Below are 49,581 nucleotides of genomic sequence, written 5' to 3' on the forward strand. Positions count from 1 at the left end.
ACCGCTGCTCAGGAACGAGCCCGTCCAGGCTCGCAGTTCCGCGCGGCTCACCGGGCTGCTCGACGCGGCCGCGGCCATCATCGACGAGATCGGCTACGAGCGTCTGACCACGGCCATGGTCGCCGAGCGGGCAGGTGCCTCGATCGGCACGGTCTACCGCTACTTCCCCGACCGCATCGCGGTCGTCGACGCCCTCGCCCTGCGTTCCGTCCAGCGTCTGACCGTCCGGGTCGGCGAGGCCGTGTCCGACGACGCCGTCACCGACTGGCGTCGTGCCGTCGACCTCTTCGTCGACGCCAAGGCCGAGATGTACCGCAGCGAGCCCGGTTTCCGGTCCATCCGCTTCGCCGACGCCCCCGACGTGCGCACGCCCGAGACGCGCCAGTACACGAGTCCGTTGGCCGAGCAGTTGCTCGCCGTCTTCGTCGACCACTGTGCGGTCACGCGCACCGACGAACTCGAACTGGGCCTCCAGGTGGCCGTCGAGATCGCGAACGCCCTGCTGGCGCGTGCCTTCATCGACGACGCCGAAGGCGACGACCGCTTCGTCGGCCAGTGCCGCATCGTGCTGGCGGGCTACCTCGAGCCCCTCGTCGACGCGCGCTGACCCCCGGGCCGCGTGACGGCGGGTGTCACGGGCCCCGGCGGGGTCGCTGACACATCGTCGAGATCTGTGGTTGGGTGAACGCCCTGGCAAGTGTCGATTCGTGCTGCCCACGAGGAATGAGCCACCCATGATCGAGTTCCGCTCCGTGACGAAGCAGTACCCCGACGGCACCCTGGCGGTCGACGACTTCAGCCTCGTGATCCCGTCCCGCAAGACCACGGTCTTCGTCGGGTCGAGCGGGTGCGGCAAGACGACGATCCTGCGGATGATCAACCGCATGGTCGACCCGACGTCCGGCGTCATCGAGATCGACGGCAAGTCGATCGGCGACCTCGAGCCCGTCGGCCTCCGCCGCAGCATCGGCTACGTCATGCAGAACTCCGGACTGCTGCCGCACCGCAAGGTCGTCGACAACATCGCCACCGTCCCCGTCCTCACGGGCACGTCCAAGAAGGTCGCCCGCGACCGAGCTCTCGAGCTGATGGACACGGTCGGGCTCGACCGCGACCTGGCCCAGCGCTACCCGAGCCAGCTGTCCGGCGGGCAGCAACAGCGCGTCGGTGTCGCCCGCGGCCTCGCCGTCGACCCGAACATCCTGCTCATGGACGAGCCCTTCGGTGCCGTCGACCCGCTCGTCCGGTCCGACCTGCAGCAAGAGCTCATCCGGTTGCAGCGCGAACTCGACAAGACCGTCGTCTTCGTCACGCACGACATCGACGAGGCCTTCTATCTGGGCGACCAGGTCGTCATCCTCGAGAAGGGTGGCCAGATCGCCCAGCAGGGCAGTCCCGCCGAGATCCTCTCGGCACCCGCGACCGACTTCGTCGCCGAGTTCATCGGGGCCAACCGGGGCAAGCGAGCCCTGCACGTCGAACAGACCCCGACCGGTCAGGTGGTGGTCGACGGCGACGGACGCACCGCCGGGGTGCTGACCGAACCGGTCCGAGGTGGGCGGACGTCGTGAACTGGATCTGGTCCAACAGCGACTACATCCTCGACAAGACGATCGTGCACCTGGGTCTGAGCGTGCCGCCGGTCATCCTGGCGTTCGTCATCTCGCTGCCGATCGGCTGGGCGGCCAATCGCTTCACCCGTCTTCGTGGAGTCGTCCTGGCGGTGGCCGGGTTGTTCTACGCCGTGCCGTCTTTCGCGCTACTCGTCGTGCTCCCCGGTCTGATCGGCTACAGCATCCGAAGCAACACGAACCTCATCATCGGACTCACGCTCTACGGCATCGCCCTCATGGTCCGGTCCGTCGCCGACGGTCTCCAGTCGGTCGAAGCTGACGTCAGACAGTCCGCGACGGCGGTCGGATACTCCGGGTGGCAGCGCTTCTGGCGCGTCGAGATCCCCCTGGCCGGTCCGGTGCTGCTCGCCGGTCTCCGGGTCGTCCTGGTCAGTACCATCAGCCTCGCGACCGTGGGCGGCATCCTCGGCATCAACGGACTCGGGCTGCTCTTCAACGACGGCCTGCAGCGCGACATCATGGCCGAGATCGTGGCCGGGATCGTTCTCACGATCGTCATGGCCCTGGTCCTCGATGGGCTGCTGGTGCTGCTCGGACGCGCTCTCATGCCCTGGACGAGGGGTCGGTCCGCGACACGGACGGGCACGCCCACCGTGGCCCGCCAGAAGGTCGTGGCACCGTGAACCTCTTTCTCGACGCATTCGCCTGGCTCGCCGATCCTGCCCACCTCTCCGGTGCCGACGGGGTCCCGACCAGGTTGGGCGAGCATCTCTGGTACACGATCGTCGCCGTGGTGATCGCTTCGGTCCTCGCAGTCCCGGCTGGTTACCTCATCGGGCACACGGGTCGTGGCCGAACCCTGGCCGTCGCCCTGACCGGTGGCGCCCGGGCGTTGCCGACCGTCGGGTTGGTCTTCCTCCTGGCGCTCCTCGTGGGGATCGGCATCACCGCGCCGATGATCGCGTTCGTCGTCCTGGCGATCCCCTCGGTCCTGGCCGGTGCCTATTCGGGCTTCGAAGCCGTGGATCGCAAGACCATCGACGCCGCCCGGGCGGTCGGCATGACCGAGTGGCAGATCGTCACCAAGGTCGAAGTGCCCCTCGGGCTGCCCCTCCTGATCGGTGGCATCCGTTCGGCCACGCTGCAGGTCGTGGCCACGGCGACCATCGCCACGGTGGTCGGGGCCGGGGGCCTCGGCACCTACATCTTCCGCGGCCTGCGATCGAACGACTACACCCAGATGCTGGCCGGCTCGATCGTCGTCATCGCCCTCGCGGTCGTCCTCGAGATCCTCTTCTCGATCGTCCAGCGTCTGGTGGTCCCTGCCGGGGTCACGGCCGGACGCCCCTCCGACACCCGCTCCAAGGCCGCCCGGCCCGGGGCGGTCACGGCAACACCCCTCACGAAAGGCACACAGTGATCACAGCGAACAAGAAGGGCCGGCTCACCGTTCTCGGCGCAGTCGCGATCGGGGCCATGGTGGCCCTGGCAGGGTGCGCGTCGAGCGACCCGCTGAGCTCCGGCGACTCGTCCGCGTCGGGCGACGGCGACACGCTCGTCATCGGATCGCAGCAGTACTACTCGAACGAGATCATCGCCGAGCTCTACGCCCAGGCGCTCGAGGCCAAGGGCTACAAGGTCGACCGTCAGTACCAGATCGGTCAGCGCGAGGTCTACCTGCCCGAGCTCGAGTCGGGCAAGATCGACGTCTTCCCCGAGTACACCGGCAACCTGCTGCAGTACTACGACAAAGAAGAGACCGCGAAGTCGCCCGAAGAGGTCGAGACGGCCCTCGCCGCCGCCCTGCCCGACGGTCTGACCGCGTTGAAGGCCGCTGCGGCGTCCGACCAGGACAGCTACAACGTGACGAAGGAGTTCTCCGAGGAGAACGACATCACGAGCCTGGCCGACCTGAAGAACTACTCGGGCACGCTCACGTTGGGTGCTCCGCCCGAGAACGCCGAACGCCCCTACGGCCCTCCCGGCCTGAAGAGCATCTACGGCGTCGACGTCACCTCGACCCCCATCGACGACGGCGGTGGCCCGCTGACGGTCAAGGCCCTCACCGACGGCAGCGTCCAACTGGCCGACATCTACACGGCCAGCCCGTTGATCACCGAGAACGACCTCGTCACCCTCGAGGACCCCGAGAACATGATCCTGCCGCAGAACGTGGTCCCGATCGTGTCCGACAAGGTCGACTCGGACGCACAGGACGTCATCGACAGCGTCGACGCGGTCCTGAGCGCATCCGACCTGCAGCAGCTCAACTCGAAGAGCCAGACCGACAAGGAGTCCTCGGCCACCATCGCCAAGGACTACCTGACCGAGAAGGGCCTGCTCGACAGCTAGGCATCCCCGTCGAGGGCCCCGTTCCGTGCGCGGAACGGGGCCCTTCGTCGTCCGGGCCCCGCCCGCCGGGCGACCACGAGGAGGCGCGGGTCAGGGCGCGTCGTCGCCCGCGTCCCCGTCGGGCCGGGCCATGTGGCGTTCCTCGCGGCGGTGCAGGACCTTCTTCACGACGACGACGAGCAGGACGAACACGGCGATGATGCCGACGAAGACGTAGCCGGCCTGGTGCAGGCCGTCCGCGAGCTCTCGGTAGCTGCCCGCGGCCGCCGCGCCGACGGAGACGTAGGCGAGCGCCCAGAGGATGCACGCGGGGGCCGTCCAGGTGAGGAACGTCCGGTAGCGCATCGGGCTCGTGCCCACGGTCAACGGGATCAACGAGTGCAGCACCGGCAGGAACCTCGACACGAAGACGGCGATGCCGCCCCGTCGGGCGAGGTAGTTCTCGGCCCGGACCCAGTTCGCCTCGCCGAGGCGTCGGCCGAGGGCACTCGCCCGGATCCTCGGCCCGAAGAACCGGCCGAGAGCGAAGCCGACGCTCTCGCCCACCAGGGCGCCCAGGACGAGGGCGACCACGAGTGCCCCGAACTCGAACGGTGACGCCACCGCCGTCGCCGACACGATCGCCACCGTGTCGCCCGGCACGACGAGGCCGAGGAGAACCGACGTCTCGAGCACCATGGCGACACCGGCCAAGACCGTCCTCAGCACGGGATCGACGGACTGCACCGTGTCGAGCAGGGTCGTCAGCACGTCGTTCACCCGCCCGAGCCTATTCACAGCGAGTGCACGGCGCCCGGGTACCGTAAGCGACAGGTGTCGTCTATCTGCGGATCTATGCTCGTCACGTCCCGACGGTGCGACGCACGACCACCACCACCATCCGAGGGAGAAGGCACATCCCGATGAACGAGCTGCTCGACCCGCTGCTGTTGTCCCGCTGGCAGTTCGGGCTCACCACGATCTACCACTTCCTGTTCGTGCCCCTCACGATCGGCATGGCGTTCACGGTGGCGGTATTCCAGACGGCGTGGGTGCGCACCGGCCGCGTCCATTACCTGCAGCTGACCCAGTTCTTCGGCAAGATCTTCCTGATCAACTTCGCCATGGGCGTCGTGACCGGCATCGTGCAGGAGTTCCAGTTCGGCATGAACTGGTCCGACTACTCGCGATTCGTCGGTGACGTGTTCGGCGCCCCGCTCGCGCTCGAGGGCCTGCTCGCGTTCTTCCTAGAGGCGACCTTCATCGGCATCTGGATCTTCGGCTGGGACAAGGTGCCGCCGAAGCTGCACCTGCTGAGCATCTGGGGCGCGACCGTCGGCAGCATCCTCTCGGCGTACTTCATCATCGCCGCGAACGCCTTCATGCAGAATCCGGTCGGCTACGACATCAACGAGGAGAAGGGCCGGGCCGAGCTCACCAGCATCTGGGAGGTCCTGACCAACAAGGTGGCCCTCGCCGCGTTCCCGCACACGATCTTCGCCTGCTTCATGGTCTCGGCCGCGGTCATCGTCGCGGTCGCCGCCTGGCACCTGTCGCGCAACCAGCACCTCGAGACGATGCGGCCGGCCCTGCGGTTCGGTCTCTGGACGATGGTCGCCGCCGGCGCGCTCACCTTCATCACGGGCGACCAGCTCGGTCTCGCCATGGTCGAGACCCAGCCCATGAAGATGGCGGCCGCGGAAGCGCTGTACAAGACCAGCACCGGTGCCGACGCCTCGTTCTCGATCTTCACCCTGGGCACGCCCGACGGGGTGCACGAGCTCTTCAGCATCAGGGTGCCGTACCTGCTGTCGTTCCTGTCGACGCACACGTTCGACGGCACGGTCGAGGGCATCAACGATCTGCAGGCGCAGTACGTGCAGCTCTACGGTCCGGGCGACTACACCCCGATCATCTGGGTCACCTACTGGTCCTTCCGCTGGATGATGGGCCTCGGCATGGTCAGCGTCCTCGTCTCGCTCGTCGGCCTCTGGATCACCCGCAAGGGGCGCCTGCCGCAGAACAAGTGGGTGTGGCGGGCCGCGGTCTTCAGCTACCCGATGCCCCTCCTCGCCATGATCGTCGGCTGGGTCTTCACCGAGATGGGACGGCAGCCCTGGCTCGTCTTCGGGCTGCTCAAGACCGAGGACGGCGTCTCGCCCGGGGTCACCGGCCTGACGGTGCTCATCTCGCTCGTCGCCTTCACGCTGATCTACGGCACGCTCGCGGTCGTCGAGTTCAAGCTCATCGTCAGGGCCGCCCAGAAGGGGCCGGCCGACGCCCCCGAGCCCGACCCCGTGTCGGGCGAGATCCGACACGAGGCGACGGTCTACTGATGTCCACGACCCCCATCGAACCGACGCGAGAAAGGCTCTGACCATGGACCTCCCCACCCTCTGGTTCGTCATCCTCGGGTTCTTCTTCGTCGGATACTTCGTGCTCGACGGCTTCGACTTCGGGGTCGGCATGTCGCTGCCCTTCCTCGGCCGTGACGACACCGACCGGCGCGTGCTGATCAACACGATCGGCCCGGTCTGGGACCTCAACGAGACCTGGGTCATCGTCGCCGGTGCGTTCCTGTTCGCGGCCTTCCCCGAGTGGTACGCCACATTGTTCAGCGGCTTCTACCTCCTGATGCTGCTCATCCTGCTGGCCCTGATCGCGCGGGGCGTCTCGTTCGAGTACCGCCACCAGCGTCCCGAGTCCTCGTGGAAGCGCCGCTTCGACCTCATGATCGTCGTCGGCTCGGCCGTGCCGGCGTTCGTCTGGGGGCTGGTCTTCGCCAACGTCGTCCAGGGCGTGCCGCTCGACGAGGGGCACAACTACACCGGGACGCTGCTCGACCTGCTGAACCCCTACGCCCTGCTGGGCGGCCTCACGACCCTGCTGCTCTTCTTCACGCACGGCGTGGTGTTCGTCACGCTCAAGACCGAGGGCGAGATCCGTGGTCGGGCCAGGCGTCTCGCCACCCGGGCCGGGGTCGTCACGATCGTCGTCGCCGCGGCCTTCCTGGCCCTGACCTCGCTGATGCACGGGACCCTCGTGTCGGTCGCCCTCTCGGCCGTGGCCGCCGTCACCCTGATCGCGTCGTTCGTCGCGAACCTCCGCGGGCGTGAGGGGCGGTCCTTCGGCCTCATGGCCGTCACGATCGCCCTGGCGGTGTCGAGCCTGTTCGCGGCGCTCTTCCCGGGGGTGATGCCGGCGAGCAACGACCCGGCGAACAGCCTCACGATCGCCAACGCCTCGAGCTCCACCTATACCCTGACGATCATGAGCTGGGTCGCCCTCGTCTTCGTCCCGCTCATCCTCGGCTACCAGGGCTTCACCTACTGGATCTTCCGCAAACGGATCACCCGTGCGGCGATCCCGGCCGCGCACTGAGCCGGCGTCCGTGAAGCCGCTCGACCCGCGCCTCCTGCGCTACGCCTCCGCCGCCCGGGTGTTCCTCGGGCTCGGCGCCGTGCTCGGCCTCGCGCAGACGGTCGCGATCGTCGCCGTGGCCTGGTTCACGACGACGGCCGTGGTCCGGGTCGTCGAGGGGAGCACCTCCGGGCTCTCGACCGCCCTGCTGGGGCTCGGCGTCTCGGTGGCGGCACGGTCGCTCGTGGCGTGGGCGCTCGAGGTGACGGCCGCGCGGGCCGCGGCGCAGGTCAAGAGCCAGCTGCGGTCCCGGGTGGTCCGTGCGGTCGCCGACCGGGGGCGCGCCTGGGTCGATCGCCACTCCTCGGCGCGCGTCGCGACCCTCGTCGGCCCGGGCCTCGACGCTCTCGACGAGTACTTCGCCCGCTACCTGCCCCAGCTGGTGCTCACGGCCCTGGCGACACCGCTGGTGATCGTCGTCATGGCGCTGCACGACTGGTTGTCGGCCCTCATCGTCGTGCTGACGCTGCCCTTGATCCCCGTCTTCATGGTGTTGATCGGGTGGACGACCCGTGCCGCCCAGAACCGGCAGTGGGACCGCCTGACGCACCTCGCCTCGTCGTTCGCCGACGCCGTGGGCGGGGCGTCGACCCTCAAGGCGTTCGGTCGTGAACGGCGTCAGGTCGAGCGGATCGGCCGCCTCACCGACGACTACCGCGTCGAGACGGTCAGGGTGCTGCGCGTGTCGTTCCTCAGCGGCTTCGTGCTCGAGCTCGCGGCGTCGTTGTCGGTCGCGCTCGTCGCCGTGTCGATCGGCATCCGGCTCGTCGAGGGATCGATGGGGCTGACCGCCGGGCTGTTCGTGCTGCTGCTCACCCCCGAGGCCTACCTGCCCCTGCGCCAGGTCGGAGCCAACTACCACGCCGCGGCCGACGGGGTCGCGGCGGCGGAGGACGTCTTCGAGCTGCTCGACGACGAGTCGGGCGACGTCGCGCCCCCGCCGACCGGGCCGATCGGCCCGACCGGGCCGACCGGGTCCGCCGGGTCCGCCGGGTCGAGGACCGTCGACGATCGGGCCGAGCCCACCGTCGAGGCCGACGCACTCGTCGTCGACCGGGTCTCGGTGAGCCGAGGAGGCGCGGTGCGGCTGGCCGAGACCTCCTTCGTCGCCGAGACGGGTCGCGTCACCGCGGTCGTCGGTCCGAGCGGGGCCGGGAAGTCCACCCTGCTCGACGTCGTGCTGGGTCTGGAACGGTGCGGGGGCCGGGTGGTCTGGCGCTCGTCGGGCCGTGCCCCCGCCCGCCAAGAGATCGCCTGGTCGGGCCAGTCGCCGATGCTGTCGTCCGGCACCGTCGCCGAGAACGTCGCTCTGGGAGACGCGGGTGAGCCCGACACCGAGGCCGTCGTGAGCGCCCTCGACCTGGCCGGCGCGGCCGGCCTCGACCCGGCGCTCGTGCTCGGGGCCGGCGGCCAGGGGGTGTCCGGCGGCCAGGCGCAGCGGGTGTCGGTGGCCCGGGCGCTGTACCGGCTCGACCGGGTCGGGGCGCGCCTCCTGCTGGTCGACGAGCCCTCGTCGGCCCTCGACCGCGTCACCGAGGCCCGGGTCGTCGAAGGCCTCCGCCGCATCGCGGCCACGGGTGTCGCCGTGGTCGTCGTCACGCACCGCCGCGCCGTGAGCGACGCGGCCGACGTCGTCGTCCCGATCGGAGGCCTCTCGTGACCCGCTCGTTGCTCCGCACCGCCCAGCCCGCCGGGCGTCGGGCCGCCCCCGGGATCGTCACCGGGTCGCTCAGCGCCCTGTCGGCGGTGGCGTTGCTCGCGGCGTCGGCGTACCTGATCACGCGGGCCGCCGAGCAGCCGCCGATCCTCTACCTCTCGCTCGCCGTGGTCGGCGTCCGCGCCTTCGCCCTGACCCGGGCGGTCTTCCGCTACCTCGAACGGTTGTCGAGCCACGACGCGGCCTTCCGTCAGCTGGCGGTGGTCCGCACCGAGCTGTACCGGCGCCTGATCCGCGTGGCCCCGGCGGGCCTCGGCCGCACCGACCGCGGCGACCTGCTGGCGCGCGTCGTCGGGGACGTCGACGCCCTTCAAGACCTGCCCCTGCGGGTCGTGCAGCCGCTCGTGGTGTCGGGCCTCACCTCGGTCGTCGCGGTCGTCGGCGTCGCCCTCGTGTCCCCGGCCGCGGCGGTCGTCCTGGCGGGTGCACTCGTCGTCGCGTTCGTCGTCGGCTGCGTCGCCGCCGACCGGCTCGCCCGCCGCAGCGAGCGCACCCTCGCCGACCGGCGGGGGGCGCTCTCGGCCGCCGTCGTCGATCTCGTCCAGAACCTCGACGTGCTCGTCGCGTTCGAGGCGGTGGACCGCCAGCTCGGCCGGGTCGCGGGACTCGACGACGACCTGCGCCGCGCCTCCTCGCGTCGTGCCCTGACCGCGGGCGTGGTCGCCGCCGTGCTCTCGGCGCTGTCGGGTGCCGCCGTGCTCGCGACGATCCCCGTCGTCGCGCCCGACGTCGCCTCGGGAGGGCTGACCGGCCCGGCCTTCGCCTTGGTCGCCCTCGTGCCCCTCGCCGTCTTCGAGGTCGTCGGAGCCGTCCCGACGGCCGTGCTGGCCTGGCGTCGCGTCCGGGCGAGCGGTGACCGCGTCGAGTCGGCGGTGCCGGTCGAGGTGCCGGCCGGCGTCGTCGACGACGAGGCCGTCGGAGGGGCGGCCCCGGGCCCCGTGGAGCCTGTCCGCGCGGGCGGCTCCGCCGTGTCGGCCCCGGCACCCGCCCTGCGTCTGCACGGCCTCTCGGCGACGTGGCCAGGGGCGGCCGGCCCCGCTCTCCGCGGCGTCGACCTCGAGGTGGCCGTGGGCGACCGCCTCGTGGTCGAGGGGCCGAGCGGCGCGGGCAAGACCACGCTGGCCTCGGTGCTGGCCCGGTTCGTCGAGCACACGGGTCGCTACGAGGTCGGGGGAGTCGACACGGCGACCCTCGCCCCGGCCGCCGTCCGGGCCACGGTCGGCCTGATCGAACAGACGCCCTACCTCTTCGACGAGTCCCTGCGTCAGAACCTGCTCTTCGCCCGCGACACGGCCACAGACGACGACCTGCTCGCGGTGCTGGACCGCGTCGGTCTGGGGCGCTGGGCGGCCGAGCGTGGCGGGCTCGACGCACCCGTGGGTGAACGGGGAGTCCTCGTCTCGGGTGGCCAGGCCCAGCGCATCTCGCTGGCCCGAGCCCTTCTGCGGGGGTTCCCGGTGCTCGTGCTCGACGAGCCCACGGCCGGACTCGACCCCGAGACCGCCCGACGGCTCGTGCGCGACGTCCTCTCCACCGCCCGGGACGACGGCTCGACGGTCGTCGTGATCTCGCACGTGGAGGTGCCTGCCGAGCTGGTCACGCGTCGCGTGCGCATCGAGGGGGGCCTGCTGAGCGAGGTCGAGGTCGGACCCGACGTCGCCCTCGACGACGACGCCTGACGGCTCGACGCCGCCGCGGTCGTCGGACTGCCGCCGTCGGACCGCCCTCGTCGGCTGCGGTCGTCGGGCGGCGGTCAGGCGCCGATCGGTCGTCGCAGACGGTCGAGTCGGCCGCGCCAGAGCGCGAGGCGCCCGGGTTCCTCGGCCGGGGCCGGGCCGTCGACCCAGCCGGTGACGATGCGGATGCCGTGCAGTGCGCCGAGGCTCCAGACCTCGAATCCGTCGAGCTCGTCCGGCCGGGTGTGGTCGTGCAGCACGTCGACGCCGAGGACGGCGGCCAGCGTCGTCAGGCTGCGGACCGTCACGCCCGGCAGGCGCGGCAGGTCGTCCGCCGGCAGGCACAGGGCGTCGCCGCGCCACCAGACGATCGAGCTCCAGGCGCCCTCGACGACGTGCCCCTCGGGCGAGAGCAGCACCGCCTCGTCGGCCCCTCGGGACCGGGCGTCGGCCACGAGCGATCCGAGGGCTGCGAGGTCGGGCCCCTTGACCGTGGGCTGCGTGCGGGGGTCACGGTCGGCCGTCGCGAGGACGACCGAGCGGCGGCGCGGGGGAGCAGGCCGCAGGCGCAGCCGCAGCCGTGCCTGACCGTCGTCGTCGGTTCCGTCGCCCGTGACGAGCTCGGCGCGCGGGAACCAGGCACCCGTCCGGGGCAGCATCGCCACGGCCGCCGTCCAGAACGCCGAGACCTCGTCCGCGTCGGGCCCCCCGGGCACCTCGACGACCGAGCCGGCGAACCGGTCGCGGTGCACGTCGAGCGCGAGCGCCGCGCCCTCGTCGACCAGCCACGAGTCGGCCACCAGGAGGCGCGGGTCGGCCTCGCCCGACCCTCCGCCCCCGCTCGTCGTCAGTTCGTCGCCCTGCCAGACGTGCAGCACGTCGCCTCCCGGCCGCTCGGCACTCATCGGGTCGGGGCTCCACTCATAGGATCAAGGGTATGCGCCCCGCGGTCGTCCGATCCTTCCTGCCGTGGCGCGACCCCGAGGCCGTCGTCCGGCACCTGGCCGCGACCGGCGACGTCGTCTGGCGCGACGCCGGGGTGGACGCCGTCCGGGGCCGGTCCGTCGTCGGGTGGGGCCCGGCCCGGACGGGTGACGTCCGCGACGGTGGCGCCGACCGGCTCTGGCACGAGGTGCGCGACGACCTGGCCGACGTCGAGCCCGACAGCCACCCGCTCGGCTGGGCCGGCTGGCTCGGCTACGGCTTCGGCTGCCGACTGCTGGACCGTGACGCCACCGAGGTGCACCGCCCGGCGGCCACCGCCTCGACCGTCGCCGCCGACGGAGACCCCGCCGACCTCGCCCTGCTCGACGTCGACCGCGCCCTGGTCTTCGACCATGCCGCACGTTCGGTCGAGGTCGTCGCGCGGGCCGGCGACCCGTGGCCCCTCTCGGTCGCCGAGACCTGGGCCGACGTGCCACCCGTGCCCCCGGTGCCCGGGTCGACCCGCGCCTCCTCGGTGGGCTCCGCCCCACCCTCCGTCCGCTGGCGGCACCGACCCGACGAGTACCTCGACCTGATCGAGGGGTGTCGTCGAGCCATCGCGGACGGTGAGGCGTACCAGCTCTGCCTGACGACGGCAGTCGACGTCGACGGGCCGGTGGACGCGCTCGAGACCTTCGCGCGCCTCCGTCGGTCCTCGCCGGCTCCGCACGCCTCGTTCGTGCGCATCGGCGGCGTGGCCGTCGTCGGGGCGTCGCCCGAGTCGTTCGTCGAGGTGACGACCGACGGCCGGGTGTCGTCGTCGCCGATCAAGGGCACGCGACGCCGCGGGTCGGGCGCCGACGACACGGTGCTCGCACGCGAGCTCGTCGAGAGCGACAAGGAGCGCGCCGAGAACGTCATGATCGTCGACCTGGTCCGCAACGACCTCGCCCGGGTGGCCCGCCTCGGCACGGTCGAGGTGTCCGAGCTGCTCGCCGTGCACTCGTACGAGCACGTCCACCAGCTCGTCAGCACGGTCAGGGCCCGGCTGGGGGCGGGGCGCACCGCGGCCGACGTCGTCGAGGCGGCCTTCCCGGCCGGGTCGATGACCGGCGCGCCGAAACGTCGGGCCGTCGAACTGCTCGCCGACCTCGAGGGGGCGCCCCGGGGCGTGTACTCGGGTGCGACGGGCTGGCTCGGACGGGACGGCTCGGCGAGCCTCGCGATGACCATCCGCTCGATCGTGGTGCACGGTGGCCGCGCGGCGGGTGCGGGACGGCCCGCGCGACCGGCGGGTGCGCGCGTCGGCGTGGGCGGTGGCATCACCATCTCGTCGGTACCGGTCGACGAACGCGACGAGGTCGAGCTCAAGGCGGCGGCCCTGCTCGCCGTGCTCGGCGTCCGTGCCGCCGACGGGGCCCCGGTGCGCATGTCGTGACGGCGCGCGCCGTTCGGTAGCCTTGGCGAGGATCGCCGAGCCCAGCGCACGTCGCCGTGCCCTCGCGCGGGTGGTCCGAACCCACCGCACCGACTGCCAGCAGTGAATGAGAGCCCCGTGGCACACGAGCACGACACGACCGCGACCGACGCCTCCTCGGCCACCCCGCCCCACGACGGCGTGCCCGAACGCGAGTACGACGTCGCCCGCCTGCAAGAGAAGTGGCAGGCCCGGTGGGACGCCGAGCAGCCGTTCGTCGTCGACCCCGACGACAAGCGCCCCCGCAAGTACATCCTCGACATGTTCCCGTACCCCTCGGGCGACCTGCACATGGGTCACGCCGAGCAGTACGCGCTCGGCGACATGGTGACGCGGTACTGGCGCCAGCAGGGCTTCAACGTGCTGCACCCGATCGGCTGGGACAGCTTCGGGCTGCCCGCCGAGAACGCGGCCATCAAGCGCGGCGTCGACCCCCGCGAGTGGACCTACGCCAACATCGCCCAGCAGAAGCAGAGCATGAAGCTCTACGCCCCGTCGTTCGACTGGAGCCGGGTGCTGCACACGAGCGACCCCGAGTACTACAAGTGGAACCAGTGGCTGTTCCTCGAGATGTACAAGAAGGGCCTGGCCTACCGGAAAGACAGCTGGGTCAACTGGGACCCGGTCGACCAGACCGTGCTCGCCAACGAGCAGGTGCTGCCCGACGGCACGAGCGACCGGTCGGGTGCCGTCGTGGTCAAGAAGAAGCTGACGCAGTGGTACTTCAAGATCACCGACTACGCCGACCGCCTGCTCGACGACCTCAACCAGCTCGAGGGCCGCTGGCCGACCAAGGTGCTCAACATGCAGCGCAACTGGATCGGCCGCTCGATCGGTGCCGACGTGCACTTCACGATCGAGGGCCGTGACGAGAAGGTCACGGTCTTCACCACGCGTCCCGACACCCTGTACGGCGCGACGTTCATGGTCGTCGCCCCCGACTCCGACCTCGCCGCCGAACTCGTGGCCGACGCGACCGACGACGTCAAGGCGACCTTCGCCGAGTACCTCGTCGACGTGCAGAAGGCGACCGAGATCGAGCGTCAGTCGAGCGAGCGCCCCAAGACGGGCGTGCCGCTCGGCCGGGTCGCGGTCAACCCCCTCACCGGTGACCCGATGCCGGTCTGGGCCGCCGACTACGTGCTGGCCGACTACGGCCACGGCGCGGTCATGGCCGTGCCCGCGCACGACCAGCGCGACCTCGACTTCGCCCGCAAGTACGACCTGCCGGTGCGGGTCGTGGTCGACACGAACGCGCCCGTCACGGGTGTCATCCCGAAACTCGAACTCGACGAGGACGGCCAGGCGATCCTGCCCGACGACCTGCCCGACCTGAACCCCCGCGAGACCGGCGTGGCCCTGACCGGCGACGGCCGACTGATGAACTCGGGCGCCCTGACCGGCCTCAGCAAGTCGAACGCCATCAAGCGCGTCGTCGAGCTGCTCGAGGCCTCCGGCGACGGCAAGGCGGCCAAGACGTACCGCCTGCGCGACTGGCTGATCTCGCGCCAGCGTTTCTGGGGCACGCCCATCCCGATCGTGCACGGCGCCGACGGCGTCGAGGTGCCGGTGCCCTACGACGAGCTGCCGGTCCGGCTGCCGTCGACCGAGGGGCTCGACCTCAAGCCGAAGGGCAGCTCGCCGCTCGGTGCCGCCGAGGACTGGGTGAACGTGCCCGACCCGCGCGACGGGTCACCGGCGCGCCGCGACGCCGACACGATGGACACGTTCGTCGACAGCTCGTGGTACTTCTTGCGCTTCCTCGACCCGACCGACGCCGACCGCGCCTTCGACCCTGCTCAGGCCAGCAAGTGGGCCCCGGTCGACCAGTACGTCGGAGGCGTCGAGCACGCCATCCTGCACCTGCTCTACGCGCGCTTCATCACCAAGGTGCTCTTCGACCTCGGCCACGTCGACTTCACCGAGCCCTTCAGCGCGCTGCTGAACCAGGGCATGGTGCTGCAGGACGGCGCGAAGATGAGCAAGAGCAAGGGCAACGTCGTCAGCCTCTCCGACGAGATCGACAAGCACGGCGTCGACGCCATCCGCCTGACGATGGCCTTCGCCGGTCCGCCCGAGGACGACATCGACTGGGCCGACGTCTCACCCGCCGGCTCGGCCAAGTTCCTGGCCCGGGCGTTCCGTCTCTCGAGCGACGTCGACAGCTCGCGCGACGTCGTGTGGGCCGACGGCGACCAGGCCCTGCGCCGCGTGACGCACCGGTTCCTCGCCGAGGCCCCGGGGCTCAGCGAGGCGTTCAAGTACAACGTCGTCGTCGCCCGCCTGATGGAGCTCACCAACGCCGTCCGCAAGGCGATCGACTCGGGGCCCGGCGCGTCCGACCCGGCCGTCCGCGAGGCGACCGAGACCGTCGCGCTGGGGCTGTCGCTCTTCGCTCCCTACACCGCCTCAGAGATGTGGGAGAAGCTCGGCTACGACGGTGGTGCTCTCGCCACGTACGGCTGGCGGAAGGCCGATCCGACCCTGCTCGTCGAGACGAGCGTCACCGCGGTCGTCCAGGTCAACGGCAAGGTGCGCGACCGGCTCGAGGTGTCGCCCAAGATCGGCTCCGACGAGCTCGAGGCGATGGCCCGCGAGTCCGCGGCCGTGCAGCGCGCGATCGGTGACAAGCAGATCGTCAACGTCATCGTGCGGGCGCCGCGCCTGGTCAACATCGCGGTGAAGTAGCCGCCCGGGGGCGCATCTCGTCCCCACCCGTCGACGGCCGTCCTGGTTCCCCAGGGCGGCCGTCGTCGTCCGCGCGGGCAGGCGCGCGCTCGTACCGTGACGGGTCATGACCGTCAGCTTCCGCACCGCCGTCGACCCGTCCGAGCCGGGTGGTCCGCGGTGGCGTGTGGGGCTCGGCGCGGTCGTCGTCCTGCTCTTCGTCGTGTTGGCGGTGAGCGTCGCCGTGTCGGCGTTCGCCACCCGAGGAGGCGCGGCGGACGAGCTCGTGACCGTCGAGCCGAGCACCGGGGCCGAGGCCGGGGCGGGGTCCGACACCGCGCCTCCCGGGGGTGCCTCGGTCGTCTTCGTGCACGTCCACGGCCGGGTGGCAGCACCCGGCCTGTACGAACTGCCGCAGGGCGCCCGCGTGGTCGACGTGGTCGCCGCGGCCGGCGGCTTCACGGCCGAGGCCGACCAGGCGGCCGTCAACCTCGCGAGGGTGCTCGTCGACGGCGAGCAGCTCCGGGTGCCGGCCGTGGGCGAGACCGTGGACGACGCCGTGGTGGGCGGGGGTGGTGCGACGGCGGGTGGGCCGGCGGCGGGCGGGCCGGTGCCCGGGGGAGCGGCGGCGGTCGGCGGTGGTGCGGTCGACCTGAACCTCGCGGACGACGCGGCGTTGCAGACGTTGCCCGGGGTGGGCCCGGCGACCGCGGCGGCGATCCTGTCCTGGCGTGACGAGAACGGGCGCTTCCGCAGCGTCGACGACCTTCTCGGCGTGCCGGGCATCGGTCCGAAGACGCTCGAGAAGCTGCGCGACCGGGTGCGGGTGTGACGCCCGGTCGCTTGCTCGACCTGCGGCTCGGGGTGCCCGTGGCCGTGGCGTGGGTCGGGCTCGCGGTCGGCTCGACCCGGCCCGGGCTCTTGCCCGTCGTGGCCGCGGCCGCCCTCGTCGTCTGCGTCGTCGCGGTCGGGCTGGTGGTCGTCGCGCGGGCGGGCGTGCTCGTGGCCGGGCAGGTCCTGCTGGTGGTCGCCCTGAGTGCGGGGACGTGCGCGGGGCTGACGGGCCAGGCGGCGGTGCGCGACGATCGGCGCCACCCGCCGGGGCTCACGACGTCGGTCGGTCACGCGGTCACCCTCGAGGGGCGCCTGCTCGACCGGGTCGAGGGACGGGCCGACGTCCTGACGATGTCGGTCGATCGGCTCGACGTCGGCGGGGGGACCGTGGCGCTCGGGGCTCGCGTGCCGGTGCGGGTGTTCGGGGCGCGAGTCGACGGTCGCCGCTCGGTCGAGATCGGCACCCGGGTCTCGGCCCGGTTGGTCCTCGCCCCGGCGAGGTACGGCGAGTCGGTCGCGTTCGAGGGGCGGGCGGTCGAGCCGCTCGCCGTCCGCTCCGAGCCCGGGCGGGCGTCGGCGTGGTCGAACGGGCTCCGGTCGGCGTTCCGCGCCGTGGCCGCCGACTTGCCGGGCGACGGCGGAGCCCTGTTGCCCGGGCTCGCGATCGGCGACACGTCGGGTGTGCCCGACGACCTCGATTACGACATGACGCAGGCGTCGCTCAGCCACCTCACGGCCGTGTCGGGCTCGAACTGCGCGGTTCTCGTCGCACTCGTGATGCTCGTCGGGTCGGTGCTGAAGGTCCCGCGGTTGCTGCGGCTCGGGGCGGCCGTCGTCGTGCTCTCGGCGTTCGTCGTGCTCGTCACGCCCGAGCCGAGCATCGTGCGGGCCACCGTCATGGCGGTGCTCGTCCTCGTGCATCTCGCCGTCGCCCGACCTATCGCCGGCGTGCCCGTCGTCGCGCTGGCGGTCGCCGGGCTGCTGTTCGTCGACCCGTGGTTGGCCCGCGACCTCGCCTTCGTCCTGTCGGTCCTCGCGACGTCGGGGCTGGTCGTGCTCGGCGGGCCGCTGACCGCCCTGCTGGCGCGCCTCGTGCCCGAACCCGTGGCGGCGGCCCTCGCCGTGCCCACGGCCGCGCAGCTCGCCTGCCAGCCCGTGTTGCTCGCCCTCGAGCCGAGCATCGCCCTGCACGGCGTCGTCGCGAACGTGCTCGCCGGCCCGGCGGCTCCGGTGGCGACCGTGGGCGGACTCGTCGTCTGCGTGCTCGCGCCCTGGGTCCCCGGGACGGCCACGGTCGTCGCCTGGGCCTCGTGGCTGCCGTCGTCCTGGGTCGCGGCCGTCGCCCGGTCGGCGTCGAGCTGGCCGGGCACACGACTCGCGTGGGACGCCTCGGCGCCCGGCGTGGCCGCCCTGGTCGGCGTCACGGCCCTCGTCGTCGTCGCCGTGGTCGCCCGGGCCCGGGGCCGCACGCGAGCCGTTGCGACGACGTTGTTGGTGAGCGTCCTGGTGGCGACCGTCGGCGTGGTGGGCGGGCGCACCCTGGTGACCCGCGCCTCCGTGCCCGACGACTGGGTCGTCGCCCAGTGCGACGTGGGACAGGGAGATGCCGTGCTCGTCCGGAGCGCGCGGGCCGTGGCCCTGATCGACGTGGGTGACGACGAGGCCGCTCTCGACCGATGCCTCTCGACGTTCGGCGTGCGCCACGTCGACCTGCTCGTGCTCACCCACTTCGACCGTGACCACGTCGGGGCGATCGACTCCGTGGTCGGTCGGGTCGGCACGGCTCTCGTCGGGCCCGTGGGGCGCTCGGACGACGCCGAGGTCGTGGCGGCGCTGCGCGACGGCGGTGCCGAGGTCCAGGAGGCGCGGGTCGGCACCCGGGGACGCCTCGGTGACCACACGTGGCGGCTCCTCTGGCCGCCCTCCTCGACCCCGGCGGGTAACGACGCCAGCCTCGTGTTGCGCCTCGACCCGGGCGGGTCCTGCCGGGTCGGATGCCTCTCCCTGCTGGCCCTCGGCGATCTCGGTGAGACCGCCCAACGCCGTCTCGCCTCGTCACCCGACGGCGAAGAGGGGCTCGGACGGGTCGACGTCGTGAAGGTCTCGCACCACGGGTCGGCGGACCAGCACGCCGAGCTCTACGAGCGGGTGTCGGCCCGGGTGGGGCTGATCGGGGTGGGGGCCGACAACTCGTACGGTCACCCGACCGACGTCGCGCTCGACCTGGTCCGGCACGGCGGGGGAGTCGTGGTCCGCAGCGACGAGGCGGGTCAGGCCGCGGTCACGCCCGTCGACCGTGGGGGCGGCGACGTCGGCCTGCGGATCTGGCGGGAGCACGCGGGGCCCCGGGACCCTGACGACACGTCGGGCACGTCGGTGGCGTCCTCTAGCATCAGAGGTGGCGCGGCGGGCCCCGCGTCCGTGGGACGACGTCCGAGAGGCAGCATGGCAGCGCGAGCGAGTGGCAAGACGGCGAAGAAGGCCTCGGCCGCGATCGACCAGGTGGGGTGGGACAGAATCCGGCCCGCGGCCGTCGTGCTGGTGAGCGGGCCCGAGCAGTTCCTCGCCGATCGGGCCTCGCGCCAGCTGCGCGACCAGCTCGCCGCAGAAGACCCCAGCCTCGAGGTGCACGACCTCGAGGCCGACCACTACCAACCCGGCGAACTCGTGACCCTGGCGAGCCCGTCGCTCTTCGCCGAGCCCCGTCTCATCCGCGTCTCGAACGTCGAGAAGTGCACCGACGCGTTCCTCACCGAGACGCTGCGCTACCTCGACACGCCCGCCGACGACACGACCCTGGTGCTGCGCCACGGGGGCGGGGTCCGCGGCAAGAAGCTGCTGGACGCCGTCCGGGGCGGCACGGGCGGCGGTCTCGAGGTCGTCTGCGCCGAGCTCAAGAAAGACACCGAGAAGCTCGAGTTCGCCGCCGCCGAGTTCGCCTCCGAACGACGACGCATCTCGCAGGGGGCGCTGCGGGCGCTCGTCACGGCCTTCAACGATGACCTGGCCGAGCTCGCCAGCGCCTGCCAGCAGTTGATCAGCGACGCCGCGGCCGAGATCACCGAGGCCACCGTCGAGAAGTACTACTCGGGCCGGGTCGAGACGAACGCCTTCAAGGTGGCCGACGCGGCCATCGCGGGTCACCAGGGCGAGGCCCTCGTGTTGCTCCGTCACGCGTTGTCGACCGGGGCCGATCCCGTGCCCGTGGTGGCGGCGTTCGCGATGAAGATCCGCACGATGGCCAAGCTGCAGGGTTCCTACGGCGGCTCGGGTCAACTCGCCTCACGCTTCGGGCTCGCCCCGTGGCAGGTCGAGCGGGCGCAACGCGACCTCCGTGGCTGGTCCGAGGACGGGCTGGGCCGGTGCATCGAGCTTCTCGCCGAGACCGACGCGGCCGTCAAAGGTGCCGAACGCGATCCGGTGTACGCACTCGAGCGGATGGTGACCATGATCTCGACGCGCGGTGCGCTGCTGTCGTGACTCGCGCCTCCTGACCTTCCGGTGCCGGCCCCACGATCGGTCCGGCACGACGAAGGCCCCGTCTCGATCGAGACGGGGCCTTCGTCGTCGAGCCCGCAGGCTCGGGGGAGGGGAGCCTAGAGGGCGCCGACCTGCTTCGCGATGGACGACTTGCGGTTCGCGGCCTGGTTCTGGTGGATGACACCCTTGCTGGCGGCCTTGTCGAGCTTCTTCGACGCGAGGAGCAGAGCCGAGGTGGCCTTGTCCTTGTCGCCGGCGGCGATGGCCTCGCGGGTGGCGCGGACGGCGGTCTTGAGCTCGCTCTTGACGGCGCGGTTGCGGTCCTGGGCCTTCTTGTTGGTGCCGATGCGCTTGATCTGCGACTTGATGTTTGCCACGTGAACTACTTTCTGGATTCTGTGTCTCGGACGGGTGTGCGCCAGCCGAGCGTCCGACCGACGTGAATCGGTGGACCCGGTGCTGCCGCCGGTGATGGCCACCGGAGCGGCTCTCGGCTGCGATCGCGTTCCGCCACTGCAGACGTAACGCGCAAGCCAACAGGCAACGTTACCAGCAGCAGGCCCGACTCTCAACGAGCGTCGGCCCGACGGCGTGCCGTGTCGTGCGTAGTACCGTGCCATCATGCCCCAGCTCGCGCCCCACATGACCACCGTGCCCGCGTCCGGAATCCGTCGGGTGTTCGAGCTGGCGGCCCAGCTGGACGGCGTCGACATGCTCGTGGTGGGCGAGCCCGACGTGCCCGTGGCCCGCCACATCGCCGATGCCGCACGTCGCGCCTGGGCCGACGACCGCACGGACTACACGCCGAACGGGGGCATCCCGGCCCTGCGCGAGGCGCTCGTGGCCAAGCTCGCCCGCGAGAACGACGTGCACGTGGACCTCGAGCAGGTCTGGGTCACCGTCGGCGGGACGCAGGCCCTGCACCAGACGATGGGGCTCCTGCTGGCGGCGGGTGACGAGGTGCTCGTGCCGGACCCCGGCTACACGACCTTCACGATGAACGCCCGCATGCTCGACGCCGTGCCCGTGCCCTACACGCTGGCACCGGACCTCGACTTCCACCCCGACCTCGACGAGCTCGAGAACCTCGTGGGGGACCGCACCCGCGCCCTCGTCGTCAACAGTCCGTCGAACCCGCTCGGCGTCGTCTACCCAGAAGAGACGTTGCGCCGTCTGCTCGACTTCGCCCGCCGGCACGACCTCTGGGTGATCAGCGACGAGGTCTACGAGTACTTCACCTACGGGCCGAAGCACGTCAGCCTCGCCTCGCTCGACACCGACGACCGGGTGTTCAGCGTCTTCTCGATGAGCAAGACCTACGCCATGACGGGCGTGCGGGTCGGCTACCTCGTGACGCCCAAGGGTCTCGCCGAGACGATGCGCACGGTCCAGGAAGCGGCGATCAGCTGTGTGGCCGAGCCCGACCAGCACGCCGCCCTCGCGGCCGTCGTGGGGGATCACCAGCCCGTGGCCGATGCCCGGGAGCACTACCGGAGCAACCTCGACCTCGCCACGACGCTGCTCGACGAGCGGGGCATCCGCTACCTCGAGCCCACCGGCGCCTTCTACCTCTGGATCGACGTGAGCCACGCCTCGCAGGGCGACGTGGCGGGATGGGCCGAGCGGTTCCTGCTGTCGGAGCGCGTCGCGGTCGCACCGGGCAGTGCGTTCGGCCGGAGCGGCGAGGGGTGGATCCGCGTCTGCCTCGCGTCCGCGCCCGAGGTGATCACCCGCGGGCTCGGCAAACTGCCCGCGCCGGTCGACCCCCGCTGACATCCGGGGGTCAGCCCCCTGGGGTCGCCGCGAGGGTCTTCCTAGGCTCGGAGCATGACGAACCAACCCGTACACACCACCGTCTCCGCCCCCACCACCGGCGTGCGGTCGCCCCTCGCCGTCTGGAGCCTCGTCCTCGGCCTCGCCTCGATCGCCTTCGGCTTCACCTTCGTCGTGCCGATCGCCGGTCTCGTCCTCGGCATCCTGTCGCGCCGCCGTGAGCCCGAGGGGCGCACCATGGCGCTCGTCGGCATCATCTCGTCCGCCGTCATGCTCGCGGGCACGCTGATCGCCCTCGCCGTCGGCCTGGCCGTCGTCGGTGGCGCGGGCGTCATCGCGCTCCTCCCCGGCACCACCGCCTGACCCGCGGCCCGGCCGGCCCGCCCGCCCGGCCCGCCCGCCCGCCCGGCCCGCCCCGCCCGTCCCGCATCTCCCCACGTGCCCGCCTCCAGTCCCGGCCCCCGCGTCGGCAACTCCTGTCTGCCGTCGCGGCGCGAGCCGGAGATCGAGGAGGCGCGGTGCCGCCCGTGGCACCGGGCAGGAGTCGTCGACGGGCGGGCCCCGCGCGGCTCGACGCCCGATCCGTCGCCCGGGCGTGGGAGAATCGTGCGGTACCCCCGCCCACCACCCCCAGAGGATCGTGTGAGTCCCCAAGCAACCCGCGCACTCGAGCCGGCGTCGACCGAGCCCGAGTCCCTCCGCAACTTCTGCATCATCGCGCACATCGACCACGGCAAGTCGACCCTGGCCGACCGCATGCTCGGCATCACCGGCGTCGTCGAGTCGCGCGCGATGCGTGCCCAGTACCTCGACCGCATGGACATCGAGCGCGAGCGCGGCATCACGATCAAGAGCCAGGCCGTCCGCATGCCGTGGGAGCGCAACGGCGAGACGTTCGCGCTCAACATGATCGACACCCCGGGCCACGTCGACTTCAGCTACGAGGTCTCCCGTTCGTTGGCCGCCTGCGAGGGCGCGATCCTGCTGGTCGACGCGGCCCAGGGCATCGAGGCCCAGACCCTGGCGAACCTCTACCTGGCACTCGAGAACGACCTCGAGATCATCCCGGTGCTCAACAAGATCGACCTGCCGGCGGCCGACCCCGACAAGTACGCCGCCGAGTTGGCCGGCCTGATCGGCGGCGACCCCGCCGACGTACTGCGCGTCAGCGGCAAGACCGGCATGGGCGTCGAAGAACTCCTCGACCGCGTGGTCGACCGCATCCCCTCGCCCGTCGGCGTCAAGGACGCACCGCCGCGCGCGATGATCTTCGACTCGGTCTACGACAGCTACCGCGGCGTCGTCACGTACATCCGCATGATCGACGGCACCCTGCACCCGCGCGAGAAGGTGCAGATGATGTCGACGAAGTCGACGCACGACATCCTCGAGATCGGCGTCTCGTCGCCCGAGCCCGTCCCCAGCCAGGGGCTGTCGGTCGGCGAGGTCGGCTATCTCATCACCGGCGTGAAGGACGTCCGCCTCTCGAAGGTGGGCGACACCGTCACGACGGCGGCCAAGCCCGCGACCGAGGCACTCAGCGGCTACACCGAGCCGCTGCCCATGGTCTTCTCGGGGCTCTACCCGATCGACGGCAGCGACTACCCCATCCTGCGCGAGGCCCTCGACAAGCTCAAGCTGTCGGACGCCGCGCTGGTGTACGAACCCGAGACCTCCGTGGCCCTGGGGTTCGGCTTCCGCTGCGGGTTCCTCGGCCTGCTGCACCTCGAGATCGTCACCGAGCGCCTCGAGCGTGAGTTCGGCCTCGACCTCATCACGACGGCGCCGAGCGTCATCTACGAGGTCACGACCGAAGACAAGCAGACCGTCACGGTCACCAACCCGAGCGAATTCCCGGGCGGCAAGATCACCAGCGTCAGCGAGCCCATGGTCAAGGCGGGCATCCTCGCGCCCAAGGACTACGTCGGCGTCATCATGGAGCTCTGCCAGCAGCGCCGCGGCACCCTGCTCGGCATGGAGTACCTCGGCGAGGACAGGGTCGAGATCCGTTACGCGATGCCCCTCGGCGAGATCGTGTTCGACTTCTTCGACAGCCTCAAGTCGAAGACGGCGGGCTACGCCAGCCTCGACTACGAACCCATCGGCGACCAAGAGGCCGACCTGGTCAAGGTCGACATCCTGCTGCAGGGCGAACAGGTCGACGCGTTCAGCGCGATCGTGCACCGCGACAAGGCCTACGCCTACGGGGTCCTCATGACGGGCCGGTTGCGCGAGCTCATCCCGAGGCAGCAGTTCGAGGTGCCCATCCAGGCCGCCATCGGTGCCCGGATCATCGCCCGCGAGAGCATCCGCGCCATGCGCAAGGACGTCCTGGCCAAGTGCTACGGCGGTGACATCTCGCGCAAGCGCAAGCTGCTCGAGAAGCAGAAAGAGGGCAAGAAGCGCATGAAGACCATCGGTCGGGTCGACGTGCCCCAAGAGGCCTTCATCGCCGCCCTCAGCGGTGACGTCGAGAAGAAAGACAAGAAGTAGGGTCCATGCGTCGAGCCACCCACACGGAGACCCGCACGACCTACGGCGAGGTCGGGGCGACGCAGGCCCCCGACCTCATGCAGTACCCGCCGAAGGGATTCAAGCCGGCCGAGTACCGGGCGCGCGTCGGCCACGGCGACGCCCGCTTCGCCGCGGCCTGGATCGCCACGATGACCTGGCAGATCCAGGAGCGCAGCGGCATCCGCGTCCGGGTCGACAGCGTGCCGCCGGCCGACGAGAGCGAGTACACGCCCGTCCAGTTCGACGAGCACGGGCAACCGGTCGACGCGGCCGAGTGGACGACCGCGCGCGACGAGTCGCGGTACTCGCCCGACGGCACACCCCTCCTCACGGCGGGCACGACGGCCACGCTCAGCATCGAGGCCTACGGGCGCACGGTCGAGGCGCCGGTCCGCGTCGTCTACGTCATCGACGAACCGAAGCGCAAGGGCTTCGCGTACGGAACCCTCGACGGCCACCCCGAGAGCGGCGAGGAATCCTGGATCGTCGACCAGACCGACGACGGTTCGGTCTGGCTCTCCATCAGGTCGTTCTCCAAGCCGTCGAGCGCGAAATGGCGCCTCGTGGCACCTTTCCTGCGACGCACGCAGGCGCAGTACACGAAGCGGTACCTGCGGGCCCTGAGCCTCAACGAGAAGGGCGAGCAGACCGACGAGGTCGTCGTCGTGGAGGACACCGAGGCCGGGGTCGGCGATCCCCGCGGCGACGACCGGCCCCCGACCGGTCCGCGCGGCGACGCCTCGGGAACCGGCGCCTGACGGTGCCCGGAGCCCTTCCCCTCGGCGATCCCGCCCCCGTCGACGGACGCCTGCCCGAGACCGTCGCGGTCGGCGCGGACGACCGCAACTTCGGGGTCTACCTGCACGTCCCGTTCTGCCGCGTGCGCTGCGGGTACTGCGACTTCAACACGTACACCGGCGACGAACTGCGGGGCGCACGCCGGGACGACTACGCCGGGCAGGCCGTCGCCGAGATCGAGCTCGGGGGACGTGTGCTGCGCGAGGCGGGTCTGCCGCCGCGCCGCGCCTCCTCGGTGTTCTTCGGCGGGGGCACCCCGACGATGCTGCCCGCGGGCGACCTGACGTCGATGCTGCACGCGATGGTCGACACCTGGGGTCTCGAGCCCGGCGCCGAGGTGACGACCGAGGCGAACCCCGACTCGGTCGACGCCGCGTACCTGCAGCAGCTCGCCGACGCCGGGTTCACGCGCGTCAGCTTCGGCATGCAGTCGGCCGTGCCGAGCGTGCTCGCCACCCTCGAGCGCACGCACGATCCCGAGCGCATCCCGTTCGTGGTGCGCTGGGCGCGTGACGCCGGGCTCGACGTCAGCCTCGACCTCATCTACGGCACGCCCGGCGAGACCCTCGACGACTGGAGGCGTTCTCTCGACGTCGCCCTCGAGCAGCAGCCCGACCACCTCTCGGCCTACTCGTTGATCGTCGAGGACGGCACGAAGCTCGCCCGCCAGATCAAGCGCGGCGAGGTCCCGATGCCCGACGACGACACCGCGGCCGACATGTACGAAATCGCGGACGACCGGCTCGCCGCGGCGGGGTACGACTGGTACGAGGTCAGCAACTGGTCGCGTGGCGTCGAGCACCGCTCCCGCCACAACCTGGCCTACTGGCAGGGCCACGACTGGTGGGGCGTCGGCCCGGGCGCGCACAGCCACGTCGGCGGCGTCCGATGGTGGAACGTCAAGCATCCGGCTGCCTACCAACAACGCATGGCCGCGGGCGAGTCACCGGCCGCGGGGCGCGAGACCCTCGACGACGAGACCCGTCGGGTCGAGCGCGTCCTGCTCGGGGTGCGCATCCGCGAGGGGCTGCCGACCTCCGAGCTCGACGACGACGGGCGCCAGGCGGTCGCCGGGCTCATCGCCGACGGCTGGGTCGAGGGGCGCCCGGCCCTGCAGGGTCGCGTGGTGCTCACCCGTGAGGGTCGCCTCATGGCCGACGCCGTCGTGCGGCGCCTGCTGCCCGACTGACCCGGTGTGCCCGGATCGAGTCACGTTCTCGGTCGGCGCCCCGAGGCGACGGACCCGGAGGCACGGGCCCGGGAGGCACGGGCCCGGAACGCAGGAGGCGCGGCTCCCGGGGGAGTCGCGCCTCGCGTCGTGCCCGTCCGGGCCGGTCGACCGCCTACTTGATGAACTCGATGGTCAGCGGGTACTTGTACCACTGGCCCTTGTTGGCCGCGACGGCGGCGATGATCGAGAAGATGATGACGAGGATGCCGGCGACGAGTGCGAGCACGCCTCCGATGACGATGATCGACAGGATCGCCGAGATCACGTAGACGATGGCCATCGTGATCTGGAAGTTCAGCGCGGTCTTGGTGTGTTCCCGGATGAACGGGCCACGGTCCTTCAACACGAGGTAGCCGACGAGAGCCGGGACGAACGCGAAGATGATGCCGCCGAGGTGGATGAGCGTCGACCACAGCTTCTCGTCCTCGGGGCGCATCGGCTGGACGGGCTGCTGCTGGTAGCCGGGCTGCTGGCCGTAGCCGGCGCCGGGCTGCTGGCCCTGACCGGGCTGCTGGCCGTGGCCGTAGGGCTGGCCGGGCTGCCCGTTCTGGCCGGGTCGCCCGTTCTGCGGGCCGTTCGGCTGGGCGGGAGGGTTCTCGGTCATGGCTGCACCTGTTCGTGAGTGTCCTGCGGATGTCCCCGCCACCCTAGGGCAGCCGGGCGCGGCGCGAGTAGGCCTCGCGACGGAGGTGTCGTACGATTGGCAGTCCGGCACGTCGAGTGCCAGGACCGGTCGCCCGGCGGGCGGACGACCCGGGGCGTCGAGCGAAGAGAGGTGCGTCATGGTCTCCGAACGCGGTCTCGAAGTCCTGCGCGTCATCGTGCACGACTACGTCGCGTCCCGTGAGCCCGTGGGCTCCAAGTCCATCGTCGAGCGACACCAGTTCGGCGTCTCGGCGGCGACGATCCGCAACGACATGGCGCTGCTCGAAGAAGAAGAGCTCATCGCGGCCCCGCACACCTCGTCGGGTCGGGTGCCGACCGACAAGGGCTATCGGCTCTTCGTCAACCAGCTCGCCGACCTGAGACCCCTCAGCGCCGCCCAGCGTCAGGCCATCGAGACCTTCCTCGGCGACTCCACCGACCTCGACGAGGTGCTGGGGCGGACGGTCCGTCTGCTGTCGCAGCTCACGAACCAGGTGGCGCTGGTGCAGTACCCCACCTTCTCCCGGGCCCGCGTGCGTCACGTCGAACTGGTCAGCCTGGGCGACGGCCGCGTCATGACGGTGCTCATCACCGACAGCGGCCAGGTCGAGCAGCGGGTCGTCGACATCCGCACCGCCGTCGACGAGTCCTTCCTGTCCGAACTGCGGGCCGCCATCAACGCCGCGGTCGGCGGACGGCCCCTCGGTGAGGCCTCCACGGCCCTCACCGACCTGCCGACGCGCTTCCGCCCCGATCTCGCGGCGGTCGTCGGCGTCGTCGTCGCGAGCCTCACCGAGCAGATCGCCGCCGGACGCCAGGACCGCCTCGTCATGGCCGGTGCGGCGAACCTGGTGCGCACGGGCGACGACTTCAGCGGTGACCTCTTCCCGGTGCTCGAGGCGATCGAAGAACAGGTCGCCCTGCTGCGGTTGTTCGGCGAGATGCAGCTCGACGCCGTCGACGTGGCCGCGAGCATCGGACGGGAGAACGCCTCGTTCGGGTTGTCGCAGGCGTCGGTGCTGGCCAGCGGGTACTCGACGCAGGGCAGCGAGATCGCGAGGCTCGGCGTCCTCGGGCCCATGCGCATGGACTACTCGACCAACATGGCGGCGGTGCGTGCCGTCGCCCGTTACCTGTCGTCGCTGCTCGCCGAGCGGTAGCCGACGCCGACGGCCCCGGCCGTCCCACGACCCCATCCCGTCCCGGTCCGCCGGGCCCGGCCCCGCCGGGAAGACCACCACACCACACCAGAGGCAGACGAGAACCAGTGGCAGATCATTACGACGTCCTCGGAGTCGACCGTCAGGCGACCCCGGAAGAGATCAAGAAGGCGTACCGCAAGCTCGCTCGCGAGCTGCACCCCGACGTCAATCCCAGCCCCGACGCGTCCGAACGGTTCAAGGACGTCACGCACGCCTACGACGTGCTCAGCGACCCGCAGCAACGCGAACGCTACGACCTGGGTCCGCAGCCCGGCTTCGGCGGCGGTGGCGGTGGCGGGGCCGCCGGCTTCGGCGACATCTTCGACGCGTTCTTCGGCGGTGGTGGTCAGGGCCAACGTCAGGGGCCGCGGTCCCGGCGCGAACGCGGGCAGGACGCGCTCCTGCGCCTCGAGGTCGACCTCGAGGACATCGTCTTCGGCACGCAGCGCGACATCGAGGTCGACACGGCCGTCCTCTGCGACACGTGCAGCGGCTCGTGCTGTGCACCCGGCACCTCGCCCCAGACCTGCGACATCTGCGGTGGCTCCGGGCAGATCCAGCGCACCGTGCGCTCGCTGCTCGGCAACGTCATGACGTCGAGCCCGTGCGGAACCTGCCGTGGGTACGGCACCGTCATCCCCAACCCCTGCCCGACGTGCCAGGGCCAGGGGCGCGTCCGGGCCCGGCGTTCGATCCCCATCGACATCCCCGCGGGCGTCGACACCGGGCTCAGGCTCCAGTTGCCCGGTCAGGGCGAGGTCGGCCAGGCCGGCGGCCCGAACGGCGACCTCTACCTCGAGGTCAAGGTGCGGCACCACGACACCTACAGCCGCAACGGCGACGACCTGCTGGCGACGCTCGAGGTGCAGATGACCGACGCCATCCTCGGCACGACGACGACGCTCACCGGGCTCGACGGCGAGATCGAGGTCGAGATCAGGCCCGGCACCCAGAGTGCCGACATCCTCACCGTGAAGGACCGCGGCATCACCCGACTGCGCGGAACGGGTCGCGGCGACCTCAAGATCGGCGTCCAGGTGGTCACCCCGACCAAGCTCAGCCACAAAGAGCGCGAGTTGATCGAGAAGTTCGCCTCGGGTCGGCGCTCTGCGGCTCCCGAGCTGTCGCACTTCCAGCAGGGCCTCTTCGGCAAGTTGCGCGACCGCTTCCTCAACTTCTGATCGTGGCGCACTTCTACCTGGTCGACGACCTGGTCGCCGCCGAGGTCGGTTCGACCGTCGAGCTGACCGGTTCCGAGGCGCGGCACGCGGTGACGGTCAGCCGTGTCCGGGTGGGCGAAGCGCTCACCCTCGGCAACGGTCGGGGCTTGGTGGTCCAGGGCGAGGTGAGCGAGGCGGCGCCCGAGCGGCTGGTGCTGCTCGCGACGCGGGTGGTGCGGCACGAGGCGCCGACGACGCGGCTGGTCCTCGCCCAGGCCCTCGCCAAGGGCGACCGCGACGAGCTCGCGGTACAGGCCGCGACCGAGCTCGGCGTCGACGAGATCGTCCCGTGGGCCGCGGCCCGCAGCATCTCCCGTTGGGAGGGTCCCAAGGTCGCCAAGGGGCTCACCCGCTGGTCGTCGATCGTGCGCGAGGCGACCAAGCAGTCGATCCGTCCGTGGGCGCCCGAGGTGTCCGGGCTCGCGACGACGCGGCAGCTGGCCGAGCGCGCCTCCCGCGATCTCGTCCTCGTGCTCGAGCCGTCGGCCGAGCAGGCGCTCACGGCGGTCGACCTCACCGCAGGAGGCGCGGTGCCCGACCGCGTCGTCGTGGTCGTCGGTCCCGAGGGCGGGGTGTCGCCCGCCGAGCTGCAGCAGCTAGCCGAGGCCGGTGCCCGCGCCGTGCGCCTCGGGGACGCCGTCCTGCGTACCTCCACGGCCGGTCCGGCCGCCCTGTCCGTGCTGAGCGTGCGTCTCGGCCGCTGGTGACCGCCACGCACCCGGGGGTCGTGTCGGCGGTCGTCGCTACGATGGGCAGCATGTCCGAGACCTCCGACGAGCCCACCGTCTTCAGCCGCATCGTCGCGCGCGAGATCCCCGCCGACATCGTGTTCGAGAGCGACACGGTCATCGCGTTCCGCGACATCGCGCCCCGGGCACCCGTCCACCTGCTCGTGGTGCCCAAGACCCAGGCGTACCGCGACGTCGTCGAACTCGCCGAGGGCGACCCCGCGCTGCTCGCCGAGCTGGTGGCGACCGCCTCCCGGCTCGCGGCCGACCCGGCGGCGTTCGGGGAACACTCCGGGTCAGAGTTCCGTTTGATCTTCAACACCGGCGCATCCGCCGGGCAGACCGTGTTCCACGTGCACGCCCATGTGCTCGGCGGACCCCTGGAGGAAGGCACCCTTGCCCACTAGCGACACGAACGCCACCGGCCCCTCGACACCGACGACGGGCGACGACGTCCGGCGCGTCGACGTCACCGTCGACGGCGTCGCCATGGTCCAGCTGCTGGGCCCGCAAGACCGCCTGCTGCGTGCGGTCGAGAAGCAGTACCCCGAGGTCCGCGTGCTCGTGCGCGGCAACGAGGTCACCCTCGAGGGGCCCTCGTCCGCGGTTGGCCGGGCCGAGGGGCTCGTCGACGAGCTCGTCTCGATGGTCCGCGGCGGCCACGACCTCGGCCCGGCCGAGGTCGCGACGTCGGCCCGTCTGCTCGACTCGGGGCAGGGCAGCCCGTCCGAGGTCTTCGGGCAGCCCATCGTCACCAGCCGCGGCAAGGGCGTGCGGGCGAAGACACCGGGTCAGAAAGAGTACGTCGACGCGATCGACCAGCACACCATCACGTTCGGCATCGGCCCGGCCGGTACGGGCAAGACCTACCTGGCCATGGCCAAGGCCGTCCAGGCACTGCAGCGCCGCGAGGTCCAGCGGATCATCCTGACGCGCCCCGCGGTCGAGGCCGGCGAGCGGTTGGGTTTCCTGCCCGGCACCCTCACCGACAAGATCGACCCGTACCTCCGACCGCTCTACGACGCGCTCAACGAGATGATGGACCCCGAGATCGTGCCCAAGCTGCTCGCGGCCGGCACCGTCGAGGTGGCCCCTCTGGCCTACATGCGCGGTCGGACGCTCAACGACGCGTTCGTCGTCCTCGACGAGGCGCAGAACACGACGCCCGAGCAGATGAAGATGTTCCTCACCCGGCTCGGCTTCGGCTCGCGCATGGTCGTCACGGGCGACGTCACCCAGGTCGACCTGCCCACGGGGGCCAGCGGGCTCCAGCTCGTCACGACGGTGCTCGACGGCATCGACGACATCCACTTCGCCCGCCTCACCAGCGACGACGTGGTGCGGCACACGCTCGTGGGCCGCATCGTCGACGCGTACACGACCTACGACGCCGAACGTCAGACCCAGCAGCACCGCCGTCACGAAGCGGCGAACGACCAGGTCGAAGCGGGCAACCGCTCCGAACGCCGGGCCGACGCCCGCGACCGCCTGCCGAAGAAGGGAACCCGGTGAGCATCGAGGTCGCCAACGAATCCGCCGTCGAGGTCGACGAGGCCACGATCCAGCGCCTGGCCACCTTCGCGCTCGACCAGATGCACGTGCATCCCGAGGCCGAGCTCGCGATCGTGTTCGTCGACGAGGCCGCGATGGAGCAACTCCACGTCCAGTGGATGGACGAACCCGGCCCGACGGACGTGCTGAGCTTCCCGATGGACGAGCTGCGTCCGGGCACCGAGGACGAGCCGACGCCGGCCGGCCTGCTCGGCGACATCGTCGTGTGTCCGCAGGTGGCCGTCGCACAGGCCGCCACGGCGGGGCACAGCCCCCTCGACGAGATGCTGCTGCTCACCTGTCACGGCGTCCTGCACCTCCTCGGGTTCGACCACGCCGAGCCCGACGACGAGCGCGAGATGTTCGGTCTGCAGCGCGAGATCCTCGCGGCCTTCGCCGCGGCCGACACGAGTCGGTGACGCCGTGATGGTCACGGTCTTCGTCGTCGTGGCGGTCTTCCTGGTGGTCTTCGGCGGCCTGTTGGCCGCGGCCGACTCGGCCCTCGGCGTGCTCAGCCGCCAGGACCTCCTCGACGAGGCCGACGACGATCCGCGCCACGCGACGGCGTTGACCGCCATCGCCGCCGACGTCGGGGCGCACGTCAACGCCGTCAACTTCGTGCGCATCCTGGCCGAGACGTCGGCGGCCGTCCTCGTGTCGCTGTCGTTCGCGTTCTCGGTCGAGCCCTGGTGGTTGGCCCTCCTGCTCTCGGCGCTCATCATGACGGTCGTGTCGTTCGTCCTCGTCGGCTCCAGCCCGCGCAGCGTCGGTCGCGCCCACGCTCGTGGTCTCGTGCGGCTCACCTCGGGGCTGGTGCGGTTCGTCCGGGTCGTCCTGGGGCCCCTGGCCGACGCCCTGGTGGCCGTCGGCAACCGGGTGACCCCCGGTCGTCCGCGCAGCGCGTCGTTCTCGTCCGAAGAGCAGTTGCTCAGCATGGTCGACGAGGCGACCGAGCTCGACGTCCTCGAAGAGGACGACCGCGAGCTCATCCACTCGATCTTCGAGTTCAGCGACACCGTGGTCCGCGAGGTCATGGTGCCCCGCACCGACATGGTCACCCTCGACGCCACCGCCTCCGTCGGATCGGCGATGAGCCTCTTCCTCGGCCGGGGCGTGTCCCGCGTGCCCGTCGTCGGCCGCGATTCCGACGACGTCGTCGGCATCGTCTACCTGCGCGACCTCGCCCGACGATTGCACGAGCACAGCGGCGACGACTCGGCTCCCGTCACGACCCTCGCCCGTCCGGCGGTCTTCGTGCCCGAGTCCAAGAAGGCCGACGACGCGCTGCGACAGATGCAGCTCGACAAGAACCACCTCGCCATGGTCGTCGACGAGTACGGCGGCATCGCCGGCCTCGTCACGCTCGAGGACCTCATCGAAGAACTCGTCGGCGACATCAGCGACGAGTACGACCGCGAGGTCGCCCCGCAGCGCGAGGTCTCCGCAGGGGTCTTCCGGGTGAGCGCCCGTCTCCCCGTCGACGAGCTCGGCGACCTCTTCGGCCTCGAGCTGGACGACGACGACGTGGACTCGGTGGGCGGGCTGCTCACCAAGGTCCTGGGGCGATTGCCCGAGCAGGGGTCGGTCGTCCGCGTGTCGGGTCTCGTCCTCACGGCCGATCGCACCGAGGGTCGCCGGCACGACCTGCAGACCGTGCTGGTCGAGCGTGATCCCGACCTCGCGGACGCACAGGCCGCATTCGCCGACGCCGCTCGCGACGACTGAGCACCGGGTCGCGTCGGCCCTCCACCTCCCACCCGTTCCACCACGTTCACGAAAGGCCCCCATGTCGACCACCGGAGACGACCTCACCCCCTCGGCCGCGCCTCCTCGGGGGTCGACCTACCGAGCCGGGTTCGTCTCGTTCGTCGGTCGGCCCAACGTCGGCAAGTCGACGCTGACCAACGCCCTCGTGGGCCAGAAGGTGGCCATCACCTCGTCGAAGCCGCAGACGACCCGACGGGCCATCCGCGGCATCGTGCACCAGGCGACCGGTCAGCTGGTCCTGGTCGACACCCCGGGCATGCACCGTCCGCGCACGCTGCTCGGCGAGCGGCTCAACGACATCGTCCAGACCACGCTCGGCGACGTCGACGTGATCGGGTTCTGCGTGCCGGCCGACGAGAAGCTGGGCCCGGGCGACCGGTTCATCAACGAGCAGCTCGACCAGTACCCGAGGGCCAAGAAGGTCGCGATCGTCACCAAGACCGACGCGACGTCGCGGCCGGCGGTCGCCGAGCAGTTGCTGGCGGTCAGCCGGCTGCGCGACTGGGAGGCCATCATCCCGTTGTCCGCCGTCAGTGACGTGCAGCTCGACGTCCTCACCGCCGAACTCATCAAACTCATGCCGGTGTCGCAGCCGCTCTACCCGTCCGACGCGGTGACCGAAGAGGGCTTGACCGACCGGGTGGCCGAGTACGTGCGTGAGGCCGCCCTCGAGGGCGTGCAGGACGAGCTGCCGCACTCGCTCGCCGTGACGATCGACGACATGGTCGAACGTGACGACAAGGACCTCCTCGAGATCTACGCGAACCTCTTCGTCGAGCGCGACAGCCAGAAGGCCATCGTCATCGGCAAGGGGGGTCAACGCCTGCGCGAGGTGGGTGAGCGTGCGCGGGCGCAGATCGAGCCGCTCATCGGCAAGCAGGTCTTCCTGTCGATCCGCGTGAAGGTCGCGAAAGACTGGCAGCGCGACCCGAAGCAGCTCGGTCGGCTGGGGTTCTGACACCCTCTCCCGGTCGCTCGGCCGCCCCGGGCGGGCGGTTGGCCCTCGTCCCTGCGGATGATCGTGATGGTCCCGAGGTCGTTCACGCACGGCGGCCGGCCCGGACGGGCCACCGCAGGTCGTACGGTGGTCGGGTGATCTTCCGACGCCTCGCTCCCTACCAGGTCGCCGTCGACCTGTCGGCGGCGTTCCTGCTCGGCGTGGTCGGCCTGGTCTTGTCGGACGGCGTCGTGACGACCCCGTTCGTCGTGCTGGGCATGACGGTCACCTTCGCCCTGAGGCGGCTGTCGCCCGGGCTCGCCCTGACCCTCGCCTGGCTGGTCGCCGCGTCCCAGATGGTCACGGGCAGCACGCCCGGTGTCACGAACCTCGCGATCTGCGCGGTGCTGTACTCCACGGCCGCGTACGGCACCGACCGGGTCAAGTGGTCGGGCCTGGTCTCCGTGGGCGTGGGCGCCCTCCTGGGCACGTTCTACCTCTCGTTCGTGCAGCAGAGCCTGTTCGGCGTCGACTACGACATCTACGCGGTGACCGACGTCGTCCGCATCCTCCTGCAGCTGGGCATCAGCCTCCTCGGATTCCTCGCCCTGCTCGGTCTGCCCTGGGCCGGCGGGCTGCTGGCCCGGGCGAGGTGGTCCGAGCGGCTCAGCCGTGAGGCGCGGCTCGTCGCCGAGCGCGAGACCGCCCGTGCCGAGAACGACGCCGCCCGGGCCGAGCGCGAGGCCGCCCGAGCCGAGCGCGACATCGCCGTCGAGCAAGAACGCAACCGGATCGCCCGGGACATGCACGACGTGGTCGCCCACTCGCTGGCCGTCGTGATCGCCCAGGCCGACGGGGCGCGTTACGCCGCCCGGGTCGACCCGACCTCGGTGGACGGGGCGCTCACCACCATCGCCACGACGGCTCGGGAGGCCCTCGGCGACGTCCGCGTGCTCCTCGGTCAGTTGCGGCACAGCCAGGGAGAGGCGCCGCAGCCCGCCCTCGGCGATCTCGACCGGCTGCTCGACCAGATGCGCGGCTCGGGCCTCACGGTCGACCTGCGCGTGACGGGCGAACCCCAGGTGCTCGGGACCAACCGGCAGCTCGCCGTGTTCCGCATCGTGCAGGAGAGCCTGACCAACGTCCTCCGGCACGGTGCCGTCGACCAGCCCGTCGGCCTGCACTTCGACTGGCGCTACGAGGCCCTGCACCTGGTGGTCTCGAACGTCGTGCGACCGCCGACACGTCCGGTCGACACGACCGGCGACGAGCGGCGGGGCGGCCACGGGCTCGACGGCATGCGGGAGCGTGCCACCCTGGCGGGCGGCTCGCTCACCACCCAGAACGCCGACGGACGCTTCGTCGTCCACGCCATCGTGCCGACCCTGGCACTGACCCAAGAGGTACGCATCCGATGATCGACATGCCCGGCCGCTCGACGGCACCCATCCGCGTCGCGCTGGTCGATGACCAGGCCCTGTTCCGTGCGGGCATCAAGATGCTGGTCGGCTCGCAACCCGACCTGGAGTTCGTGGGCGAGGCCAGCAACGGCGACGAGGGCGTGGCGATGGTCGCGCGCGCCACCCCCGACGTCGTCCTGATGGACATCCGCATGCCCGTCATGGACGGCATCGCCGCCACCACCGCCGTCCTGGCGCAGGCCGAGGCCGCCTCGCGCCGTCCGCCGCGCATCATCGTGCTGACGACGTTCGACCTCGACGAGGCCGCCACCCGCGCCATCCGAGGAGGCGCGAGCGGTTTCGTCCTCAAGGACGCCGACCCCGAGTTCCTGCTCGCCGCGATCCGCACCGTGCACGCGGGCAACGCCGTGATCGCGGCCTCCGCCACGCGAGAGCTCTTCGAGCACTTCGACGGGCGTGCCTCACGCGCCCGGGCCGTGCCCGAGTCGTTCGGCACCCTCACCACCCGGGAGCGGGACATCTTCGACCTCGCAGCGCGGGGCCTCAGCAACTCCGAGATCGCGTCGCGGGAGTTCCTCAGCGAGGCGACCGTCAAGACCCACATCAGCCGTGTGCTGTCGAAGCTGTCCCTGCGTGACCGGGTCCAGCTCGTGGTCTACGCGTACGAACACGGGCTCGCCGAGTAGGTCCGAGCTCGGGGCGAGTCCCTGGCCGACGTCGACAGGACGCCGGTCGAGCGCCGTGCCAGGGCCTTCACGCGTACCGGCGCCGACACCGGCACCGGCACCGTGCAGAGACTGACCGCAACTGATGAGGATGCTGTGACCGAGCGGCGTGGCTCGTGTCGGCTCGCTCCGTGGCGGCAGAGTGTCACCTGGGTGGTCATCACCCCGATCCTCCGCCGAAAGAAGCTCTCGAATGAACTGGTTGCTGTCGGTCCCGTTGTTGTCGTCGACGTCGCTGCTGGTGGTCGACGTGGTCGCCGTCCTGATCGCGATCGCGCTCCTCGTCCGTCCGCGGACCCGACGGACGTGGTGGCGGTGGATCGCCCTCGCGGTCCTCGCCGGGGCCGGCCTGGGCGCCGTCGTCACCTGGTGGCTCGGCGACGTGCGCGACGTGCTGGGACTGTCGCCCACCTGGGTGGACCGTTTCTGGGTCGCCGCGGTGGTCGCCGGCCTCGGGGTGGTCGTCGTCAACCTCATCCGTACCCGGTGGTGGCGCAAGGTCGTGGCCGTCGTGGCGGTCCTGGTGTTCGCCCTGGCCGGCGGACTGGCGCTGAACCGGGACGGCAGCGTGTACCAGAACCTGTCGCAGGCGCTCGGCCTGGACGAGGTGCCGGCTCTTCCGGCGACCGCCACCGCGCCTCCGTCCGCGGCCTCCGCGTCGACGGAGTTCGACCCGACCCTCTGGTCGACCTGGAAGGCCCCGTCCGACCTGCCCGCCACGGGCCGGTACGGCAGCGTGTCCATCCCCGGCACGGTCTCGCACTTCCCGGCACGCGACGCCGTCGTCTACCTGCCTCCGGCGGCCCTCGTGGCGAACGCCCCCGCCCTCCCCGTGATGATCATGATGTCGGGGCAACCCGCCGAACCGAGCTCGGTGGTCACGGCCGGCCACCTCGTCGAGACGCTCGACGCCTTCGCGGCGAAGAACCACGGTCTCGCACCGATCGTCGTCGTCCCCGACCAGTTGAGTGCCGACGCGCACAACCCGATGTGCGTCGACGGCGTCCTGGGCAACAGCGCCACCTACATCACCACCGATGTGGTCGACTACATGACGAGCCACTTCCACGTGGCCTCCGGCCCGAGGGCGTGGGCGGTCGGCGGGTTCTCGCAGGGCGGTACCTGCTCGATCCAGTTCGCCGCGTCGCGACCCGACCTGTTCTCGACCTTCATCGACGTGTCGGGTGAACTCGGCCCGTCGATCGGCGACGAGAAGACCACGATCGACCAGGGCTTCGCCGGGAACCGAGCGGCCTACGAGGCGGCCCAACCGCAAGCGATCATGGCGAAGCACGGGCCCTACGCGGACACCGCGGCGTTCTTCGCCGTCGGTGCGACCGACGGCCCGTACGGTCAGATCATGACGGTGAACTCGGCGGCGGCGGCGAAGGCGGGCATGGCGGTGACGCGCTACGTCTCACCGGGCAGCGGACACGACTGGACGACCGCGACCAACGGCTTCGCCCACGGCATCGGGCAGTTCTACCCGCGCCTCGGCCTGAGCGCGGCGGTGCAGACCCCGTGAGCGCCGACGTGACCGAGGCAGGCCCGGACGCACCGACACCGCCCGATCCCCACGAGCCCGTGCCCCACGAGCCGGGGCGGGTGCGACAGGTCGCAGAGGGCATCGGCACCCGTGTGGTGGCGTTCGCCCGCGTCCGTCCCGTGAGTCTCGCGCTCGCGCTGCTGCTCGTCGTGCTGGCTCTCGCCTCGGGCAGCCTGACGCACGCTCCGAGCGAGCGGCTGCGGGAACTCGTCGGCGCGGGGCTCGACCCCTTCGAGGACCGCACCTCGTGGCTGCTCGTCTTCGGGTCGGTGTTCTTCGCCGGCGGTCCCGCCCAACTCGTCCTGGCCGTGGTCGGCGTCCTCGTGCTCGTGGGCGCCGCCGAGCGCCGCATGGGCCCGCGCCGCACGGTCGCGGCCTACCTCGTGACGGCCGTCGTGGCGACCGGCGTCGGCGTCGCGGTCCAGGCCCTGGGGCAGGCGCTCGGCGAGACCTGGGCCCTCGAGGTGGCCGCCGAGTCCACCCTCCACCCGCTCACGCCGGCCCTCGGCACGATCGTGACCGCCAGCGCGTTCTCCGGACCGCTCTGGCGACGCCGCATCCGGCTGGTCGGCTTCTCGTGCGTGTTCGCCTTCGTGCTGTACGACGGGCATCCCTCGGGTCTCTACGCGCTCCTCGGCGCCCTGGTCGGGCTCGCGTTCGGGGTGGTCCTGGCCGGCCGTCCCGCCGAGCGCGGATGGCTGCGCAGCTCGCACCACGAGGTGCGGCGCCTCGCCTCGACCATCGTCGCGGTGACGGCCCTCGGTCCCGTCCTGACCCTGCTCACCCGCAGCCCCATCGGGGCGCTCTCGCCCCTCGGCATGCTGTTCCGTGACGTCCTGCCGGGGCGGTCGCTCTCGGCCGCCTGCGCGGCGGCGGGACAGGGCGCACCCGACCGGCACGCGCCCCCGATCGGGGCCTGCGCGCGGGCCGCGGCCCTCGCGGGCATCGACACCGTGCCGACGGTCCTGCTCAGCCTCCTCCCACTGGCGGTGCTGCTCGTGTGCGCCTGGTACCTGCGGCGTGGTCGTCGCCTGGCCCTCGACGTGGCCGTCGCGGTCAACGGGCTGCTCGCCGTCTTCGCCGGTCTCTACTACGTGGTGCTCCCCGTCACGACCGATCCGGTCGTCGACCAGCCCCGCCACGTGGTCGAGAGGGGCGTGCTCGCCGTGCTGGCGGTCGCCGTGCCGGCCGCGGTCGCCGTCGGACTGTTCCTCCTCCGTCGTCACTTCGGCATCGGGGCCGAGGGGACGCGACGGCCGCGGTTCGCCCTCGTCGTCGTGCTGTCGGGTGTCGTGCTGGCGGTGACGTTCGCCGTCCTCGCGTGGCTGGGGCGCGCCTCCTTCGTGCCGACGATCGAACCGTGGACGCTGCTGCTCGACGTGCCCGAACGCTTCGTGCCGGTCGGTTTCGTCGGGCTCACCCGCATCGGGCCGGTGCCCGACGGCGGCGTCGTCCGGGCCGCGTTCGAGTGGGTGGGGCCGCTCTGGTGGCTCGTCGTGCTGGTCGGGCTCGTGGTGGGTGCGACACGGCCGGGGGACGTCCGTCCCGACGCGGCGCGTGCCCAGGTGCGCGAGATCGTCCACCGGGGTACGCCGGGCACGTTGTCGCACATGGCCTTGTGGGAGGGCAACCGGTACTGGTTCACGGCCGACGCTCGCGCGGCCGTCGCCTATCGCGTCGTCGCGGGGATCGCGGTCACCACGGGTGAGCCGTTGTGCCCGGCCGACCGGCTCCCCGAGGTCACGCGTGAGTTCGCACGCTGGTGCGACGACCAGGGGCTCACCCCGGTCTTCTACAGCGTGAGGGGCGAACTCTCGCCCCTCTTCGCCGACATGGGCTGGTCGACGCTGCCCGTCGGCGAAGAGACCGTGCTCCACCCGGCCACCTTCGCCATGACCGGCAAGAAGTGGCAGGACGTCCGGTCGAGCATCAACCGCGCGACCAAGAACGGGGTCCGGGCCGAGTGGACCCGCTACGCCGACCTCCGGCCCGCGGTCGCCCGCCAGATCGGCGAGATCAGCGAGCAGTGGGTCGCCGAGAAGAACCTGCCCGAGATGGGCTTCACACTCGGCGGCGTGGACGAGTTGCGTGACCACGACGTGGCGCTGATGCTCGCACTGGACGAGGACGACTCGGTCCAGGCGGTGACGAGCTGGTTGCCCTCCTGGCGCGACGGAGAGGTCGTCGGCTGGACGCTCGACTTCATGCGACGCCGACCCGACAGCATGAACGGCGTGATGGAGTTCGTCATCGCTTCGTCGGCACTGGCCATGAAAGAGCAGGGGGTCGAGTTCCTCAGCCTGTCGGCGGCACCGCTCGCGACGAGCGCGTCCTCCGACGGCCCGGCGTCACAGACCGAACGTGTGCTCACCTTCCTCGGACGGGTGCTCGAACCGGCCTACGGATTCCGGACCCTGCTGACCTTCAAGAAGAAGTTCCAGCCCGAGTTCGTGCCTCTCGTCATGGCCTTCCCCGATCCCGTGCAGCTGCCGGCCATCGGCACGGCCCTCGGCCGCGCCTACCTGCCCGACCTCTCGGTCGGTGCCGTCGTGCGGCTCGTCCGCACGGTGGTCTGATCGCGCGGGGGAGCCGAGGAGGCGCGGTGCCCGTCCGCGACGACCCGCGCCTCCTCGGTCGGTGCTAGCCTCGTCACGTGTTCACCGGCCTGCTCCTTCTTAGCTGCCGCGGCGAGTCCTGACCCAGGCCCCCCTCGTCGCGGAGTTCGTCGTCGGCCGACACCCCCGCGAAGAGCAGCCCCTCGAGGGCGAGAGAGACCACAGGACATGAAGAACGCACAGCAGCCGTCGGCCATGCCGATCCACAAGTACCGGCCCTTCCACGAGCAGATCGCCGTCGACCTGCCCGACCGCACCTGGCCCTCGAAGCGCATCACCGAGGCGCCGCGCTGGTGCGCCGTCGACCTCCGCGACGGCAACCAGGCCCTGATCGACCCGATGAGCCCCGAGCGCAAGCGCATCATGTTCGACCTGCTGGTCGGCATGGGCTACAAAGAGATCGAGGTCGGTTTCCCGAGCGCCTCGCAGACCGACTTCGACTTCGTGCGCAGCCTCATCGACGAGGGCGCCATCCCGGACGACGTGACGATCCAGGTGCTGACCCAGGCGCGCGAGCACCTGATCGCCCGCACCTACGAGTCGATCGCCGGCGCCAAGCAGGCCATCGTCCACCTGTACAACTCGACGAGCGTGCTGCAGCGCGACGTCGTGTTCCGCACCGACCGTCAGGGCATCGTCGACATCGCGCTCGAGGGCGTCCGGCTGTGCCTCGAGGCCGAGAAGACCATCCCCGAGACGGCCGTCTTCTACGAGTACTCGCCCGAGAGCTACACCGGCACCGAGCTCGACTTCGCGCTCGACATCTGCAACCAGGTGATCGAGGCCTTCGACGCGACGCCCGCGCGTCCCGTGATCGTCAACCTGCCGGCGACGGTCGAGATGGCGACCCCCAACGTCTACGCCGACTCGATCGAGTGGATGCACCGCCACCTGGCCCGTCGCGACAGCGTCATCCTGTCGCTGCACCCGCACAACGATCGGGGCACCGGCATCGCCGCCGCCGAGCTGGGTTACCTGGCCGGGGCCGACCGCATCGAGGGCTGCCTCTTCGGCAACGGCGAGCGGACCGGCAACGTCGACCTCGTCGCGCTGGGCATCAACCTGTTCACCCAGGGCATCGACCCGCAGATCGACTTCAGCGACCTCGACATGGTCAAGCGCACCGCCGAGCACTGCAACCAGCTGCCCGTGCACGAACGCAGCCCGTGGGCTGGCGACCTCGTCTACACGGCGTTCTCCGGCTCGCACCAGGACGCCATCAAGAAGGGCTTCGAGGCCATGGCCGCCACCGCGGCGTCCCGCGGGGTCGACGTCGACGAGCTGGAATGGGCCGTGCCGTACCTGCCGGTCGACCCCAAAGACCTGGGACGCAGCTACGAGGCGGTCATCCGCGTCAACTCGCAGTCGGGCAAGGGCGGCGTGGCCTACCTGCTCAAGGCCGACCACGCCATCGACCTGCCCCGCAAGCTGCAGATCGAGTTCAGCGGCGTCGTCCAGTCACGCACCGACGAAGAGGGCGGCGAGATGACGAGCGCCCACATCTGGTCGATCTTCCAGGACGAGTACCTGCCCGCCGACGAGGCCGACGACAAGTGGGGCCGCTTCGAGCTGACCCGCACGAGCACCGCGAGCGACATGTCGGGCGAGACCGTGCTCGACGTCGACCTGCGGGTCGGCGAGACGGTCGAGTCGACGTCGGCCCGTGGCACCGGGCCCATCGCGGCGTTCATCGCCGTCCTCGCCGAGCAGGGCGTCCAGGTCAAGCTGTACGACTACGTCGAGCACACCCTCAGCGCGTCGGGCGACGCTCAGGCCGCTGCCTACGTCGAGCTCGACGTCGACGGCACCCGGCTCTGGGGCGTCGGCATCGACGCCGACATCTCGACGGCCTCGCTCAAGGCCATCGTCTCGGCCGTCAACCGCGCCATCCGCACGACGACCGACGTGCTCGAGCTCGCCTCGGTCTAGGCGGCCCGCTCCGTCCCGACCCGCCCCCGGTGCCCTCGGCGCCGGGGGCGTCGTCGTGTGGCCGGAGGTGTCGTGCGGCCGGACGTGTCGTGTGGCCGCAGGTGTCGGCAACTCCTGGCTGGTGTCGCGTGCAGGTGCGGTCCTGCGGCGTGTCGGGGTCCGCTGGCGCAGGGTGCAGGAGTTCCCGACGAGTGCGGGCAACTCCTGGCTGGTGTCGCGCGCGGGTGCGGTTCTGCGGCGTGTCGGGGTCCGCTGGCGCAGGGTGCAGGAGTTGCCGACGGGGGCGGGCAACTCCGGGCTGGGGTCGCGCGCGGCTGCGGCGGCGCGGGGCCGGCGCCGTGACGGTACAGAGAGCCGAGCGCCGGCGGCCGGGGTCAGCGGGGCCGGCGCCAGCGGGGGAGCCGGCTGAGGGCGCGCTGCTCGGGCAGGGTCCAGCCGAACCGCACGGCCAGCATCCGGATCACCAGCGTGATCGACGTGCCCGCGATGGCGGACACGGCCACGGGTGCGCCGAGCGACACCGCCGCGACCAGCACGATGGTGCCTCCGGCCGCCGCGACGGCGTAGAGCGAACCCACGTGCATCATCGCGATGGTGAGGTTCATCAGCAGGTCGCGCAGCACCGAACCGCCGACGGCGGCGATGACCCCGACGAACACGGCGGGGATCTCGGGCAGTCCGAGCGAGAGTGCCTTGGTCGACCCGATCGCGCCGAGCAGTCCGATCGTCAGGGCGTCGAGCACGGTGATGACCCCGGCCAGCCGGGTGAACACCCGCTGCAGCGCCATGCCGACGATCGCGGCCGCGACGGCGACGAGCAGGTACCAGTTGCTCGACATGGCCCTTGGCACCTCGCCGAGCAGGACGTCGCGCAGCACGCCGCCACCGAGACCGGTGGCGATGCCGATGATGGCGATGCCGAGCAGGTCGAGACGACGGTCCTTGTACTCGGACGCGAACATCGCCCCCTGCAGGCTGCCGATGCCGACGGCGAGGAGGTCCACCCACAGGGGTACGGCGAAGGCTGTGGCGTGCACCTGACGTTTGTACCACGCGTGCGATGCTTGGTCGGTGCCCGTCTACCGTGATGAATGCGTCGTGTTGCGCACCCACAAGCTGGGTGAGGCCGACCGCATCCTCACGATGCTCAGCCGCAACCACGGCAAGATCCGGGCCGTGGCCAAGGGCGTCCGGCGGACGGCCTCGAAGTTCGGCGCGCGCCTCGAGCCGATGATGGTCGCCGACCTCCAGCTGTACGAGGGCCGCTCGCTCGACATCGTGCAGCAGGCCGAGTCGCTCGGCTCGTACGGCGCCGTGATCGCGGCCGACTACGAGAGCTACACGGCCGGCAGCGTCATGGTCGAGACGGCCGACAAACTGACCGAGGCCGAGGCGGGTCTGCAGCAGTACCTCCTGCTCGTCGGGGCCCTCCGTTCGCTCGCGCGGCACGAGCACGCCCCCCAGCTCACGCTCGACTCGTACCTCCTGCGTGCGCTCAGCATCGCGGGCTGGTCGCCGAGCTTCGGCGACTGTGCCGTGACCGGTGCCCCCGGGCCGCACTCGGCCTTCGTCGTCCAGCTCGGTGGCGTGGTGGCCGACTCGCACGCGCCTCCGGGCGCTCCGCGGTTGACGCAGGAGGCGCTGGCCCTGTTGGGCGCGCTGCTCACGGGGGACTGGGACCACGCCGAAGACGCGCCCGACGCGACCCGCAACCAGGCGAGCGGCGTCGTCGCCGCCTACACGCAGTGGCACCTCGAACGGGGACTGCGATCGCTGCAGCACGTCGACCGGGTGCCCGGAAGAGAGAGACAGTGAAGAAGACCCACCGCGACGCCGCCGACTTCCGCCCCCTCGACTGGACCGGCGTCCACCCGCCGACGATGCCGCGGGGCGCCGTGCCCGAGCACGTCGCGATCGTCATGGACGGCAACGGCCGCTGGGCGAACGGGCGGGGGCTCACCCGCGTCGAAGGGCACAAGGCCGGCGAGATGTCGCTGCTCGACGTGGTCGCCGGGGCGATCCAGATCGGCGTGAAGCACCTCAGCGTCTACGCGTTCTCGACCGAGAACTGGAAGCGCTCACCCGACGAGGTGCGCTTCCTGATGGGGTTCAACCGCGACGTGCTGCACCGTCGACGCGACCAGCTGAACGCCTGGGGAGTGAGGGTCCGCTGGGCCGGGCGGAAACCGCGGCTGTGGGGGTCGGTGATCAAAGAACTGCAGTTCGCCGAAGAGCTGACCAAGGGCAACGACGTCCTGACGCTGACGATGTGCGTCAACTACGGCGGGCGGACCGAGATCGCCGACGCGGTGCGCTCCATCGCCGACGACGTCGCTGCCGGGCGGCTCAAGCCCTCGGCCGTCGGCGAGAAGCTGATCCAGAAGCGGCTCTACGCGCCCGAACTGCCCGACGTCGACCTGTTCGTGCGCAGCTCGGGCGAGCAGCGCACGAGCAACTTCATGCTCTGGCAGTCCGCCTACGCCGAGATGGTTTTCCTCGACCGACTGTGGCCCGACTTCACCCGCACCGACCTGTGGCAGGCCGTCGAGACGTACGCCTCGCGCACCCGACGGTTCGGGGGAGCGGTGGACGCCCCCAGCCCGGCCTGACCGGACGTCCGTCAGAACTGGATGTTCGCGCCCAGGAAGATCCGCTCGGCCGGCCACAGGAACTGCAGGGTCAGCGGTCCGTCGCTCGCCCGGTGGAACCAAGCGTTGGCGAAGACCGTGGACTCGCCGGGCAGTAGGTACCAGTTCGCGCTGTCGGCCGGGAACTTCGACTCGAGCGAGGTCTCGTAACCCATCTGGGTCAACAGGTCCTGCCCGGCGAAGACGTCCTGCGTGGCGAGGTCGTTGCCGTACGACGAGTAGTCGGCGCTCAGGTCGGTCAGGTCGAGCCGACGCTGGGAGTTGTTCGTCAGGACGTACGCCGTGACCTGGACGTCGGTGCCCGCCGGGTAGGGGTCGGTGCCGTCGGGGCGGGCGTAGATCGAGGGTGCCGAGGTCGTCAGCTCGCCGACGCCGTAGACGTAGATCGTGAGATCCTTGTAGTTGACCTGGCCGAGCAGCGTGCCGCCGGGGGCGAGGGCGTCGGGTTGCGACCCCGAGCCGCCTCCGGTGCCGGGGGCGCCGGTCACCTGGGGCTGCGGCGCGCCGGTGGCACCCGGGCCCGAGGTCGGCGCCGACCCGCCTGCGCCGACGGGCGTCAGGTCGTCGAGGCTCGGGAAGCAGCCGGTCAGCCCGACGAGGGCCAGCACCGAGACGGCGATGCCGACGGTCAGTCTTCTGCGCACGACCTGCACCTCTCCTGGTTCGTCGGGCCAGCCTAACCCGGCGCCGTCGACGGCTCGCCCCGACGGACCGGCACGAGGCCCAGCGCGTCGCCGTCCACCTGCTCGAAGGCGTCGAGGACCGCCCGCACGCTCGGCACCCGGTCACCCCCGCGCCCGTGGACGACGTGCACCACCCGGGCGAGACCCTCGTCCAGTCCGACCACGCGCACGCCGGGAGGCACGGCGGCGGACACCAACGACAGCCCCGGCAGCAGGGCGACGCCGAGCCCCGCCGCGACGAGACCGAGCACGGCGAGGGCGTTGTCCGTCTCGAGCACGATCTCGGGCTCGAACCCCGACGCGGCGCAGGTGGCGAGCAGATGGCCTCGGCAGCGGGGACAGCCACCGATCCACCTCTCGTGCGCCAGACCCGCGAAGGCGTCGCCCCGGGCGAACGGGTGCGCCGTCGGCAGGGCCAGCACCGTGCGGTCGACGAAGGAGGCGCGGTGCAGCAGCCCGTCGAGGTCGCGTTCGCCCCCGGCGTCACCCCCGTGGCGGAAGGTGATCGCGACGTCCGCCGAGCCGTCCCGCAGTCGTGCCAGCGCCTCCGGCGGTTCCGCCTCGACGTAGTCGACCGTGAGGCCGGGGTGGCGATCGCGCAGGCGCGACAGCACGTCGGGGACGATCGTGGACGACGCGCTGGGGAAGCCTGCCAGCGTGACGCGACCCGTGGCGACGCCGCCCAGGGCGTCGAGGTCCTGCCGCGCGGCGTCGAGGGCCGCCTGCACGTGGACGGCGTGGGCCGCGAGCCTCCGTCCGGCGTCGGTGAGCGCGACACCGCGTCCTGCCCGCAGCACGAGCGGCTGACCGACCTGGCGTTCGGCCCGCCGGAGCTGCTGGCTGACGGCGGGTTGGCTGTAGCCGAGTAGGGCGGCGGCCGCCGTGATCGTGCCGGTGTCCGCGACGGCGCGGACGACGCGCAGCGACGCGAGGTCGAGATCGTCGGTCATGCTCGAATCATAAGTCGTCGTGATGGATGACCTCAGACACTGGCGGTTGTCCTGCGATCTCGACGAGAGGAGCCTGAGGACATGACCGAGCCCCGTCCCGACCTCTTCGCCCCTGCGCCGGGCTACCTCGCGGCCTGCACCATGGGCCTGCCGATGCGGTCGACGGTCGAGGCGTTGCGGGCCGACCTCGACCGGTGGTCGTCCGGTCGGGCCGGTCCCGTCGCCTACGGCGCCGTCGTCGAGGAGGCGCGCGCGGCCTTCGCCCGGCTGGCCCGGGTCGACGTCGGCCGCGTCGCCATCGCGTCCCAGACGTCGGCGATGGTCGCGGTGCTCGCGGCCTCGGTGCCGGACGGTGCCGAGGTGCTCGTGCCCACGGGCGACTTCAGCTCGATCGTCTACCCCTTCGTGGTGCAGGAGGCGCGGGGCGTCCGGGTGCGGAGCGTCCCGCTCGACGAGCTGGCCGGCTCCGTCGGGCCCGACACGCACCTCGTGGCCTGGTCGGCCGTCCAGTCCGCCACGGGCGAGGTCGCCGACGACGCGACCGTCGTCGCCGCGGCGGCCCGCCACGGGGCGCTGACGCTGTGCGACCTGACCCAGGCCGCCGGCGTGCGACCCGTCGACGCCTCACGGTACGACGCCAGCGTCACGCACGCCTACAAGTGGTTGTGCTGCCCGCGCGGGGTGGCGTTCCTCACCCTGGGGGAGCGGCTGCGGCGCATGACGGTGCCGGCGCAGGCCGGTTGGTACGCGGGCGACGACGTGTGGGGCTCGTGCTACGGCCCCGAGATGCGGCTCGCCGCGGACGCCCGGGCGTTCGACGTCTCGCCCGCCTGGCAGGCCTGGGCCGGAGCGCTTCCCGCGCTCCGCACGTTCGCCGGGCTCGACGCCGACGAGACCTGGGCGCACGCCGCCGGGACGGGCGACGCGCTCTGCGCGCGGCTCGGGATCGAGGCGCAGGGCCGAGCGATCGTGACCTGGGCCGATCCCGACGGACGCGACCAGCGCCTCCTCGGCGACGCCGGTCTCGTGGTCTCGGCACGCGCCGGTCGCGTCCGCGTGGCGTTCCACCTCTGGAACGACGAGAGCGACGTCGAGGCCGTCGCCGCCGCGCTCGGCCGGTGACGCTCCGCCGCTAGAGTTGCCGGGTACCTCGACCGACCGGGCACCCAGCTCGCGCCTCAACTCATCGGAGCATCACACGTGGCAGCACCCAACCGTCTCGATTCCGTCATCGCCCTGGCCAAGCGCCGCGGCTTCGTCTTCCAGTCGGGAGAGATCTACGGCGGTTCGCGCTCGGCCTGGGACTACGGGCCCCTCGGCGTCGCCCTGAAGGAGAACATCAAGCGCCAGTGGTGGCAGACCATGGTGCAGGGCCGCGACGACGTCGTCGGCCTGGACTCGGCGGTCATCCTGCCGCGTCAGGTGTGGGAGGCCTCGGGTCACGTCGAGGTCTTCAGCGACCCGCTGGTCGAGTCGCTGCACACCCACAAGCGCTACCGCGCCGACCACCTGCTCGAGGCGTACGAGGCCAAGCACGGCCACCCGCCCGAGAACGGCCTGGCCGACGTCCGCGACCCCGACACCGGGCAGCCCGGCTCGTGGACTGAACCGCAGAACTTCTCGGGCCTGCTCAAGACCTTCCTCGGTCCGGTCGACAACGAGCAGGGCATGGCCTACCTGCGACCCGAGACCGCGCAGGGCATCTTCACCAACTTCGACAACATCCTGCAGTCGTCGCGCATCAAGCCGCCGTTCGGCATCGGCCAGATCGGAAAGAGCTTCCGCAACGAGATCACGCCCGGCAACTTCATCTTCCGGACGCGCGAGTTCGAGCAGATGGAGATGGAGTTCTTCGTCGAACCCGGCAGCGACGAAGAGTGGCACCAGTACTGGATCGACCAGCGGTTCCAGTGGTACGTCGACCTCGGCATCGATCCCGAGAACCTCCGCCTCTACGAGCACGCCGCCGAGAAGCTCTCGCACTACTCGAAGCGCACCGTCGACATCGAGTACCGCTTCCGGTTCGCCGGCGGCGAGTTCGGCGAGCTCGAGGGCATCGCGAACCGCACCGACTACGACCTCAAGACCCACGCCGCCGCCTCGGGCAAGGACCTGACCTACTTCGACCAGGCCAAGAACGAGCGCTGGACGCCGTATGTGATCGAGCCCGCGGCCGGCCTGACCCGCTCGCTCATGGCCTTCCTCGTCGACGCGTACACCGAGGACGAGGCGCCGAACGCGAAGGGCGGCGTCGACAAGCGCACCGTCCTGAAGCTCGACCGGCGCCTGGCCCCGATCAAGGTCGCCGTCCTGCCGCTCAGCCGCAACGAGCAGCTGTCGCCCATGGCCCGCGGGCTCGCCGCCGACCTCCGCAAGTACTGGAACATCGACTTCGACGACGCGGGAGCCATCGGCCGCCGCTACCGCCGGCAGGACGAGATCGGCACGCCGTTCTGCGTCACCGTCGACTTCGACTCGCTCGACGACGACGCGGTGACCGTGCGCGAGCGCGACACCATGGCCCAGCAGCGCATCACGCTGGCCGGATTGCGGGCCTACCTGGCCGAGCAGCTGCTCGGCGCGTAGCCGCCCGCGTCG

At 71.3% G+C, this 49,581-nt stretch carries 42 protein-coding genes and 1 pseudogene (1 of these 43 only partly in view); 36 read left to right on the forward strand and 7 right to left on the reverse strand.

Features of this window, described 5'->3' with window-relative positions; all coding sequences use genetic code 11:
• From ASE87_RS04125 to ASE87_RS04145, 5 genes are all read left to right on the forward strand, one after another.
• Positions 1–607: the 3' portion of a TetR/AcrR family transcriptional regulator gene (locus ASE87_RS04125; RefSeq protein WP_235472189.1), read on the forward strand. The gene continues 14 nt to the left of window position 1, outside the view; the window shows 607 of its 621 coding nt (coding positions 15–621); its start codon lies beyond the left edge, outside the window; the stop codon is at positions 605–607.
• 127 nt (positions 608–734) lie between these two features.
• Positions 735–1,571, forward strand: a complete 837-nt coding sequence (locus tag ASE87_RS04130) for an ABC transporter ATP-binding protein (protein WP_056226144.1) — start codon at positions 735–737, stop codon at positions 1,569–1,571.
• Entirely contained in the window at positions 1,568–2,257 is a 690-nt protein-coding gene (locus ASE87_RS04135; protein WP_043596171.1) for an ABC transporter permease, read from the forward strand. Before ASE87_RS04130 ends, ASE87_RS04135 begins: the two co-directional genes overlap by 4 nt.
• A complete protein-coding gene (locus ASE87_RS04140) occupies positions 2,254–2,994 on the forward strand; it encodes an ABC transporter permease (RefSeq protein WP_056226147.1) in 741 nt (246 codons plus the stop codon). The genes ASE87_RS04135 and ASE87_RS04140 overlap by 4 nt, the downstream gene beginning before the upstream one ends.
• On the forward strand, positions 2,991–3,926 hold the full coding sequence (locus ASE87_RS04145; protein WP_231567138.1) for an ABC transporter substrate-binding protein: 936 nt from the start codon (positions 2,991–2,993) through the stop codon (positions 3,924–3,926). The genes ASE87_RS04140 and ASE87_RS04145 overlap by 4 nt, the downstream gene beginning before the upstream one ends.
• Before the next feature lie 90 nt (positions 3,927–4,016).
• On the opposite strand, the gene ASE87_RS04150 is transcribed toward ASE87_RS04145, so the two are convergent.
• Positions 4,017–4,685 carry a DedA family protein gene (locus tag ASE87_RS04150; protein ID WP_056226150.1) on the reverse strand — a complete coding sequence of 223 codons (669 nt, stop codon included), beginning with the start codon at positions 4,683–4,685 and terminating at the stop codon, positions 4,017–4,019.
• Between the two features lie 143 nt (positions 4,686–4,828).
• On the opposite strand from ASE87_RS04150, the gene ASE87_RS04155 reads away from it, so the two are divergent.
• The 4 genes from ASE87_RS04155 to cydC are packed head-to-tail and all read left to right on the forward strand — an operon-like array spanning position 4,829 to position 10,721.
• A complete protein-coding gene (locus ASE87_RS04155; RefSeq protein ID WP_043596176.1) occupies positions 4,829–6,241 on the forward strand; it encodes a cytochrome ubiquinol oxidase subunit I in 1,413 nt (470 codons plus the stop codon).
• A 43-nt stretch (positions 6,242–6,284) separates the two neighbouring features.
• Complete coding sequence (cydB, locus tag ASE87_RS04160) at positions 6,285–7,286, forward strand: cytochrome d ubiquinol oxidase subunit II (protein ID WP_056226153.1); 1,002 nt, start codon at positions 6,285–6,287, stop codon at positions 7,284–7,286.
• 10 nt (positions 7,287–7,296) lie between these two features.
• Complete coding sequence (cydD, locus tag ASE87_RS04165; RefSeq protein ID WP_056226156.1) at positions 7,297–8,985, forward strand: thiol reductant ABC exporter subunit CydD; 1,689 nt, start codon at positions 7,297–7,299, stop codon at positions 8,983–8,985.
• Positions 8,982–10,721: a thiol reductant ABC exporter subunit CydC gene (cydC, locus tag ASE87_RS04170; protein ID WP_056226159.1), complete on the forward strand. Its 1,740-nt coding sequence runs from the start codon at positions 8,982–8,984 to the stop codon at positions 10,719–10,721. Before cydD ends, cydC begins: the two co-directional genes overlap by 4 nt.
• A 74-nt stretch (positions 10,722–10,795) precedes the next feature.
• Here cydC and ASE87_RS04175 read toward each other — a convergent pair whose 3' ends face one another.
• Complete coding sequence (locus tag ASE87_RS04175) at positions 10,796–11,623, reverse strand: aminotransferase class IV (protein ID WP_056226162.1); 828 nt, start codon at positions 11,621–11,623, stop codon at positions 10,796–10,798.
• Between the two features lie 32 nt (positions 11,624–11,655).
• On the opposite strand from ASE87_RS04175, the gene ASE87_RS04180 reads away from it, so the two are divergent.
• The 5 genes and pseudogenes from ASE87_RS04180 to holA all read left to right on the forward strand — a co-directional run bounded on the left by ASE87_RS04180 (position 11,656) and on the right by holA (position 20,100).
• Positions 11,656–13,080: an anthranilate synthase component I family protein gene (locus tag ASE87_RS04180; RefSeq protein WP_056226165.1), complete on the forward strand. Its 1,425-nt coding sequence runs from the start codon at positions 11,656–11,658 to the stop codon at positions 13,078–13,080.
• Positions 13,081–13,260: 180 nt separating this feature from the next.
• Entirely contained in the window at positions 13,261–15,807 is a 2,547-nt protein-coding gene (gene leuS / locus ASE87_RS04185; protein ID WP_235472219.1) for a leucine--tRNA ligase, read from the forward strand.
• Positions 15,808–15,913: 106 nt separating this feature from the next.
• Positions 15,914–16,618 (forward strand): ComEA family DNA-binding protein, encoded by a 705-nt coding sequence (locus ASE87_RS04190; RefSeq protein ID WP_056226170.1) that lies wholly within the window; start codon positions 15,914–15,916, stop codon positions 16,616–16,618.
• A 353-nt stretch (positions 16,619–16,971) separates the two neighbouring features.
• Positions 16,972–18,405: pseudogene (locus ASE87_RS16825) on the forward strand (ComEC/Rec2 family competence protein); the annotation flags it as partial.
• A 660-nt stretch (positions 18,406–19,065) separates the two neighbouring features.
• Entirely contained in the window at positions 19,066–20,100 is a 1,035-nt protein-coding gene (gene holA, locus ASE87_RS16615) for a DNA polymerase III subunit delta (RefSeq protein ID WP_056226856.1), read from the forward strand.
• A gap of 116 nt (positions 20,101–20,216) precedes the next feature.
• Here the strand turns inward: holA and rpsT are convergent, their stop codons facing one another.
• A complete protein-coding gene (gene rpsT / locus ASE87_RS04200) occupies positions 20,217–20,477 on the reverse strand; it encodes a 30S ribosomal protein S20 (protein ID WP_043596189.1) in 261 nt (86 codons plus the stop codon).
• A 244-nt stretch (positions 20,478–20,721) separates the two neighbouring features.
• Here rpsT and ASE87_RS04205 point away from each other — a divergent pair, with 244 nt between their 5' ends.
• From ASE87_RS04205 to hemW, 5 genes are all read left to right on the forward strand, one after another.
• Positions 20,722–21,873, forward strand: coding sequence for a pyridoxal phosphate-dependent aminotransferase (locus ASE87_RS04205; RefSeq protein WP_043596190.1), 1,152 nt, complete (start codon positions 20,722–20,724; stop codon positions 21,871–21,873).
• Between the two features lie 54 nt (positions 21,874–21,927).
• Positions 21,928–22,236 (forward strand): DUF4190 domain-containing protein, encoded by a 309-nt coding sequence (locus tag ASE87_RS04210; RefSeq protein ID WP_056226173.1) that lies wholly within the window; start codon positions 21,928–21,930, stop codon positions 22,234–22,236.
• A 279-nt stretch (positions 22,237–22,515) separates the two neighbouring features.
• Complete coding sequence (gene lepA / locus ASE87_RS04215; RefSeq protein WP_043592550.1) at positions 22,516–24,366, forward strand: translation elongation factor 4; 1,851 nt, start codon at positions 22,516–22,518, stop codon at positions 24,364–24,366.
• Positions 24,367–24,371: 5 nt separating this feature from the next.
• Positions 24,372–25,145, forward strand: coding sequence for a DUF1990 family protein (locus tag ASE87_RS04220; protein WP_082059736.1), 774 nt, complete (start codon positions 24,372–24,374; stop codon positions 25,143–25,145).
• 2 nt (positions 25,146–25,147) lie between these two features.
• Positions 25,148–26,374, forward strand: coding sequence for a radical SAM family heme chaperone HemW (hemW, locus tag ASE87_RS04225; RefSeq protein ID WP_056226176.1), 1,227 nt, complete (start codon positions 25,148–25,150; stop codon positions 26,372–26,374).
• Positions 26,375–26,528: 154 nt separating this feature from the next.
• Here hemW and ASE87_RS04230 read toward each other — a convergent pair whose 3' ends face one another.
• On the reverse strand, positions 26,529–27,020 hold the full coding sequence (locus ASE87_RS04230; protein WP_235472190.1) for a DUF4870 domain-containing protein: 492 nt from the start codon (positions 27,018–27,020) through the stop codon (positions 26,529–26,531).
• Between the two features lie 178 nt (positions 27,021–27,198).
• Between ASE87_RS04230 and hrcA the strand changes: the two genes are divergently transcribed.
• The 13 genes from hrcA to leuA all read left to right on the forward strand — a co-directional run bounded on the left by hrcA (position 27,199) and on the right by leuA (position 42,702).
• The gene (hrcA, locus tag ASE87_RS04235) at positions 27,199–28,221 is read left to right on the forward strand and encodes a heat-inducible transcriptional repressor HrcA (protein ID WP_043592554.1); all 1,023 of its coding nucleotides are present in this window, start codon (positions 27,199–27,201) and stop codon (positions 28,219–28,221) included.
• Between the two features lie 107 nt (positions 28,222–28,328).
• Positions 28,329–29,444 carry a molecular chaperone DnaJ gene (gene dnaJ / locus ASE87_RS04240; protein ID WP_056226179.1) on the forward strand — a complete coding sequence of 372 codons (1,116 nt, stop codon included), beginning with the start codon at positions 28,329–28,331 and terminating at the stop codon, positions 29,442–29,444.
• A gap of 2 nt (positions 29,445–29,446) precedes the next feature.
• A complete protein-coding gene (locus ASE87_RS04245; RefSeq protein ID WP_043592557.1) occupies positions 29,447–30,190 on the forward strand; it encodes a 16S rRNA (uracil(1498)-N(3))-methyltransferase in 744 nt (247 codons plus the stop codon).
• Between the two features lie 50 nt (positions 30,191–30,240).
• Positions 30,241–30,618: a histidine triad nucleotide-binding protein gene (locus tag ASE87_RS04250; RefSeq protein WP_056226858.1), complete on the forward strand. Its 378-nt coding sequence runs from the start codon at positions 30,241–30,243 to the stop codon at positions 30,616–30,618.
• Complete coding sequence (locus ASE87_RS04255) at positions 30,608–31,723, forward strand: PhoH family protein (protein WP_056226182.1); 1,116 nt, start codon at positions 30,608–30,610, stop codon at positions 31,721–31,723. Before ASE87_RS04250 ends, ASE87_RS04255 begins: the two co-directional genes overlap by 11 nt.
• Positions 31,720–32,181, forward strand: a complete 462-nt coding sequence (gene ybeY, locus ASE87_RS04260; RefSeq protein WP_043592560.1) for an rRNA maturation RNase YbeY — start codon at positions 31,720–31,722, stop codon at positions 32,179–32,181. Before ASE87_RS04255 ends, ybeY begins: the two co-directional genes overlap by 4 nt.
• A 7-nt stretch (positions 32,182–32,188) precedes the next feature.
• On the forward strand, positions 32,189–33,487 hold the full coding sequence (locus ASE87_RS04265) for a hemolysin family protein (protein ID WP_052505052.1): 1,299 nt from the start codon (positions 32,189–32,191) through the stop codon (positions 33,485–33,487).
• Positions 33,488–33,548: 61 nt separating this feature from the next.
• Positions 33,549–34,487: a GTPase Era gene (gene era, locus ASE87_RS04270; RefSeq protein WP_043592564.1), complete on the forward strand. Its 939-nt coding sequence runs from the start codon at positions 33,549–33,551 to the stop codon at positions 34,485–34,487.
• 134 nt (positions 34,488–34,621) lie between these two features.
• Positions 34,622–35,884, forward strand: a complete 1,263-nt coding sequence (locus ASE87_RS04275) for a sensor histidine kinase (protein ID WP_052505053.1) — start codon at positions 34,622–34,624, stop codon at positions 35,882–35,884.
• Positions 35,881–36,573 (forward strand): response regulator, encoded by a 693-nt coding sequence (locus ASE87_RS04280; protein ID WP_369813993.1) that lies wholly within the window; start codon positions 35,881–35,883, stop codon positions 36,571–36,573. Before ASE87_RS04275 ends, ASE87_RS04280 begins: the two co-directional genes overlap by 4 nt.
• A gap of 232 nt (positions 36,574–36,805) precedes the next feature.
• Positions 36,806–38,137 (forward strand): esterase family protein, encoded by a 1,332-nt coding sequence (locus ASE87_RS04285; protein ID WP_043592565.1) that lies wholly within the window; start codon positions 36,806–36,808, stop codon positions 38,135–38,137.
• 80 nt (positions 38,138–38,217) lie between these two features.
• The gene (locus ASE87_RS04290; RefSeq protein WP_157489675.1) at positions 38,218–40,734 is read left to right on the forward strand and encodes a bifunctional lysylphosphatidylglycerol flippase/synthetase MprF; all 2,517 of its coding nucleotides are present in this window, start codon (positions 38,218–38,220) and stop codon (positions 40,732–40,734) included.
• A gap of 207 nt (positions 40,735–40,941) precedes the next feature.
• Positions 40,942–42,702, forward strand: a complete 1,761-nt coding sequence (gene leuA / locus ASE87_RS04295; protein WP_056226187.1) for a 2-isopropylmalate synthase — start codon at positions 40,942–40,944, stop codon at positions 42,700–42,702.
• Between the two features lie 374 nt (positions 42,703–43,076).
• Here the strand turns inward: leuA and ASE87_RS04300 are convergent, their stop codons facing one another.
• Positions 43,077–43,739 carry a trimeric intracellular cation channel family protein gene (locus ASE87_RS04300; protein WP_056226190.1) on the reverse strand — a complete coding sequence of 221 codons (663 nt, stop codon included), beginning with the start codon at positions 43,737–43,739 and terminating at the stop codon, positions 43,077–43,079.
• 34 nt (positions 43,740–43,773) lie between these two features.
• Between ASE87_RS04300 and recO the strand changes: the two genes are divergently transcribed.
• Entirely contained in the window at positions 43,774–44,517 is a 744-nt protein-coding gene (recO, locus tag ASE87_RS04305) for a DNA repair protein RecO (protein ID WP_056226193.1), read from the forward strand.
• On the forward strand, positions 44,514–45,311 hold the full coding sequence (locus tag ASE87_RS04310) for an isoprenyl transferase (RefSeq protein ID WP_056226195.1): 798 nt from the start codon (positions 44,514–44,516) through the stop codon (positions 45,309–45,311). The genes recO and ASE87_RS04310 overlap by 4 nt, the downstream gene beginning before the upstream one ends.
• 11 nt (positions 45,312–45,322) lie before the next feature.
• Here ASE87_RS04310 and ASE87_RS04315 read toward each other — a convergent pair whose 3' ends face one another.
• Positions 45,323–45,994: a hypothetical protein gene (locus tag ASE87_RS04315; protein WP_137847072.1), complete on the reverse strand. Its 672-nt coding sequence runs from the start codon at positions 45,992–45,994 to the stop codon at positions 45,323–45,325.
• A gap of 32 nt (positions 45,995–46,026) precedes the next feature.
• Positions 46,027–46,983, reverse strand: a complete 957-nt coding sequence (locus ASE87_RS04320) for a LysR family transcriptional regulator (protein WP_043592577.1) — start codon at positions 46,981–46,983, stop codon at positions 46,027–46,029.
• An 81-nt stretch (positions 46,984–47,064) separates the two neighbouring features.
• Between ASE87_RS04320 and ASE87_RS04325 the strand changes: the two genes are divergently transcribed.
• Both ASE87_RS04325 and ASE87_RS04330 read left to right on the forward strand, forming a co-directional pair.
• On the forward strand, positions 47,065–48,105 hold the full coding sequence (locus tag ASE87_RS04325; protein ID WP_056226201.1) for an aminotransferase class V-fold PLP-dependent enzyme: 1,041 nt from the start codon (positions 47,065–47,067) through the stop codon (positions 48,103–48,105).
• Positions 48,106–48,183: 78 nt separating this feature from the next.
• Positions 48,184–49,569 (forward strand): glycine--tRNA ligase, encoded by a 1,386-nt coding sequence (locus ASE87_RS04330; protein WP_056226204.1) that lies wholly within the window; start codon positions 48,184–48,186, stop codon positions 49,567–49,569.
• Positions 49,570–49,581 lie beyond the last annotated feature (12 nt).

Origin of the sequence: Frigoribacterium sp. Leaf44 (assembly GCF_001421865.1) — a bacterium.
In the GTDB taxonomy this organism is placed as follows: Bacteria; Actinomycetota; Actinomycetes; order Actinomycetales; family Microbacteriaceae; genus Frigoribacterium.

Bases quoted from the DNA above. Each gene is read 5' to 3' on its own strand.
- holA (WP_056226856.1), top strand. From the start codon at position 19,066: ATGGCAGCGCGAGCGAGTGGCAAGACGGCGAAGAAGGCCTCGGCCGCG.
- ASE87_RS04280 (WP_369813993.1), top strand. From the start codon at position 35,881: ATGATCGACATGCCCGGCCGCTCGACGGCACCCATCCGCGTCGCGCTG.
- ASE87_RS04175 (WP_056226162.1), bottom strand. From the start codon at position 11,623: ATGAGTGCCGAGCGGCCGGGAGGCGACGTGCTGCACGTCTGGCAGGGC.
- ASE87_RS04265 (WP_052505052.1), top strand. From the start codon at position 32,189: ATGGTCACGGTCTTCGTCGTCGTGGCGGTCTTCCTGGTGGTCTTCGGC.
- ASE87_RS04130 (WP_056226144.1), top strand. From the start codon at position 735: ATGATCGAGTTCCGCTCCGTGACGAAGCAGTACCCCGACGGCACCCTG.
- hrcA (WP_043592554.1), top strand. From the start codon at position 27,199: ATGGTCTCCGAACGCGGTCTCGAAGTCCTGCGCGTCATCGTGCACGAC.
- ASE87_RS04180 (WP_056226165.1), top strand. From the start codon at position 11,656: ATGCGCCCCGCGGTCGTCCGATCCTTCCTGCCGTGGCGCGACCCCGAG.
- ASE87_RS04250 (WP_056226858.1), top strand. From the start codon at position 30,241: ATGTCCGAGACCTCCGACGAGCCCACCGTCTTCAGCCGCATCGTCGCG.
- ASE87_RS04320 (WP_043592577.1), bottom strand. From the start codon at position 46,983: ATGACCGACGATCTCGACCTCGCGTCGCTGCGCGTCGTCCGCGCCGTC.
- leuA (WP_056226187.1), top strand. From the start codon at position 40,942: ATGAAGAACGCACAGCAGCCGTCGGCCATGCCGATCCACAAGTACCGG.
- ASE87_RS04190 (WP_056226170.1), top strand. From the start codon at position 15,914: ATGACCGTCAGCTTCCGCACCGCCGTCGACCCGTCCGAGCCGGGTGGT.
- ASE87_RS04285 (WP_043592565.1), top strand. From the start codon at position 36,806: ATGAACTGGTTGCTGTCGGTCCCGTTGTTGTCGTCGACGTCGCTGCTG.
- ASE87_RS04230 (WP_235472190.1), bottom strand. From the start codon at position 27,020: ATGACCGAGAACCCTCCCGCCCAGCCGAACGGCCCGCAGAACGGGCGA.
- ASE87_RS04210 (WP_056226173.1), top strand. From the start codon at position 21,928: ATGACGAACCAACCCGTACACACCACCGTCTCCGCCCCCACCACCGGC.
- ASE87_RS04220 (WP_082059736.1), top strand. From the start codon at position 24,372: ATGCGTCGAGCCACCCACACGGAGACCCGCACGACCTACGGCGAGGTC.
- ASE87_RS04325 (WP_056226201.1), top strand. From the start codon at position 47,065: ATGACCGAGCCCCGTCCCGACCTCTTCGCCCCTGCGCCGGGCTACCTC.
- era (WP_043592564.1), top strand. From the start codon at position 33,549: ATGTCGACCACCGGAGACGACCTCACCCCCTCGGCCGCGCCTCCTCGG.
- ASE87_RS04205 (WP_043596190.1), top strand. From the start codon at position 20,722: ATGCCCCAGCTCGCGCCCCACATGACCACCGTGCCCGCGTCCGGAATC.
- ASE87_RS04155 (WP_043596176.1), top strand. From the start codon at position 4,829: ATGAACGAGCTGCTCGACCCGCTGCTGTTGTCCCGCTGGCAGTTCGGG.
- cydB (WP_056226153.1), top strand. From the start codon at position 6,285: ATGGACCTCCCCACCCTCTGGTTCGTCATCCTCGGGTTCTTCTTCGTC.